Source organism: Paenibacillus konkukensis (genome assembly GCF_023523925.1).
GTDB lineage: Bacteria > Bacillota > Bacilli > Paenibacillales > NBRC-103111 > Paenibacillus_S > Paenibacillus_S doosanensis.
In genome coordinates, this window is record NZ_CP027059.1 from 6,887,643 (window position 1) to 6,945,313 (window position 57,671).

Sequence of the window (57,671 nt, forward strand, 5' to 3'; positions counted from 1 at the left end):
ACGGGCTGGAAGCGCTGCAGCTGCTTGCGGAGCATGAAGTCGATCTGATCATCCTCGACGTGATGATGCCGGAGCTGGACGGGATGGAAGTATGCCGCCGGGTGCGGGAAACGCGGACAATTCCGGTATTGATGCTGAGCGCCAAGGCGGAGGATATGGACAAGGTGCTTGGGCTTATGACCGGCGCCGACGATTATATGGTGAAGCCGTTTAATCCGATGGAGCTGTCCGCAAGGGTGAAGTCGCTGCTGCGCCGCTCGTTTCAATATAACTCGGCCGATACGAAGCCGCAGACGGGAGAGCTGCTGAAGCTGCATTCGCTGGAAATCAACAAGAGCGCCCATACCGTCATGGTTAACCAGCAGCCCGTCAGCTTGACGAACCGCGAGTTCGATATTTTATATTTGCTTGCGAGTCACCCGGGCAGAGTGTTCAGCGCCGAAGATATTTTTCAACTGGTATGGAAGGAGCAGTATTACGCGGTAGGCAACTCGGTGATGGTGCACATATGCAATTTACGGGATAAGCTGGAGCGGGTGCTCGGGTACAAGCTGATTCAAACCGTATGGGGGGTCGGTTACAAAATTGAAGAATAATCCGTATTTTACGATCCGCTGGAAAATTATTCAATTAATATTTTGGAGCGCGTTGTCGTCGGTCGTCACGGTATATGTGATGTATAAATTCGTCGAGCTGCTGCTGCTGTTGTATAAAAATAACCGCTTTATTTACGGAGTCGTGCGGATTTTGTATGACCGGTACGGGATTCAGGAGACGTTGATCACGCTCGGTATCGTTTGTTTTATTTTGTATTTGATTGTGTTCAGTCAAAGAACGGTCGCTTATTTGGCCCGGATCATGAACACGGTTCACCAGATGTCCCATGGCAACTTCGATCTGACGATTCCCGAGAAATCGCGGGGCGAGCTCGGAGAGCTGGCCGAAAGCATCAACCGCATGTCGCGGCAGCTGAAGGTTTCGCTGGCGGAAGAGCGGCTGGCCGTACAGACCAAAAACGAGCTGATTACGAACGTATCCCACGATTTGCGCACGCCGCTGACTTCGGTTATCGGTTATTTGCGGCTCATTGAGGAGGACCGGTACAGAGACGAGGTCGAGCTGCGCTATTACGTCAACATCGCCTACGAAAAATCGCTTCGTTTGGGCCGGATGGTAAGCGACTTGTTCGAGTATACCCGAATGAGTCACGGCGACGGCAATCTGCGTATATCGGAAATCAACCTGGTGGAGCTGCTCGGGCAGCTCAGCGCGGAATTTTCCCTGCAGCTTCATGAGAAACGGATCGAGATCATGCTCCATACGAAGTATGAAACGATGCTCGTGCGCGCCGACGGCGATAAGCTGATGCGCGTGTTCGAGAATTTGATCGCCAATGCGATCAAATACGGCCAGGACGGCAAGCGGATCGACATCGAGCTGCGCAGGGCGCAAGACCGTGCGGTCGTCCGCATCATCAACTACGGTCCTCCGATTCCTGCCGTTGATTTGCCGCATATTTTCGAAAGGTTCTATCGCGTAGAGAAGTCCCGCTCGGATGAGACGGGAGGGACGGGTCTCGGTCTGGCCATAGCCAAAAGCATCGTCGATATGCATAACGGAACGATGGACGTCGCAAGCAGCGAGGAGCGAACCGTGTTCGAGGTGCAGCTGCCTATCCATGCGGCGCGATAGCGGCATAAATTCACATTTCCCGCGCAGAAGCATCCCCTCATCTTTAAGAGGGGGTGCTTTTGCCGTCTTAAGGCGAGTTCCGGCATTAGCGGCGGCGGCCGGATCTGATGCAGCGCGGAACGTCGCTCTTTACTCTCCCTTAATGGCGTCTTAATAGTTCTTAATCTTTGCTTAGCGGCTCCTTAAAAAGAGTGCTTTATACTTATACCGGTACGAATGAAAATGGATGCGGCAAAAAGGAGAGACGACAGATGATCAAAGGGCTCATCGTATTCGGTTTGCTCGTTACGCTGGTAGCGTTGGGCGCGGCGGGAGCCGACCGTACACATATGAAAGCAGCGGTGTTGTCCGCTTTTCATTACGCGCAGGGCTACTGGCGGGAAGTCGCAGGCGCGGGCGACGCGCTGGGCGCAAAGGAGATCCAGGGCGAGGCAGGACTGCTGATGGACGAGAAGACGGGGAAAATACTGTTCGATAAAAATGAAAACCGGCGGCTGTATCCGGCCAGCACGACCAAAATCGTAACGGCGCTTGTGGCGCTGGAAAAAGCGGAGCCTAACGAGAGAGTTACTGTCGGCGACGAGGTCGATCTCCGGACGGCGGATGAAAGCACGGCCGGACTTAAGAAAGGGCAGAAGCTGTCGCTGCGGGATTTACTGTCAGCCATGCTGCTGCCTTCGGGCAATGATGCTGCGCGGACGGTGGCGAGGTACATAGCGAGCAAGGAAACGGGCCGCAGCTTGTCCGCGGAGGAAAGCATCCGTTATTTTGCCTCGCTGATGAACGACAAGGCGGCGCAGCTTGGAGCGGTCTCCTCGCATTTCGTCAACCCTCACGGGCTGCACGATCCCCAGCATTATACGACAGCCCGGGATTTGGCAGTCATCGCCAGAGCCGCTATGGGCGTGCCGGAGTTCCGCAGTATTGTCAGCGAGGCGGAGCATACCGTCTCTTCGTCATCGGCACGGCTCGTCTTGGCCAACCGCAACAAGCTGCTGCAGGCGGGCAGCGATTATTACATGCGGGGAGCGAACGGGATCAAAACCGGATTTACCGACGAAGCCGGCTATTGTTTGGTTGCATCGGCGAGCCGCGGCGGCCGCGAGCTGATCGCCGTCGTGCTGAAATCGACGGAGAGCGACGTATGGCTCGATTCGCAGAAGCTGCTGGAATACGGTTTTGCGGGACTGCCTTCCGGGAAGCGGGCGGCCGCGGCGGCAGGCAGAGGGCCCGAGGCTGTTGAAGCGCCTTCGGACAAGAAGGAGGGGGTTCCGGGATGAGTCGGCAAAGAAGCAAGGAAACGGAATGGGAGCGGCGGGCCCTGATCGTAAAACCGTATGAGCTGCTCTGCTATCGGAGCTGTTATTATTTGCTGCAATGCGAAGCGGAAGCGATGCAGGCGGCGCTCGCTTGCATGGAGCAGGTGATGAGGGATGATGCGTTTTTCCAAAGCGCGGATTTGCACAGACAAACGATTGTGCGAAAAACGGCCATACGCTGTTCTCTGCAGCTTGCGCGTTCCAAGGGAGCTGCGCGCCGGCATAGCCATATAAGCTAAGTTTTCCATGCCGGCAAATGTCCGAAAATGGCAATAATAGCTATGGCGGATGCAAGAAGCCGACCAAAACAAAACCGAGGAGGACGCGCAAATGAGATTTGCCGATAAAGTAGCCGTTGTAACGGGTGGAGCAAGCGGAATCGGGGAAGTGACGGCGAGGTTGTTTGCGGCCGAAGGAGCCAAGACGGTTATCGCCGATTTTTCCGATAGAGGCAAGGAATTGGCGGAGCAGTTCACCGCATCCGGTTATCAGGCGATGTTTGTCAAGACGGATGTTACCCGGGAGGATCAGGTGAAGCGGATGGTCGAGGAGACGGTCCGGGCGTACGGTAAGCTGGACATTTTATTCGCCAACGCAGGAATAGCGAGGGATGCCCCGGCTCATCAGCTTAGTCTGGAAGCGTGGCAAAAAACGATCGACATCAATTTGACGGGAGTGTTTTTATCCGATAAATACGCTATCGAGCAAATGCTGAAGCAGGGCCAAGGCGGCGTCATCGTCAACTGCGGTTCGATCCACAGCCATGCCGGAAAAGCCGGCGTAACCGCCTATTCGTCGGCTAAAGGGGGCGTCAAGCTGCTGACGCAAACTTTGGGTGTCACCTATGCCAAGGAAGGCATCCGCGTCAATGCGATATGCCCCGGGTATATCGATACTCCGCTGATTGCCGGACGCGACGCGGCGATGACCGAGCATTTGGTCGGGCTGCACCCGATGGGGCGGCTGGGTAAGCCGGAGGAGGTCGCCAAGGCCGTATTGTTCCTGGCGAGCGAGGACGCATCCTTCATTACCGGCACGAGCCTGCTGGTGGACGGAGGCTACACGGCGCAATAACGGCTTGGCGGACGCGTAAGCTGACCGGGCTGCAGAGGCATCCTGCGGCCGCGGAAGCTGCCGTCAGGATGGATGAATGGAATAGATGCAAACGTTTTTACCTTTGTGCTGAATGGTTCGTTCGCAGGTCATGCCAAGCTTGCGGGCTACCCGGACTGACCTGAGGTTGTCCGGCTGAATGATGGAGATGAGCCTGCTCTTGTTCAGACGGCGCCAAGCATAATCGCGCCAGCCTTCGGCAGCTTCGTAAGCGTATCCTTGACCCCAGTAGTCCCGGCTGATCCAATAGCCGATTTCCGTTTCTTCGCGGCCTTCCACCAGCTGGGGAACCAGTCCGGCATGCCCGATCAGCGCCCCGTCGCTTCTTCGGACCGCTACCATCAGCCCGAGTCCCTCCGAGGCTTGATACCGCCCGATGAACACTTGCAGCTTCTCCAGCGTTTCCTCCGGAGACCATGGAGTTCCCCTCCCGATATGCCGCATTACTTCGGCATCCGCCGTCATCTGCTGCAAAAAGGCATAGTCCTCCAGCGTATACTTGCGGAACATAAGCCGTGGCGTTGCAATCATCGCTTGCCCACTCCTTCTCGAAAAAATAAAAATCGCTAGCCATCAAAAAGCGGATGCCTGTTGATGGAAGCGATAGGTCCTTTTAGACAAAGAAATTTATTTAGCTGCAGTAAGCTTAACTTGTTGATTATACCAGGTAATGAAATTTCCGACAACGGTATCCAAGAAATTCACTGTCGGTTCGTGAGTCAAATTGCCCTCGGCGTCGATTTTCTCGTGCACCGCGCCCACGTACACTTCATTGCCGGGCAGAAGCGGGGAACCTACGCCGGAAGCGAACAAAATGTCGCGCAGATGGCCTTGGGCCTTGACCGTGCCGAGGACGCCCATCGAAGCGCCGACGATCCAGGACGGCTTGCCGTTCATAACTTTATCTACGCGGGACAGCCAATCGATGGCATTGCCCAATACGCCGGGAATCGTCGCATTGTATTCCGGCACGACCCAGAGGACGGCGTCGGCAGCCTTCACTTTGGCTTTGAATTCCGTGACGACGGCCGGAGGCTCGTTCTCAATGTCCTGATCGTAGAACGGCAATTCGCGGATACTAAGAATTTCAAGCTCAAAGCGGTCCTTATATTTCCGTTGTATGTACTTGGCGAGCTTCAGATTATACGATTCTTTCCGGATGCTTCCGACAATAGCTACAATTTTCATCTTAACTACCTCCGAATTGAAAATTTTAGTGCAAACTCTATTTTTCATTATGGTCCAGTTAACATATTTAGTCAACATAAAAGTTTAAAAAATAGGTAAAGGCCGAGCAAAAAACCTGCCATAAAGGCAGGCGGATTTAACCCCGAAAATCGTTCAGGCGCTCCAAAACTTGCTCGACTTTACGCAGATGCTGCGCCATTCGCTGCTTGGCCGCGGAAGCGTCTCTACTCCGCACCGCCTCGACGATATGCCGATGCTCTTCGGAGAGCCGATCCGTCGCGCTTTGCTCGGCGAACAGCCAGAGCCTGCGGCTTTCTATCATCACGGGCCCCATCGAGGAGAAGAGCGATTCGAGCGCCCCTTGGAGCAGCGGATTGCCCGAGGCGCCGGCGAGCGCTGTATGGAAGCGGATGTCGGCCTGTTCAAGCGCCTCTTCGTCGGCGGTGGAAGCCATCGCCTGCAAAGCGTCGTCCAGCTCGCCGAGCTGCGCTTCCGACCTGCGCGAGGCGGCGAGGCCGGCGCTTTCGGTTTCGAGAATAAAGCGTAATTCGAGCCATGCCTTCAGCTGCCGCACATCGCTGATTTGCGGCGGCTGCCAGAGCGCTTGGGACTCGCTTGTCTGCAGCACGAACGTCCCCCCTCCGTGCCGCATATCGACCCAGCCGTGCGCTTTCAAGGACATTAGCGCTTCGCGGATCGTCGAACGCCCGACGCCGTAAATGACGGCCAGCTTTTCCACGGAAGGAAGCCGGCTGCCGACCGGCCATTCTTCCTGCCTTATTCGTTCCCGAATGGCGTCGGCTACTACTTCATAGGCTTTACGAATCATCATGGCTATGCACATCCTTATATCATTTCCCGGCCGCTTTGCTGGCGGAAGGGCGGTTGTAATTAGACGGAACAATAAAAAAACAAAAACTGCGTTCTGCAGCGGGAGCGGACCCGCGTCCGGGGCGGCGCTTGCGGCTGCGCGGCTAGTGCACAGTGTACTGCACTTGACGGCATGGAAGCAACCCGCGCCCATGCTGCCGGCTGCCAGACTGACGCGGGCACCCTGCTGAACTCGGCAAAGCGCAGCGAACGTTCCCGGGTCGGGGCGGGGGCGTGGCGCCAGTGCTTCAGGCGTATTGGCCGCGGTGGACGTTAAGGCAAAGCATAAGCGCGGCCGGTACTTGTACCGGGATTTTCGGCTACAGGCGGTTTGGGCCGCATGATCCGATTGACACTTGGCAAAAGCTGCTTTTATAATAAAGTCATCAGATGACCTGATTAAAATTATATAAGAATCGGCAAGATTACACAAATGAATGCAGGAGGTATTACCGTGCTGGAGCAATCCGTTCGCGAGCAATTACAAGCTATTGTCGGCCCGAAATGGTTCAAGGATGACTCGGAGTCGCTCGTTTCCTACAGTTATGACGCAACGCCGCTCTACCAGTCCATGCCGGACGGCGTCGTATTTCCCGCTTCTACCGAAGAAGTGTCCGGCTTGATGAAAGTATGCGCCGAGCATAAAATTCCCGTCATCGGACGGGGAGCGGGCAGCAATCTGTGCGGCGGCGTCGTTCCCGTACAGGGAGGCATCGTCATGGTCATGACGAGAATGAACAAGCTGATCGAGATCGATCAGGATAATTTGACCGCCACGTTCCAAACGGGGCTTAACACCAAGCAGTTTCATACGGCCGTCGAGGCGGCCGGATTGTTTTACCCGCCCGATCCGAGCAGTATGATTATATGTACGATGGGCGGCAATATCGCGCTGGGAGCCGGAGGACTGCGGGGACTGAAATACGGGACGACCAAGGACTATGTCATCGGCCTGGAGGCCGTGCTCGCCAACGGCGACATTCTGCGGACCGGCGGCAAGCTCGTCAAGGATGTGGCCGGCTACGATCTGACCCGCCTGCTGGTCGGTTCCGGAGGCACGCTGGCCATTTTGACCGAGGCGACGGTAAAGCTGGTGCCGAAGCCGGGATTTCGCCGGTCGATGGTCGCCATGTACAGCGATCTCGGCTCTGCGGCGCGCTCGGTTTCGCAAATCGTGGCGAACCGGATTACGCCCTGTACGTTGGAGTTTATGGATAAAGCGACGATTCGCGTCGTCGAGGATTTCGCCCGGATCGGCCTGCCTGTCGATGCGGAAGCGATTCTGGCCATCGAGCAGGACGGCGACGAGACGATCGTCGAGCGCGATTTACGGCTGATCGAGGACATTTGCCGCAAGGAAGGGGCCATTCAGGTCAAGGTGGCAGCCACGCCGGAGGAAGGGGCCAAAGTGATGGAGGCGAGGCGCAGCGCGCTGGCGGCGCTTTCGCGGCTTCGCCCGACGACGATTCTTGAAGACGCGACCGTTCCGCGCTCGAAAATCGCCGAGATGGTGCTGGAGGTGCAGCGCATCGCCGCCAAATACGACGTGCAGATCTGCACGTTCGGTCATGCGGGAGACGGCAATCTCCATCCGACGGCGATGACCGACGCCCGCGACGAAGAAGAAATTCACCGCGTGGAAAAGGCGTTCGAAGAGATATTCGAAGCGGCGATCCGCATGGGCGGCACGATTACCGGAGAACACGGCGTCGGGCTCGTCAAAGCGCCTTTCCTGGAATGGAAGGTCGGCGCTTCCGGAATCGATATTATGAAGCGGCTGAAGGATGCGTTCGATCCGGATCATATTTTGAATCCGGGCAAGCTGTTTGCGGAGACGCGCAAACGGATCGTATTTACGGAGCCGCAGAACGAAGGCGAAGGCGACGGCTCCGCAAGCGGACAAACGGCTGCGGGGCAGGATCGACCGGACGGGAGGGAGGCGTAAGATGGCGACGGCATCGAATTTGGGGACGCAAAGCGCTCCGGCTCAGCGCCGTCCGGAGAACAAGCTGGCCGAACGGCTGAAGCTGACGCTGGATACGGATCAGCTGACGAACTGTATGCGCTGCGGCTTTTGCCAGACCGCCTGTCCGACCTTTAACGAAACCGGCCTGGAAGCGGCTTCGCCGAGGGGCCGCATCGCGCTGATGAAGGCGGTGGCGGACGGCTTCATGGAGCCGGACCAAAGATTCAAGGAGCAGATGGATCTGTGCCTCGGCTGCCGTGCCTGCGAACCGGCTTGCCCGTCGGACGTCAAATACGGGCAGCTGATCGAGCAAGCGAGGGAGTCAATCGCTGCCGAGACGGACTATCCGTGGCATGTCAAGGCGATCCGGACGCTGTTTATGGAGCGTCTGTTCCCTCATCACGGCAGGATGCGGGTGCTCGGCGGAATGCTGAAGCTGTATCAGCGCTCGGGGCTGCGGAAGCTGACGCAGGCAAGCGGCGTCATGCGCCTGTTTCCCGAGCATATGCGGCAGATGGAGGCGATTTTGCCGGATGCTTCCGGCGACGGCGTGATCCGCGCCTGGGCCGGGCTCGGCCTCCCGGCCGCCTGGGAATCGGCGCAAGGCGGCGGCCGCCTGCTTGTGATTCCCCCGGCCGGGGACGGCCCGAAGCGCGCCCGCGTCGGCTTGTTCCGCGGGTGCATCATGGATGTGCTGTTCACGTCGACGAACGTGAACACGATCAAGCTGCTCCGCGAGGCCGGCTACGAGGTCGTCGTTCCGACCTCGCAAACCTGCTGCGGAGCGCTGCATGCCCACGCGGGCGAAACGGCGTCGGCGAGCCGTCTCGCCCGCGAGAATATCGACGCCTTCGCCGCAGCCGGCGTCGATTTCGTGGCGAGCAACGCCGGCGGCTGCGGCGCGAGCCTGAAGGAATACGATCATCTGCTGCATGGCGATGATCGGTATGCGGAGCGGGCGGAAGACTTCGCCCGCCGGGTCAAGGACGTCGCGGAGCTGCTCGTCGAGCGGGGAGAACCGCTGCTGCCGCTTCGCCAGCTGCAGCGGGATCAGGCTCAGGTGGTCACGTATCAGGATTCGTGCCACCTTCGCAATGTGATGCGGGTGCAGCAGCAGCCCCGCACCCTGCTGCAATCGATGCCGGGCGTGCAGCTGCGGGAGCTGCACGGGGCGGATCGCTGCTGCGGATCGGCGGGTATTTACAATTTGACGCAGCCGCAAATGTCCGCCGACGTGCTCGATCATAAAATGGAGCATGTGGGCGATACGGAGGCGCAGTATATCGTGACGGCCAATCCGGGCTGCCTGCTGCAGATGAAATGGGGCATCGAGCGCGCAGGGCTCGGCGGCACGATGAAGGCCGTGCATCTGGTCGATTTTATGGCCGAGGCGCTGGAAGAACGGGACGGGCGCTGACTTAAAGGACCTTGCGCCAAAAGGCCGGGATTGACTTCATCTGTGTCCGTTGAAATTGCTGCTCGCTTTTTGTACAGTCACACAGCCCGCAAACGAGGCAGAAGAGAGCTGTCTGCCCCGTAGAGAGGCTGGACGCCGGCCGAGTCGAAGCTTGATGCGGGCGGAATCGTCTTAGAAGCATCAAGTCATCGCCGGGGATGTTCTTTCCTTTTTTCCAAGCTTGCCAGGCCGTTTCTATATCGTTTAGAGGCGGTGCGGGTAAGCTTTTTCGTTCTGCTCCAAATGTCAAGAGCAGTAATGCAAGAATATCATGCTTTATTTCGGAATAACTTTTAGAAATCAAGTAATATTCTGCCTAAATACTGAATGTTTCATGATATTTCGGTGTATAATGGAACTATATGAACCTATTATAGTAATATATATCTATAGCAACATTCCAAGCTGAGGAGGAAAGAAACAATGGATCCAATTTCATCTCTGTCGGAACTGTTGGCGGAGCAGAAAGCATCATCCTACATCGAGATCCCGGGAGCCGTTTCCAGAACGTTCGGACAAACGACCTTGTCCACTACTTTGCCGATGAGCAAGCTGTTTTCGATCTATGAGGTCGACCTTGAGGTGCAGCGCGCCATCGTTCCGCAAAATCTATCCAAGCTGATGGATTACATCATGCTGTATCTCGATCATCAGCAGGGCATTTATTTTCCGGGGATTATTCTGTCTGCCAGAGGAGCGGGAGAATATGACGCCGATCAGCAAGTATACCGTTTGCAAGCGATAGAAAAGCTGTATGTCGTCGACGGGCAGCATCGGCTGGCAGCGTTCCGCCGTATTATGGAAACGCTGCAAAGCAATATGGCCCGTGCCAAAGACCGCCGGGAATACGACCGGATGGAGGAAATTACGGAAAAGCTGAGCAAGCTGTACACCTTCCCGATGTCGACGATGATTTATTTGGACATTAACGCCCGTCAGGAGCGTCAATTGTTCTCCGATATCAACAAGCTCCCGCGTAAAATCGGCGGCAACCTGGCCGTGCTGCGCGAACAGCGGAGATTTTACCATGTGCTGGCGACCCAGCTTGCGGAGCAGGCGCCGGCCATGAGAGCCATTTCCGTCGATATGTTCACCGAACGGGGCAAGGGACCCGAGTTTCTGTTCTCGTACCACCTGCTCGTGGAAATTTTATGCGGCTTGTTCGAGGGCAGGCTGAAGTCGGCCGCCCGCAACAACGGCTACTATTTCGCAGATCAGGATATCGAGGAGCATATGAAGCTTGCTTCCTATTATTTCGATACGATGCTTCGCCATTTGCCTGAGCCGGAGAAAGGCGTTCTTTGCTGGTCGGAGAACTTGCAGATCGCTCTGGCGATGTTCTTCCATGATGAAGCGACGAAGACGGGCAGCTTCAACCGTTACGCATTGGATTATGCGATGAAAATTTTACCGCATATCGATTGGGACGCAATTTATGCAGGCGACGAGAAAGACCGTCTTCCCAGACGCTCGCGTATCATGAAAGCTTACCAATACATTAAGGATTTTTATCAGGAGCACCATCTGTTCTTGATTCGCGATAAGGAGGATGCCGGTTAATGGACGGACTTTGCCTGAATATGACGATTCACCCGTTTTGCGAGAAGTTTGGGCTGGCCACAGTGGCCATCCAAGTGCAGGATTTATTGAATTATACGACGATCGATCCGATGGTGCAGCGGAAGCTGAGCGCCGGACAGCGCCGTAAAATTTCCAATTATTTGCAAGAACGCGAGCTGGACCGCGTCTTTTTCGGACCGGTTACGTTGTCTTTGCGTGAGGTCAGCTCGCTGGCCAAGACGGAGAAAGGTCTGTACCTGCGTCCCGGCTCCAAGCTGAGCATTTTGGATGGGCAGCACCGGATTTTGGCCCTCGGCTATGTGAATGAGCAAATGCTTAAGGAAGTGCGCAGCCATGAGAAGAAGGCGGCCGCACTAAAAATCAAGCAGCGCCGTTCCCCCGATAACGAGGAGCTTAAGCAAGAGCTGGAGCAGATGGAAGGGCTCGTCGAGCAGATCGAGCGCCGCCGTCTGGAACTGGTGGAGAGCGAACTGGCCGTTCAAATTTATATCGGTCTCAGCGAAGAGGAAGAGAAGCAGTTGTTCGGAGACATTAACTCCAAGGTTCAGCTTGTGAGCAAGGAGCTCGGCCATTCATTCGACAGCATCGATCCGCTCAATCTGGTTATTCAGCAGGTCGTTGATCATAACGTATTCCTGAAAGCGGCAGGAGTGGAGAGACGTGCGAACCTGACTTCGTACAACAAAAACTTCACTTCGTTCAGTTGGCTGTATTCGACGGCAACCATGCTGTTTACAGGCAAAATGCAGCCGTCCTACGAAATGGTCCGCAAAATTCGCCAGGACCCGTCGGCTTATATTGAAATTTTGCATCAGTTTTACAGCACGCTGCTGCCGCTGATGCCGGAGCAGCCGGGATTGCCGCAGTACAGCTCGGCAAGCCGCGCGATGCAGGAAAGCATCGCCTTGTACGCGCACAATCATCTGTTCCAAGACGGAAAATATACGAAAAACTGGACTGCGTGTCTCAGCATTTTCGAAGGGTTCGACTGGTCTCATGAAAATGAGCATTTGATCGACCGCTTCGGCATTTTGGATAACGGCAAGCTGAATCTGATTCATGAGAAATCGCTGCGCAAGCACGGCAAGCTGGTCGCTCTGTTCCGCGAGCTTCACGGCGAACCGGTGGAAGACGAAGCTTCTACCGCCTGATCGGCGAATAACAGCTTGGCCGAAAAAGCCCTGTCTGATCTTCTTCCTGCAATTAGGAGGAAGGAATCGGACAGGGCTTTTATGTTTGCCGAAAGCTTAACTACAGGCAAGCCGTTTCCCGGCGATCGCCGGGCGCTCCTTCGGCTGTCGCTTATTTCGCATCGGCCGCACAGCGAAAGCCCATATTGCCCGCCGAGCTGTCCGGCGTGTTGGAGCTGCGTGCGGCGACCCGGTAGCGGTTGCAGTACGATTTATGGCACAGATAGGAACCGCCGCGCATGACGCGCGAAGTGCCGCGATCCGGTCCCTTCGGATCGACCCGGGGGCCTTCGATATGCCAGGTCGGGCTGAACCAGTCCCCGCACCATTCCCATACGTTGCCGGCCACATTGTAGAGGCCGAAGCCGTTAGGCTTGAAGGAGCGGACCGGAGCCGTTCCGGCGTAGCCGTCGCTCATATTGTTTTTGTCCGGGAATTTCCCCTGCCAAATGTTACACAGATGCTCGCCGTCGGGCTTCAGGAGATCGCCCCAAGGATAGCGCTTCTGCACAAGTCCGCCTCTTGCGGCGTACTCCCATTCGGCTTCGGTCAGCAAGCGCTTTCCCGCCCATTTGCAATAAGCGGCGGCGTCGTTCCAGGAAACGTGGATGACCGGATGATCCATGCGGTCTTCGATCGAAGAATCGGGGCCTTCCGGGTGGGCCCAGTCCGAGCCCTCGACGTTCCACCACCACGGCGTGCGCTGTACGACGTGCTTGACTTTGGCGGCCGTCTCTTCCGAGACGAACAGATGGAACACGAAAGACCATCCGAAGCGCTCCGCATCCGTCTTGTAGCCCGTTGCTTGGACGAATCGGGAGAATTCGGCGTTGCTGACCGTACACGGATCGACGTAGAAGGGGGCGACGGTAACGGGGCGCACGGGCCCCTCGCCGTCCTGCGGGAAGCCTTCCCGGTCGTCCGTCCCCATAAGGAATTCTCCTCCGGGCAAGTAGATCATCCCTTCCAGGGGATTAGGGGAAGTCAAGCGGCTGTCTTGCTGGTCGAATCGTTTCAAGCTGTCCGCAGATATGCTTTGCGGAGCGGCTTGCGCTTCGCTTCGGCTGGTGGAGCAGCAGGATGGCTTCGTCTGTTCGTTCATAGCGAGTTCCTCCTAGGCTAAGTAATGTTTGCGGTTTCACAGTCATGCGATTTCCGGCGAAGCGCATCCGGCCGCCGGCTTGTGCGAACCGCCGGATGTGCTCATAGTTCCGTCAATTGATTGATCATCATAATGGCCGCCCCGGTAACCAGCGCCTCTTCCCCCAGATGTCCCTGGCTGAATACTACTTGATACGCTGGATAGTAGTACGTGTTGCGAATGGCCACGCGAGTCGCTATCTGGAAAAAGCTGGGATCGCTGCTGATCAAGGAGCCGCCGAGTATGACTTTCTCAGGATGCAAAATATTCAGCAGATTGGACAAGCCGATGCCGAAGTAAGTCGCCGCTTGGGAAAAAATTTCCACGGTTAGCGGGTCATGCTCCTTTAACCCTTGCAGCAGATGAGTGTAGTTGATTTTCTCCGGATCGGCTTCCTTATAGCGAAGAGAGCTTTCTCTACCTTGCTTCAACCGCGATTGAGCCTGCTGCTCCAGCGCATGGATGGAGGCGTATGTCTGCAGGCTGCCGAAGTTGCCGTGATTGCCGATCCGCGGCCCGTCGGTTTGAATGATCATCTGGCCTATCGAGCCCTCCATATCGACGGCGCCGTAAACGACTTTGCCGCCGGCCATCATAGAGGAGCGGATTCCTACGCCGAGATGCACATAGAGCAAATGACGGTAATCCCGGTTGCGATCCGACCAGGATTCGCCGATGATAGCCGTGTTGGCTCCGTTGTCGAGCAGCACCGGGATGCGCAGCCTCTCCTGCATGTAGCGCGCCACCTCTACATGACGCCAGCCTGCCGCCGGAAAGTAGAGCGGCTCCAGAATGATTCCCGTCGTACGGTCCAAAGGCCCGACGGCGCCGATGCCCATGCCGAGCACCGCGTCCGCTGCGATCTGATGCTTGTGCAGCATCCGTTCGGCCGCATCGGCGATGTCGCGGAGCAAACGGTCCGGAGTCATGCGCTCGTCCATCAACCAGCTTTCGGCATCCAGCTTGTTCATATGCAGATCGCAAAGAATCAGCTTCGAGCTCATGCGTGAAATATCCAGCCCGAACACATAGGCTGCGGTCGGGTTCGTTTGATACAGAATCGGACGGCGGCCTCCGGTGGATTCCCCGAAGCCGGCTTCCACAAGCCAGCCCTGATGGGTCAGCTCCTCCAAAGTGCGGGTCAGCGTGCTGCCGGTCATTTGGCTTTGTTCCAGCAGCTCGATTTTGGACACGGTGCCTTGACGACGCACAAGCTCGTAAATTTCCTTATGCTTGCGGCTGCCGATTTTCTCTTGAATAGGTAGCAAGCTCATTCTTAACCTCCGGGAGAACAACCTTTAGGAACCATACCTTCTATAAAGTTAGATTATACACCAGTCTTTAGCGCATCACCATAGCCGCTTGATCGCCCCAATCAGAAAAATGACGATGAATTCCCGTCCCGCGGATTGTGACATCCTTAGAAAGTTTGGTAAGATAGTAGCAATGCGGTTCAAGTGGCGCCTTCGGGCACAGCGACCGTCGCTGCAAGGATGGGAAGGAGATTGAAGAATACTATGTCGGATTGGTATCGAAAAAGTTTTGGAGACGACTATTTGTTAGTATACAAACACCGCGATGTGGAAGGAGCTTACCAAGAGGTCAAGAAGATGATCGAATGGCTGCAGCTTCCTCAAGGTGCCAAGGTGCTCGATTTATGCTGCGGTATGGGCAGACATTCGATGGCTTTGAACGACTTCGGGTATTCCGTTACCGGCATCGATTTGTCGGACGTGCTTTTGGCTGAAGCGGACCGGCTCAATGAGCGCCGTCAGGTCCGCTTTTTGCAAGGGGATATGAGAGAAGTGCCGCTGCAGGAGTCTTTCGACGCGGTCGTCAATTTGTTCACTTCGTTCGGTTACTTCGAGCAAGACGAGGAAAACGAACGGGTGCTGGGGGAAATCGCCCGTCTGCTTGCCCCGTCCGGCCAGTTCATCGTCGATTTTATGAATCCGGATTATGTAAAACGGCATCTGGTTCCGTTCTCATCCCGCCAAGAAGGCTTTTGTACGATTGAGGAAACCCGCCGCATCGAGGACGGCTTCGTCCGCAAGACGATCGTCGTGAGCGAACAGGGCTCTCCCGAGAGAACTTATCTGGAGCAGGTCAAGCTGTACGGACTGGAGCCGTTCCTGGCGATGCTGGATCGTGCGGGACTGGAAGTATCCGACGTATACGGGGATTACAACGCTTCCCCCTATGATCGCGAAACTTCCCAGAGAATGATATTCGTCGGGCGCAGGAAAGGGTAGGTCGGCAAGGCATGAACTTATATACGCTGCATAAGGACACGTTTATTCAAGTCAAGGTCCCGCTGCCGTTTCCGCTGCGCTGGGTCAACGCTTATTTGATCCGCGGTAAGGACGGCTATACGCTGATCGACCCGGGCTTACATACGGAGGCCGCCGAAGAGATGTGGGAGGCGGTGATGAAGGAGCTGGGCTTCGGTTTCGCGGATATCGAGCAGCTTGTGCTGACTCACCACCACCCGGATCATTACGGCTTGGCCGGGTGGTTCCAGGAGCGCTCCGGCGCTCCGGTTCGCCTCTCGGCAGTCGGCTGCGGACAGGTGAAGAGGCTCTGGGGAGAAGCGCAGCCGATGACGGACGAACTGCTGCGGCTGTTCGCGGCGCATGGCTTGCCTGACGAGCTGGCGGAACCGATGCGGGCGCATATGGATGATTTCGTCTCTATGGTTTCTCCTCAGCCCGCTTTGTCGCTCATTACTCCCGGAGAGCCGATCCGGCTCGGGGACGACGAATACGAAACGATTCATACGCCGGGCCATGCGGCGGGGCATCTGTGCTTTTACCGCAGGCAAAGCGGCGACATGATCTGCGGAGATCACGTCATTCCGCGTATTTCTCCTAATGTGAGCTATTTGCCGGGCGGTATCGACGAGAATCCGCTGCAGAGCTTTCTGCAAAGTCTTGAGGTGATCGGACAATACGACGTGACGACGGCTTATCCGGGGCATCGCGATCCGTTCCAGACGTTCGGGCAGCGGACGCGGGAGCTTCTGGAGCATCATGATGCCCGGCTGGAACAGATGCGAAGCCTGCTGGAGCAGGGAGCCATGACGGCGTATGAAGTGTGCCGGGCAACCTTCGGCGACCGTTTGACGCTGCATCAGCTGCGGTTTGCCTTATCCGAGACACTGGCGCATCTCATTTATTTGCGCGACGCGCAGCGGGTGGAGCAGCTGGAGCGCGGCGCGACGGACATTTTTCAAACGATATGAACGACGGATGGCACATCCGCGGCTTTCTAACAGAGAGCTGCGGATGTTTTTTTGTTGTTTAGGAAATGATGCGCAGCCATATCCTGTGGACATCCGGGGGTTTCCCCGAAAGTAAAGTCTACCCATAGAACGATCCCAGAGGAAGGGTTAGACGCCGATCCAGCTTAGGCTGGATGCGGACGCAATAAGCTTCAGAGCATCACGTCACTTTTAGGGGATTTGTTCCTATGCGCTAGCCGTCTCCATGGCTTAGGGATGCGTTCGCGCGATAGACCGAGCCGGTCCTATAGGGGGGCTAACTTCGCATGGGGGGATGTTTGCTTCCCGGGCATAATGGGAATAATTACTGTAACGCGGGTGAATGACAGACAGCATGAAGCGTGAGGGGGGAGCCCGTTTGTCCATCTTGAAATGGTTCAAGCGCAAGAAGGAAGCCAAGCCTTTGGTTACAATCTCCGATCGGATTACGGAGACTCATCAGCATGAGAAAATTAACGGCAGTTTGAACGATGCGCTTGACTTTATCATCGGCATATTAGGAGAGAATGACGATTTTGTCATTCGCCGTTTCCGCGTCTTCGGGCATTACGAAGCGGTGATGTTCTACTTCTCCAATATGATCGATCAGGGCTTGGTGAACACCGATATATTGAAGCCGCTCATGTACTTGCCCGCTCATTTGGAGAATAAGCCCATTGCGCCCGGCAGGCTCACGGACGTGCTGCTGAACGAAACGTTATATCACAGCGAAGGCAAGCTGGAGAACAAGCTCATCAAATTGGTCGAAGCGATTTTATGCGGGCAAACCGTTGTTGTCGTGGAGGGACTGGATGAGGCTTTTTTAATTGGCACGCGCAACATCGATAAGCGTTCGATCGACCAGCCCGCTACCGAGATGGTCATCCGCGGCTCGCGCGAAGGGTTCATCGAGCTGCTCGGAACGAATATCGCCCTGCTTCGCTACCGGCTGCAGACGCCGGATTTACGCTTGCATACGATGGAAATCGGCCGAAGAACGCAGTCCAAGGTCGCGATTTGCTTCATGGAAGGAATTACAAATCGAGAGCTGGTGGACGAAGTGAAGAACCGGCTGTCCAAGATCGATATCGACGCCGTGCTGGATTCGGGATACTTGGAGCAGTACATCGAGGACAATCATCTGTCGCCGTTTCCGCAAGTGCAGTATACGGAAAGGCCGGATAAAGTCGCCGCCAACCTGCTGGAAGGGAGGGTAGCGATTCTTGTCGACGGTTCGCCGATGGCTTTGGTCGTACCGACGGTGTTCAGCCAGTTTTATCAGACGGTAGAGGATTATAACGAACGGTATTTGATGATGAGCTCGATTCGTCTGGCGCGGCTGGTCGCTCTGATTTTTTCCTTGATTTTTCCTTCCTTGTACGTCGCTATCATTTCGTTCAATCCGGAGCTGATTCCTACGGAGTTCGCGGTGGCGGTGGCCGGAGGCCGGGCCGGCGTGCCGTTTCCTGCGATCATCGAGGTGCTGATCATCGAGATTTCGATGGAAGTGCTGCGGGAAGCGACGATCCGCCTGCCGCAGCAGGTCGGCGGCGCGCTGTCCATTGTCGGCGTCCTCGTCGTCGGGCAAGCGGCGGTAGCGGCGGGTTTCGCCAGCCCGATTACGATCGTCATCATTGCATTGACGACGATCGGCTCCTTTGCAACGCCGGCTTATAACGCTGCGCTGGCTTTGCGGCTGCTCAGGTTTCCGCTTATTTTCCTGGGCGGCATCTTCGGCCTGTACGGTATTATGATCGGGCTGATCCTTATCGCGAATCATCTCCTTTCATTAAAGTCGTTCGGCATTCCTTATCTGAGTCCGCTGGTTCCGGGCAGTCTTCAAGGGATGAAGGATTTGTTGATCCGCGGTCCGCTGTGGTGGTTTAAGAAGAGGCCGACATTTTTGCAAACGATCGACAAGAGGAGAATCGACCCCGATGTAATGGATGATATTATGAACAGCTCCCATAATGTGCTGGACCCGAACAATACGAGCAGCAAAGACGGAGGAAAGGGCGGCCGATAATGAAATATTTTCGTCAGATCACCACGTTCCAGGCAACGACCGTTCTTGTCAGTACGATCATTGGGGTCGGCATTCTACCGCTCCCGTTGTTTGCCGTCAGGGAAGCCGATTCCGCCGCTCCGCTAGTTACATTGGTTGCCTCGCTGCTGGCCTTCCTCGGACTGTGTTTGATTACGCTGCTTGGCATGCGTTTCCCGGACAAGTCCATCATTTTATACAGCGAGGAGATTATCGGCAAATGGCCGGCCGCGATCGGCAGCGTTTGCATTATCTTCTTTTTCGCCATATTGACTTCGCTCGCCGCGCGCGAGTTCGGGGAAGTGGTTATCACGTCCGTACTGAAGCGGACGCCGCTGGAAGTGACGGTGGTGGTCATGCTGCTGCTGTCCGCCATTTCGACGCGACACGATATGCGCACCTTCGCCTATATCCATAATTTTTATTTTCCTATCCTGTTGATTCCGGCGTTGCTTATCGTCGCGTTGTCGCTGAAAAATGCCGATTTGATCAATCTGCTGCCCGTATGGCAGAGTCCGTCCGTTCCGATGCTGACCAGCGTCTTTACCGTAGCGGCCTTATTCCAGAGCTCCTTCATCATGACCATCGTCATTCCGGCGATGCGCGAGCCGAAGATGGCGATGAAAGCCAGCGTCTGGGCGATGATTATATCGGGGGGCTGTATATCACGATTGTGACCGCTACGATCGGGGTATTCGGAGCGGAAGAGACGAAGCTGCTCTTGTGGCCGACGTTGGAGCTGGCGAAGACGACGTCGCTGCCGGCCAACATTCTTGAACGGCTGGATGCGGCTTTCCTCGCGGTATGGGTGACCGCGGTATTTACAACGCTGATTTCCAGCTATTATTTAACGATCCGTGCGATGAGCAATTTGCTTCGATTGCGCGATCACAAGCTGTTTTCGTATTCGCTGCTGCCGTTCGTTTTCATCATGGCGATGCTGCCGGAAAGCATACTGCAAATGTACGAAATCATTCAGTATGTAAGCCGTATCGGACTCTTCATTACGATCGCATATCCCGGAACGCTGCTGATCATCGCTGTCATCCGCAAGAAAAGAGGGGATCGGGGTGGAGAAACGCCAATGGACGAACATCGTTAAGCTGACGGCGGCCGTGCTGCTCACCTTCCCGCTGCTTACCGGGTGCTGGGACCGTTTGGAGATTGAAGACCGCGCCATGGTGCTCGGCATTTCGGTGGATTCGGCCGATATCAAAGACGCGAATACGGAGGATCAAATATCGCATCTGCGCGGCAAATTCCCGGCGCCCAACAAAAACATGATCCGCGTCGCCGTTCAAATCGCCCTGCCCGGCAAAATTCCGCTCGGTCCCGGCGAGTCCGGGGCAGTCGGGAAAGGGGCGGAGGAAACGGTGTGGGTGATCAGCGTGGTTGGCCATACGATTGACGATGCCATTATGAACTTGCAGCAGCAAATTTCGTCGAGGCTGTTTTTCGGGCACTTGCGGATTATTGTCGTCTCCGAGAAGGTGGCCAAGCTGGGGCTGCAAAATTTGAACGATTATTTCCGCCGCAACCCGGAAGTGCGCAGAACCGCCTGGATGGCCGTCAGCAAAGGCGACGCCGAACCGATGATGAGAGCGGCTCCGAAGCTGGAGCGCGTGCCGACACTGTATTTGCTCTCCACCCTGGACGAAGCGGTCAAGCAGGGGAAGTTTCCGAACGATTTTCTGGGTATTTTCTGGAGCAACAGCTCCAAAAAGGGGCAGGAGGCGTTTCTCCCCTATATCGAGTTGACGGGCTCGCAAAGCGTGGAGCTGAAAGGCATGGCCTATTTCAAGAACGACAAGATGCTCGACAAATCGGAGCCTTTTGAAATCGCAGCTTATATGGGCATTAAAGGGCTTAATCCGGCAGGCTACCGGGCCTTCATCAATCTGGACAGCGATCCGGCCAAGACGGTCACGATCTTTGCGACTCACCGCCAATCCAAAATCGACGTTAAGATCCGGAACGGACGTCCTTTTTTCTCCATCAGCGTCTATACGGAAACGAATCTGGAGGAGAAGCTCAGCGAGAGTCTGGCTGCCAACAACTCCGAGCTGCTGCAGAGAATTGAAGAGGAGAATAAAAAATCGCTTATCAAAGCGTATCAAGGTCTGATCAAAAAAACGCAAAACAAAGGCTCGGATATTTTCGGATTCGGAGAATACGTAAGAGCCAAGGAGCCGGTATTCTGGAACCGGGAGATTCAAACCAAGGAGAAGTGGCAGCAGATGTACCCGGAGGTTCAAATGGAAATCAAAGTATATTCGAAAGTCCGGCGCGTAGGAATGAAGGCCAGATAAAGGCGGCGGGGGAGCCAATCCCGATGCTTGTCCGCCGGATCTGCCCGAAGGGGATGGTAATGTGATCGGAGCCTATTCCAGTTATATGATTTATTCGGTGCCGCTGCTGCTGTTAACGGGTGCTTATGTCCTGTTCATGGACGTGAAAGGCTATGAAATGGCGTCATTGGCCAAAGAAGCGAGGGCGGCCCGCTGGGTCGGCTGGATCAACTTGGCGATGGGCGCAGCGATATTCATCGCTCGTTGGGCGCTGCAAAAGTGGGGGTGGTAATGCAGGGAAACTGCAGGCTATGCGGCGCACGCGGGAAACGAAAAAAAGGATGTACCGCTCAGGCTTCAACATCAGCGGCCTGGGGGGCGCATCCTTTTTTTCTAAAAGTGCTGAACATCAAGCGGCTACTGCTGCTGCTCGGCTTCCTTCTCCGCTTGCTTGCGGTGCGCTATGCGGCTGCTCGCCGCCGCGGCGATCGCGCCGACGATGTCGTCGAGAAACGTATGCTTATGAGGTCCGTTTTTATCGTTCAGCATCTTGAGGATGCCGGGCTTGAGCTTGTCGATATAACCGAAATTCGTGAAGCCTATGCTTCCGTACACATTGACGATAGATAAAGCCAGTACCTCGTCGCAGCCGTACAGGCCTTCGTCGTTTTCCAGCATTTCCTGAAGCGGCGGAAGCAGCTTGCCTTCTTCGGCCAGCATGTCAAGCTGGATGCCGGTCAATATGGCGTTCTGCACCTCGCGCTTCTCGACGACCCGGCAGACGCTTTCCATGCATTGCTCCATCGTCAGGCAGGAGAAGTAATCCTTCTGCAAAAAGTAGGTCAGTTCAGCTATGTCCTCCAGGCGAACCCCTCTTTGGGTTAGCCACGTTTTGGCTGCTTCGGCGACTTTACCGGAATCGAGATTATAAGGCATGATGGATAACCCTCCTTTTAAATTTCGTTTCTGCTAGAGCTGAAAATAGTTTTTACCGTACCGCGAGGCCTGATACATGCCCCGGCTTGCGAGACGGGAGCGGCAGCCTTCCCGGTGTCCGTTCGCGCCGCTTGCGCAGCGGCTCAGCCCCCGTGCGGCCAATAATTAAATTATGGCTGCCCAGTATTATTTTAACACAAAGCCGGCGCTGAATTCACCGTAAAGGAAGAAGGACAAATTGTTGTCATAAAACTTGTCTCCCTCTCGTATAGTTGGAGTAAAGAGACAGGACAAACAACCCTTATTCTCAAGGAGGAATCATCCATGAAACAGTACAGATGGACACGGTGGGCGGCTGTAACGGGGATTGTCGTACTGCTGACCTCAGGTTGCTCGGCGCTTGGAACGAAGGAAAAATCGCAGTCGATCGATCCTCCGCCGACCGGAGCCGATGCCGGCGCCGATACGGCCAAGGCTGTGATGGCGCCGGCTATCCAAAATCCTGCGCCGGTTACCGTGTATGCCAGGGACACTAACGGGCTTGTAGCCCCCGTTTCGCTCAATGTGGAAAAGTCGGTTGAAGTAGCGAAAAAGGCGCTGGAGGCGATGGTTGAGGACGGGCCGTCCGCAAGCCAGCTGCCGGCCGGATTTACCGCGCTGCTCCCCAAAGGGACGACAGTGAAAGGTATTAATGTCGTCAAGGATCAGCAGATGGCCATCGTCGATTTTTCCAAGGAATTTACCGATTACAATTTGCAGGATGAACGTAAGATATTGGAGGCCGTCACATGGACTTTAACCGGCTTCTCCGCTATAGACAAGGTGCAGATTCGCGTGGAAGGCAAAGATTTGAAGGAGATGCCGGTAGGCGGAACGCCGCTGGATGAGCCGCTGTCCAGAGCTATGGGCATTAATCTGGAGAAGCCGGAGGGAGTGGACTACGGGCAATCGACGCCGGTGACGCTCTACTTCCTAGGGCAAAACCAGGACAACTACAAATACTATGTCCCGGTCACCCGTTTGGTGAAGCGTACGGATAACGTCGCCCAGGCCGTTGTGGAGCAGCTAATCGCAGGTCCGGACGAGAAAAAGGGGCTTTCGGCGGTGATGACGCCGGGAGCGGAGCTGAAACAGGTCAATATGGCGGGCGACGTCATTACGGTAGATTTCTCCGACAAGGTGCTGGGACCGGACAAAAAAGCGCCGGCCGACGCTTTGAAAGCGGTGGTGCTATCGCTCACGGAAAATGAAGGGGCTCAGACCAAGGTCCAAATCACGGTCAACGGCGATGCCAAAGTAAGCGCAAGCGACGATCAAAGCTACACCAAGCCGGTCAGCCGTCCGACGACGATCAACCCGCAAAAAATGTAATGGTAACGCAGAAGGGAGCCGGCCGGCTCCCTCTTCTTTTTCCCGCGGCGCAAAGGGAAAGGACGGCCTATTGGAACTCGCCCAATCACTCTGGTACAATGGTTAGGGTCAGATACATATAAGTTAAACCCGATAGGCGGGATTCGGCCGAAATGGACTCGTCCGTGACAAGCATGAAGGAGGCAATGAACCAAATGATGAGAAATGACGGCAGACAAACGGGCCAAACCCGTTCGGTTACCATTACGCCCCATTATAATAAGCATGCCGAAGGGTCGGTATTGATCGAAGTGGGAGAAACCAAGGTCATTTGCACGGCAACCGTCGAAGAAAGAGTACCTCCTTTTATGAAAGGCCAGGGAAAAGGCTGGGTGACGGCGGAATACTCGATGCTGCCGCGAGCGACCCAGGTGCGCAATCAGCGCGAAGCGGCCAAGGGCAAGCTTGGAGGACGGACGATGGAAATTCAGCGTCTGATCGGCAGGGCGCTCCGCTCCGTAGTGAATCTGGAGGCGCTGGGAGAGCGTTCGATCACGCTGGATTGCGACGTTATTCAGGCCGACGGGGGAACGCGCACGACTTCGATTACCGGGGCTTTCGTCGCCATGGCATTCGCCATTGACAAGATTGTCAAGGATCGGAATTTGTCCAAATATCCGATCACCGATTTTCTCGGTTCGGTCAGCGTAGGCGTCGTAAACGGCCAGGCATGTCTCGACTTGAACTATGAGGAGGACTCCAAAGCCAAGGTGGATATGAACGTCGTCATGACCGGGCTGGGCAAATTCGTCGAAGTGCAGGGCACCGGCGAGGACTCCCCGTTCTCGCGCAGTGAGCTCGACGAGCTTCTGGCGCTTGCCGAGACGGGCATTCAGTCTATGATCGCCGTGCAGACCGAGGCGCTGGGATCTGACATTGCCGAACGGATCAGGAGAGCCGCGCATGCTGAATCTAGGGTCTGAGGTCGTCGTGGCTACCCGCAACGCGGGAAAGGTCAAGGAGCTGGAGCCGCTGTTCCGGCAGCGGGGCATCGCTGTGAAAAGCCTGCTGGATTATGAAGAAATTCCCGAGATTATCGAGGACGGAGACAGCTTCGCGGCCAATGCGCTGATCAAAGCGCGCGCCGTTGCGCTGCGGCTTAAGGTGCCGGCGATCGCCGACGATTCCGGCCTGTGCGTCGACAGGCTGGGCGGCGAGCCGGGCGTATACTCGGCGCGCTATGCGGGAGAGCCCGCGAATGACGAGGCGAACAACCGGAAGCTGCTGGAGCGGCTATCCGAGCTGCCGGCATACGAGTCCGGCGGCCAAGGCGGAGGACCGCGCGTCTTGAGCCCGGCGCGCTTCGTATCGGCCATCGTTCTCGTCGATGCCGAAGGGCGCGTCGTCAGCGCCGTAGAGGGCAGCTGCGAGGGGCAAATTATCGCCGAACCCCGCGGAGACGGCGGCTTCGGATACGATCCGCTCTTCTTCGTTCCGGGTTTGGGGAAGACGACGGCCGAGCTGTCCGTAGAGCAGAAAAACGAGATTAGCCACCGCGGCCAAGCGATCCGCGCTCTGTGGAGCGATCTTGAGCGGATGGGCGCGGCGCGGCAGACAGCGGAATGATCGGGCGGAGAAGAACCGCCTTCTGTATACGCAAATAAGGATTGGTCCGAACGGGCAGGTATGATCTGCCGTCCGTCCAATCCTTATTTGACGCGCTGCGGACCGCTCTTACCGAACCGACACTTTATAATGGCGCAGCCAAGTGTCGACTTGAATGAGGTAGGCGAACATTTGCGGTCCGGTCATCAGCTGGCCGAACCAGGGCAGGTTAAACTGCGCGGCGTCCCCTTCGGCCAAGGTGCGAATTTTGGCCGCGTCGATGAACTGCAGGAGCGGGGACGAGGAATCGTCCAAAATTTCAAGCACCCATTTTTTCACCGCGGCCAGGTAATTCGGGTTATGCGTTTTCGGGTACGGGCTTTTTTTACGGGTCAGCACGTCTTCCGGCAGCACGCCGCGCAGCGCTCTGCGGAGAATGCCCTTCTCCCTGTCGCCCGACGTTTTGATTTCCCATGGAATGTTCCACACATATTCTACCAGACGATGATCGCAGAACGGAACGCGAACCTCCAGCCCCACCGCCATGCTCATCCGATCCTTGCGGTCGAGCAGCGTCGGCATGAAGCGGGTGATGTTCAGATAGGACATTTCGCGCATCCGGTTTTGCTGCTGGTCTTCTCCCGCCAGCCGGGGCACTTCAGATAACGCTTGGCGGTATCGTTCCTGTACGTACTGCTCCGGCTTCACCCATTGGACAAAATCCGGAGACAGCAGATTCACCCGGTCTTTCAAAGCCAGGGACCAGGGGAAGGTTCCGGCGTTCAGCGCCTCGTCGCGGTGAAACCACGGATAGCCTCCGAAAATTTCATCGGCCGCTTCTCCCGAGACCGCGACCGTCGCATCCTTCTTGATTTCGCGGCAAAATAAATACAAGGAGCCGTCGACATCGGCCATGCCGGGGAGGTCGCGGGCGTATACGGCGGTCTTCAGCGCTTCGACGAGCTCGGGGGTGTCGAATTCGATGAAATGATGCTGGCTGCCCAGAAACTCGGTCATTCGTTTGATCCATGGCGCATCGGAATTCGGCTGGAACGCATTGGCCTTGAAATGCTTATCGTTATCGACATAATCGATGGAATAAGTGTGAATTGTGCCCGCACCGGTTTCCTTATAATAGTTGGCGGCGAAGGCCGTCAGCGCGCTGGAGTCGAGCCCGCCAGACAATAAAGTGCAGATGGGAACGTCCGAAGCCAGCTGGCGGATGACGGTATCCTTGAGCAGCTCTTGTATGCGCTCGGCGGTCGCCTCCACATCGTCCTCATGGGGCTTGCTTTCGAGCTTCCAGTACGCGCGGATTTGCATTCCGCTGCGGTCGACCGTCATGCAATGGCCGGGCTTCAGCTCGGACATGTCCCGGTAGACGCCGTGCCCGGGCGTGCGTGCCGGTCCGACGGCGAATATTTCAGCCAGCCCGTCGCCGCTGATTTGCGCCGGAAAGTCGGGATGGGCAAGAATCGCCTTCGGCTCGGACCCAAACAGCAGACGCCCGTTCGAATAAGAATAGAAGAAGGGCTTTACTCCCAGCCGGTCGCGCACGAGAAATAGCGTCTGTTCGAGCGAGTCCCATACGGCAAACGCGAAAATGCCGTTCAGCTTGTCGACGCAGGCGCGCCCCCATTCGATAAACGAGACGAGCAGCACCTCCGTGTCGCATGTCGTCCGGAAGGCGTGGCCCCGCAGCTCCAGCTCTTTTTTGAGCTCAGGAGCGTTGTACAGCTCGCCGTTATAGACGATGGTGAAGGTGTTTTCGCCGACTTTACGGATCATCGGCTGCGCCCCGTTCTCGGGGTCCATGACGCTCAGCCGCCTGTGGCCGAGCGCGCAATGCTGAGTGATCCAAGTGCCCGAGGCGTCCGGACCCCGGTCCGTCAGCTTATCTGTCATGCATCCCAGGACGGACGGATACTGGGTTAAGTCTTTTTGCCAATCAATCCACCCCGTTATTCCGCACATGGCCTTCATTCCTCTCTCGATAGTTTGTTTCTGAAGCAGGGACAAGCGTGTCGACATTTGGTAGGATGATGTTAAAGGCTATGCTTTGTCTCGGGAGAAAATGTCTGTCCATGCCTGTAGGAAAAGATAGACAAAAATCGAAATACCGTTTACACTATGCGTTAGCGGTCCAATACAAGTCCGCGTAAGGATGAATAGAACAAGAGCGATTGTCCCACTCTAACCATATGGCGGTTGGGAAGGGAAGAAGAGGTTCACAAGCGACGCTTCTGTTTATCTTCTTGGCCAATATGGCCGATGCGGTGCTAACGGATATCGGGCTAAGAACGATTTATCGCAATGTTGCCGGAAAGCTGCAAAGCCGACCGAACCGATCAAGAAGAAGAGGTGGTCATACGTTATGAAGAAAACCAAACTATCCAAGCCACAAACCCAATACAAAGAGGCCAAAGAGCACTTTGAGAAAGTGAACGAGGCTTTTCAAAATAAGCTGGCAACCGTTCAACTGCTTGGCGTTGTGAATCAAGAGAAGCTGGAAGAGCTGATCGAGCAGACGGGATTGCATACCGCTCTAAACGAGCTTGGCGCCGCCGAGAAAGTGCTGCTTGAATGGTCGCATCAAGAGATTCAAAACGAAAAGGATTACTTGCAGAACAAGGACGCGGTAGACCGCATGTATGCTTTCATCGATCAAGATCCTAACATTAAAGCCAAGCTGATCCAGGCGGCGATGAAGATTTACTAGGGCGCGGCTTTGCTCCTGCATTAGCGGAAGGAAATCTCCTTTCGCTTGTTTTTTTGTTGACAGCCGGAAGGCTTCATTCGCCGGTTTTGATTTATTGGCATGAATGGGGTAAACTGACTTTCATGAGAAAAACGTCTGCCGAGCAATGATGGGAGCAGGCGAAGGCGATGAATTCGAGCCCGAGGTTTTTGCCCGGAAGTCAGTTAGGTGGTGCGCTTTTGACCGATAAATTAAGTGATAACGTCATATTATTCCCAAAGACCGTTGAGTTTTACCAGTTTGAATTGACGCGGATGCTGGAGACGGAACGATACGGGGAAGCGATCCAGCTGCTCCGTTTTTTGCTTGCCTGTCAAAGCCGCGAGGAGCGCGTCCGGGAAGAATGGCAAGCACTGCTGCAGTGGCTGCAGACAATGTTTCCAGACTCCGCGCTGCCTGCGGAAGCAGGAGAGGACGAGCCCGAGCTGACCGAGGCCGATTTGTTCCGCGAGCGTATGGCCGAGAGGGAACGCGAGGACAGCGGCTATGCGCTCCGGCTGCTGGAGCGGCTGACGAGCGCCGATTCGGTGGACAATCAGCTGCTGGCGCTGGATCAGCTTGCATACCTGGAGCATCCCGACATTAACGGCAGGCTCAGCCGTTGGCTCTCTTCGGAAGAGCTGCATCCGCTGATTCAATACAAAACGCTGCAGACCCTCAAGCTCAGAGGGATGACGGGCACGGTCCGCTTTGCGAAAAATGGCGAAATCGTGCTTGCGGATGTCGAAGAGACGCCGGCAGATTTCGATCAGTTTCCGTCGCATATTAACGAAATCAGGGATCGTATTCAGGAAATGAGCCATACCAATCATCCGGCGCTCGCTTATTTTGCGCAGGAGACGTGGAATGAGTTTCTCGCCTATGTGTACGGTACGGCGCAGTACCGGCAGCTGCTGAGAATGGAGCGGGACAGTGTGGACGCCTGGGCCGCAGCGCTGCATCTGGTGCTGCTGGAGCGGCTGTTCGACAGCGGCGACAAGGATGAAATATTTGAGCTGTATGGCGTAACGAACGATCTCGTGTTTCAATGGGAGCAGGCCTATCGCGTCATGCAGCAGTTTGCGGCGGCCGTATTTTCCGGCAAATTGGCGGATTGAATTATTTTCGGCGAACCGAAACTTGAAATGCGGAGGGTATATGTTATAATAGAATGGTTATATTGACGATCGGGGACAAGCATTCGGGCCTTCATTCGTCAGAACGTGAAAATTGCGATGGATAATTTTTGGAGGGGAAAGCATAAAATGAAAGCAAGCTGGGAAAAAATAGAGAAGAACGTAGGAGTTCTTGACGTTGAAGTGGAAGCGGAACAGGTGGCCGCCGCACTGGACAAAGCATTCAAAAAAGTTGTCAGCAAAGTAAATGTTCCGGGCTTCCGCAAAGGGAAAGTTCCTCGTCCTATCTTTGAAGCTAAATTTGGCGTTGAAAGCCTGTATCAAGAAGCTCTTGATATCGTTGTGCCTGAAGCTTACATTGAAGCGGTAACAGAAACCGGCATTACTCCTGTCGATCGTCCTGAAGTGGACGTTGAGCAATTCGGCAAAGGCCAAACGTTGAAATTCAAAGCGAAAGTCATCGTAAAGCCTGAAGTCGAGCTTGGCGAATACAAAGGCATCGAGCTGGAAGCGCAAAGCGCTGAAGTAACTCCGGAGGAAGTAAACGAAGAACTGGAAAGACTGCAAAAACGTCATGCCGAGCTGGTGCCGGTTGAAGAAGGCGCAGCGCAAGACGGCGACGTCGTTTCCATCGATTTCGAAGGATCCGTCGACGGAGTTCCTTTCGAAGGCGGCAAAGCCGAAAAGTATTCCCTTGAGCTTGGCTCCGGCAGCTTCATCCCCGGTTTCGAGGAGCAAGTGGTTGGCGTAAATATCGGAGAGGACAAAGACGTTACCGTTACTTTCCCTGAAAACTACCACTCCGAAGAACTGAAAGGCAAAGAAGCCGTTTTCAAAATTCATTTGCACGAAATCAAACGCAAAAACTTGCCTGCGCTGGACGACGAGTTTGCTAAAGACGTGAGCGAATTCGAAACGCTGGAAGAATACAAGCAAGATTTGGAAAGCAAATTGAAAGAGCGCAAGGAAAGCGAAATTCAACGCAAAAAAGAAGCGGAAGTTGTCGAAAAAGTAGCGGCCGCGGCAAAAGTTGAAATTCCTCCTGTCATGATCGAGAACGAAACGGAGCAAATGGTGAAGGAATTTGAAAACCGTTTGCGCACTCAAGGTATGAACCTTGAATTGTACTTCCAGTTCACAGGCCAAAGCCAAGACACGCTGAAAGAGCAAATGCAAGGTGACGCCGAGAAGCGCGTCCTGAACAATCTTGTGCTTGAAGCTGTTGCTAAAGCCGAGAACATCGAAGCCTCCGAAGAGGAAGTTAACGCCGAACTGGAAAATATGGCGAAAATGTACCAACGCTCTGCGGAAGAACTCCGCGCGATTTTGGCGGCTAACGGCAGTCTGGCCGATCTGAGCCATGATCTTGTAGTGAAGAAAACGGTGGATTTCTTGCTGGCTAACAGCAAATAAGCGATTCCCGTACCTCATAAGTAGTAAAGGCACGTGTCCCTATGCGTGCCTTTCTCTATAGGCGCCGGTTGCTCCGCAGCCGTGCAGGCTTTTAAAGTTCGGCTTGATCTAGCGTCCAGCTGTAGTTGGACACGCTTTGCGTCGGCGATAGACAGCAAACGCCAAGCGTCCGGATCCGACCCTGCCGTTTAAGGCTGAGGGAAGTGAAGGCGGATCGCAAGCCGGCAGCGGGCTGCTTCAAACTACATATCGCAAGGCCGAAAATACATAGAGGTTTTCTTTACCATCATGCGTATGACGCATGAAGGACGCTGCTTTCCGGCGCCCAAGGCGCTCGCTTCCCCAATGGCTTGAGCGGGCAGGCGGGGGGAATTAGCGAAATGCTTTTAAACGTGTTACAATGTATTTTGCAAGTCACTTTGGAGCAAAGGGGTTGGAACAATGGGTCTGATACCTATGGTTGTTGAGCAAGAAGGACGCGGGGAGCGCTCGTACGACATTTATTCCCGCCTATTGAAGGACCGCATTATCTTTATCGGCAGTGCCATTGACGATGATGTTGCCAACCTCGTCATTGCGCAGCTGCTGTTCTTGTCCGCGCAGGATTCCGAGAAAGATATTTCTCTATACATCAACTCTCCGGGCGGTTCGGTGACCGCTGGAATGGGGATATACGATACGATGCAGTTCATTAAGCCCGACGTTTCCACCATTTGCGTCGGAATGGCGGCAAGCATGGGTTCCTTGCTGCTCACTGCGGGCGCAAAAGGCAAACGCTTTGCCCTTCCGAACAGCGAAGTGATGATCCATCAGCCTTTGGGCGGCGTGAGAGGCCAGGCTTCCGACATTAAGATTCATGCGGATTGGATTATTAAAACCAAGCAAAAGCTGAATCAAATTTATGTGGAACGCACCGGACAACCGCTGGAGAAAATCGAGCGGGATACGGACCGCGACAATTTCATGAGCGCTGAAGAAGCCAAGGAATACGGGCTTATCGATGCGGTTATCACTCGTAACGAATTGAATGGATAAGGAGTGATCCCATGTTTAAATTTAACGATGAAAAAGGACAGCTGAAGTGCTCGTTCTGCGGCAAATCCCAAGAGCAGGTTCGCAAGCTGGTTGCAGGACCTGGCGTCTATATATGCGACGAATGTATCGAACTCTGTACCGAAATCGTTGAGGAAGAATTGGGGCATGAAGAGGAGCTCGACCTCAAGGATGTTCCGAAGCCGAAGGAAATCCGCGCTATATTGGACCAATACGTAATCGGTCAAGACCAAGCGAAAAAATCGCTGTCCGTCGCCGTTTACAACCATTATAAGCGGATCAATTCGCAGCAAAGCAAGCTAGAAGAAGTGGAGCTGCAAAAATCGAATATCGTGCTGCTCGGGCCTACGGGCAGCGGTAAAACGCTGCTTGCGCAAACGCTCGCCAAAATCCTCAACGTGCCTTTCGCTATTGCCGACGCTACTTCTTTGACGGAAGCCGGCTATGTGGGCGAAGACGTAGAGAACATTTTGCTGAAGCTTATTCAGGCCGCCGATTACGATGTGGAGAAAGCCGAGCGCGGCATCATTTATATCGACGAGATCGATAAAGTAGCGCGCAAATCCGAGAATCCGTCCATTACCCGCGACGTATCCGGGGAAGGCGTACAGCAAGCGTTGCTGAAGATTTTGGAAGGTACGGTCGCTTCCGTTCCTCCGCAAGGAGGACGCAAGCATCCGCATCAAGAATTTATCCAGATCGACACAACCAACATTCTGTTTATTTGCGGCGGAGCCTTTGACGGTCTGGAGCAAATCATTAAGCGCAGAATAGGTAAAAAGGTGATCGGTTTCGGTACGGACGGACATAAGGCCGACTTGAAGCCGGGAGAATATTTGTCGATGGTATTGCCTGAGGACTTGCTTAAATTCGGTCTGATTCCCGAGTTCGTAGGCCGCTTGCCGGTTATTTCGACCCTGGAGCCGCTGGATGAGGCCGCTTTGGTTCGCATTTTGACCGAGCCGAAAAACGCCCTTGTCAAGCAATATCAAAAAATGCTTGAGATGGATAACGTAAACCTTGAGTTCAACGCGGAAGCGCTCGAAGAAATCGCGCGCGAAGCGATCAAGCGCAATACCGGTGCCCGCGGCTTAAGAGCGATCATCGAGAGCGTTATGCTGGATGTCATGTACGAGGCTCCTTCGCGGACAGAAAACTCTACTTGCGTCGTGACCAAAGATGTCATTCAAGCGAAGATCGCGCCGGAAATTACGGCCAGCGGCGACAACGCCGTGAAGAAAAAAGAAGAGAGCGCTTAAGAGCCGGCCGCGATTCTGATTGCGATCAGATTGCCGGAGACTTGAGGCTTTCGATTTAGTCATTCATTAACCACTACGTTCCTCCAATCCGTGACGAAGCCTGGGCAGGCGGCGTTTCGGAGCGGAGGATGTTTGGTATCATGGGAGAGATCGCTACATGTTTCACAGAACGGAAACCGTCCCCGTTAAAGTGGGGGACCTGACGATCGGCGGAAGCAACGAAGTCATTATGCAAAGCATGTGTACGACCAAGACCGCCGACGTAAAAGCGACCGTTGCCGAAATCCACCGTCTTGAAGAAGCCGGCTGCCAGTTGGTCCGTGTGACCGTCAACAATAAGGAAGCCGCCGAAGCTATTAAAGATATCAAGAAACAAATCAAAATTCCTCTTGTTGCCGATATTCACTTTGACTACCGTCTGGCGCTGATGGCCATCGAGAACGGAATCGATAAGGTGCGTATTAATCCCGGCAATATCGGGCGCCGCGAGAAGGTAGAAGCGGTAGTGAAGGCATGCAAAGAGCGCGGGATTCCGATTCGCATTGGGGTTAATGCCGGTTCGCTGGAAAACCATCTGTTGGAGAAGTACGGTTATCCGACTCCCGAAGCGATGGTGGAGAGCGCCCTGTATCATATCAATATTTTGGAAGAGCTTGATTTCCGCGATATTATCGTTTCGCTGAAGGCATCCGACGTGCCGATGGCGATCGCTGCATACACGAAAGCGGCCGAAGCGTTTCGTTATCCGCTTCATCTTGGCATTACCGAAGCCGGAACGTTGTTTTCCGGAACGGTCAAAAGTTCGGCGGGAATCGGGGCGCTGCTTAGCATGGGCCTTGGTTCGACGCTGCGTATTTCGCTCAGCGCCGATCCGGTAGAAGAAATCAAAGTGGCTCGCGAGCTGCTGAAAACGTTCGGATTGATCACGAATGCCGCTACGTTGGTTTCTTGCCCGACTTGCGGCCGTCTCGACATCGATTTGTTCTCCATCGCCAACGAGGTAGAGGAATACATTTCCAAAATCAAAGTGCCTATTAAAGTGTCGGTGCTCGGCTGCGCCGTTAACGGACCGGGCGAAGCAAGGGAAGCCGATATCGGCATTGCCGGAGCCCGTGGCGAAGGACTGCTGTTCCGTTATGGAGAAATGATCCGTAAAGTTCCTGAAGCCAATCTGCTGGCGGAGCTGAAGCGCGAGATCGATACGATCGTCGAGCATTATGAAAGAACCGGGGAAATTCCGGGCAGAAAGCATCATACGGCGCAAAACGCTTAAACATAGCAATGTTAAAAAAGCAATGCTTCCATTTCAGGAGGCGTTGCTTTTTTGTTGTTTAGGAAATGATGCGCGGCAAGGCAATATCCTGTGGATATCCGGGGGGCTCCCCCGAAAGGAAAGTCTACCCATAGAACGATCCAGGTGGAATGATTAGACGCCGATCCAGCTTAGGCTGGATGCGGACGGAATAAGCTTCTGAGCATCACGTCACTTTTAGGGGATTTGTTCTCCCCGGATTTCAACCGATCGGTGGTTGGAGGGATTCGTTTTTGCATTTCGTTTTTCCAAATGATGCATAAGTTTACCGCAGCTTACAAATAACAAGGGGAGCATGTAGTTGTAGTTGTCGTACGTAGGAAAAAGCTTCATTAATACTCAGGAGGAAACGAAAACATGAATGCAACTGTGAAGTGGATTGTTATGTATTTTATGGCGATTTGTTTGCTGCTTGGACCGAACGGGGCGATCCGAGCGGAAGGTGAGCCGGCTGAAGGGTCTCCCCCGGCGGCAGTCCAGAAAAAAATTGCCGTCGTCATTGACGATATGGGCAACGACATGGCGGGCACGAAGGAAATGATGGAGCTGCCGATTCCTTTTACAGTGGCGGTGATGCCGTTTCTGCCGACGACCAAGCGGGATGCGGAGTGGGCGCATCAGCTGGGGCATGACGTGCTGCTCCATATGCCGATGGAGCCGGTAAAGGGGAAGAAGAGTTGGCTTGGTCCTGGGGCAATTACAACGGATTTGTCCGACGACGAGATTCGGCGAAGAATGCTGGCGGCGATTGAGGAAGTCCCTTTTGCCGTTGGAATCAACAATCATATGGGCTCCAAAGTGACCGCCGATCCGCGGGTCATGCGTATTGTATTGGAAGTGTGCAAAGAGAAGCATCTGTTTTATTTGGACAGCAAGACCACTTCCAAAAGCGTCGTTCAGCAGACCGCCAAAGAAGTGGGCGTGAGGACATTGGAAAATAATATTTTTATGGACGATGTATACACGCGCGACCATATTGCGAAGCAAGCTTTGAAAGTGCAAAAATATGTGGACGGCCACGATACCACTGTCGTTATCGGCCATGTCGGCCCTCCCGGCAAGTACACCGCGTCCGTTCTTAAAGAGTCCGTTCCTTCGCTGCAGCAAAGAGCCCAATTTGTGAAAGTATCTCAGCTGGTCCAATAGGACCGGCTGTTTGTGCAATGAAAGAGCGGCACGGCAGGGATTCTCGGGCCGACTGCCGCTTCTATACAATGCGCCAAGGATGCTTAGTGCTCCGCAGGATGCTCCAGAAACTGAATGACGCCTGCGGCAATGGATTCAGCCAATTTCCGCTGTTTTTTCGGCTGGGTCATCTGCGTCCGGTCCCGATCATTGGAGATAAAGCCCATTTCCACAATGACGGCGGGCACTTGCACATGTTTGAGCAAATAAAAGGTTTTTCCGTACACCATCTCTTCGTTCGTACCATACAGCTGATTCAGCGAAGACTGGAGGCAATGGGCTAACCGTTTGCTTTCATCCGACTTTTGATGGAGGACGATGGGGCCCGTTTTGCTGCTTCGCGCGGCCCAGTTGACATGCAGGCTAATGACGGCGCGCGGGTGAATTTCGTTGGCAAGATGGCTGCGCTGAGCCAAATCTTTGAGATGTCGGGAACGGGAGCGAAACCAGCGGTTTTCGCCGCTCAGAGCGTAATCGTCCACCCGGTTGACCAGAACGTTATAGCCTTTTTTACGAAGAGCCTGATACGTCAGTTTGGCCATTTGCAGATTGATGTCCTTTTCGAGCAATTCCCCGTAAGTCGTGCCGCTGTCCACCCCTCCATGACCCACGTCGATCAATACGTCGACATCCGTTACGATCGGATTTTCGCTGACGGGAGACGGATTCGGATTGGCTTCAAGCGTCTGGGGCGGTATAAATAACATGGCGGAAAACAAGCAAACTCCGATGAAAAGACGCCGCATAGGTTCCCACTCCTTAATAACGATAAAAAGATCTAAAACACATCTTCATTATCTTTCTCAAGCGAGCCCATCTCATACTACCCAGAAAACTTTCTCAAGTGCGGATTAACCCGCCCTTAACAGGGGAATACTACCAAGTATGCGAAACATCTGCTCGTGTCAAGCGAAACCATTTCTTCGCAAGCGCCGGCGTTAACATAAACCGACAACGTATGAAGAATTTTTTGCCGGTTAAAAAACGATTAGGAGGGGTACCTAATGAATATCAGTGTTATTTTGATGATTATCCAACTGTTTTTTGCCGTAGTTATCGGTATGTACTTTTGGAACTTGCTGCGCAATCAGCAATCGAACCGCAGCGCTGTAGATAAAGAATCCAAGAAAGAGCTGGAGAAGCTGAGGAAGCTGCGCTCCATTTCTTTAAATAAACCGCTTGCCGAGAAAACGAGACCGTCCACGATGGGCGATATCGTCGGGCAAAAGGAAGGTTTGCGCGCGCTGAAGGCGGCGCTGTGCGGAGCCAATCCGCAGCATGTAATCGTCTACGGCCCTCCGGGCGTCGGCAAAACCGCCGCGGCTCGCGTCGTGCTGGAAGAAGCAAAGAAAAACGCCGATTCGCCGTTTCGCCAGGACGCCAAGTTTACCGAGGTGGACGCCACGACGGCGCGCTTCGATGAACGAGGAATCGCCGACCCTCTGATCGGCTCGGTGCACGATCCGATCTATCAAGGGGCTGGCGCAATGGGTGTGGCGGGCATTCCGCAGCCGAAGGCCGGAGCGGTAACGAAGGCTCACGGCGGGATTCTGTTTATTGACGAAATCGGCGAATTACATCCGCATCAAATGAATAAATTATTAAAGGTGCTTGAGGACCGCAAAGTGTTTTTGGAGAGCGCATATTACAATTCCGAGGATATGAACATTCCAGGATATATTCATGATATTTTCCAGCATGGCCTGCCTGCCGATTTCCGTCTGGTAGGGGCGACGACGCGCAGTCCGCATGAGCTGCCGCCGGCGATCCGCTCGCGCTGTATGGAAATTTATTTCCGCCCGCTGCTCCCGGATGAAATCGGCCAAATCGCCGATAACGCATTGAAGAAAATCGGCTTTCCGGATAATGCGGCGGCGATCGACGTAGTGAAAAGACATGCGACCAACGGACGGGAAGCGGTCAATATCGTGCAATTGGCCACCGGAATGGCGCTTACGGACGGGCGAAAGGAAATTTCGGTGTCCGACGTCGAATGGGTCGTCAACAGCTCGCAAATTCCTCCGAGACCGGAACGCAAAATCGGCTTGAAGCCGGAGATCGGGTTTGTGAACGGACTTGCCGTCTACGGACCGAATCTGGGCACGCTGCTGGAGATCGAAGTTACCGCGATCCCCGTCGTCCAGCCGGGAACGGGCCATTTCACGATCACCGGGGTCGTCGACGAGGAAGAGATGGGAGGCGGCGCCCGGACGATTCGCCGCAAGAGCATGGCGCGCGGTTCGGTCGAAAATGTATTCACCGTTCTGCGCAGACTGGGGATCAATCCTTATAATTACGATTTGCACATTAACTTTCCGGGCGGTACGCCGATTGACGGACCTTCGGCTGGAGTTTCGATGGCGACGGCAATCGCTTCGGCCATTAAGCAAATTCCAGTCGATAACCATATCGCCATGACGGGGGAAGTCGGCATTCACGGCAAAGTGAAGCCGGTCGGCGGCGTTGTCGCCAAGGTGGAGGCCGCGTTCCAGGCGGGAGCGACCAAGGTGATCATACCGAAGGAAAACTGGCAGGAAATTTTCGCCGGGCTAAACGGACTCGAAGTGATCCCGGTGGAATCGGTAGAAGAGGTGCTGCATCATGCGCTCGGGATCGAGCTGTCCGTACAGGCCGAGAATCCGGGAATGCAGCAGGATTTGCTGGCGCCCCCTTCTGTAACGGTATTGCATGCCGATGGGCTGGAGTGACATACTATCCTTCAGCTCTTCTTTTTTTGCGGTGCGATAAAAGTTGACATGCCGATTGGTGTTTTCATATCAATTTTGCTAAAATGTTAACTACAGCAATGGGTAATGCTGGCTAAGCAAGAATCGCTATGACGAGCTGTGCTTGCGAAAGTCAACTTTGCTGAAGCAAAGTTCTTTAGGAGGTGCTCCAGGATGGGACCGAACAAATCGAAGGTGCGGCGTTTGCCCTTGCTTCCTTTGCGCGGCTTGCTCGTATATCCGAGCATGGTGCTGCATTTGGACGTCGGCAGAGAAAAGTCAGTCAGAGCACTGGAAAAGTCGATGGTGGACGACAGCATGATACTTCTTTGCTCGCAATCGGAAGTCAACATTGAAGAACCTACCACGGAAGATATATATCGCATCGGAACGATTGCTAAAGTAAGGCAAATGTTGAAGCTTCCCAACGGAACGATAAGAGTGCTTGTCGAGGGGGTCGTACGGGCGGAAATTAACGAATTTCTGGCCAACGAAGAGTATTACGAGGTTCAGGTGAAGGAGCTTCCCGAGCAGGAAAACTCCGACCCGGAGATCGATGCGCTTATGCGCACCGTACTGAGCCAGTTCGAGCATTATATCAATCTGTCTAAAAAAGTAACGCCGGAGACGCTGGCCGCCGTGTCCGACATCGATGAGCCGGGGCGGCTGGCCGACGTGATTTGCAGTCATTTATCCTTAAAGATTAAAGACAAACAGGAAATTCTTGAGACGATTGACGTGAAGGACCGGCTGGAGAAGCTGCTCAGCATTTTGAATAACGAGCGCGAAGTGCTGGAGCTGGAGCGCAAGATTAGCCAGCGCGTCAAGAAGCAAATGGAGAAGACCCAGAAGGAATACTATCTTCGCGAGCAGATGAAGGCGATCCAGAAGGAGCTGGGCGATAAGGAAGGCCGCGCCGGCGAAGTCGAGGAGCTGCGGGCGCAGCTGGCGGAGACCGAAGTGCCGGAGAAGGTGAAGGAGAAGATCGAGAAGGAGATCGACCGCCTGGAGAAAATGCCGGCGACCTCCGCCGAAGGCGGCGTCATCCGCAACTACATCGATTGGCTGCTCGGCTTGCCGTGGTCTACCTTTACGGAGGATGACCTCGACATTAACCGCGCCGAAGAAATATTGAACGAGGATCATTACGGTCTCGAAAAGCCGAAAGAGCGCGTGCTCGAATATTTGGCGGTGCAGCAGCTGGTCAAGAAGATGAAGGGGCCGATTCTTTGCCTTGTAGGGCCTCCGGGGGTCGGCAAAACCTCGATCGCCCGTTCGATCGCCCGCTCTCTGAAGCGGGAATTCATCCGCATCTCGCTCGGCGGCGTGCGCGACGAGGCGGAAATACGCGGCCATCGGCGCACGTATGTCGGGGCAATGCCCGGCAGGATTATTCAAGGGATGAAAAACGCCGGTTCATCGAATCCGGTATTCCTGCTCGACGAGATCGATAAAATGGCGATGGACTTCCGCGGCGACCCTGCCTCGGCGCTGCTCGAAGTGCTCGATCCCGAGCAAAACAGCACGTTCAGCGATCACTATATCGAGGTTCCGTTCGATCTGTCGAACGTCATGTTCGTGACGACGGCGAATGTGGTGCACAATATTCCGCGACCGCTGCTGGACCGGATGGAAGTGCTGTATATTCCGGGCTACACCGAGATCGAGAAGCTGCATATCGGACGCAATTATTTGCTGCCGAAGCAGCAAAAGGATCACGGCTTGCAGGAGGATCAGCTCGTAATTGAGGATCAGGCGCTGATGCGCATTATCCGCGAGTATACGAGGGAAGCGGGAGTACGGAATCTGGAGCAGCAAATATCCGCAGTGTGCCGGAAAGCGGCCAAACAGGTCGTTTCCGGGGAAAGCAATACCGTTCATGTCGACTTTGATAGTATCAAGGAGTTCCTCGGGCCACCGAAATTCCGCTTCGGCGTCGCCGAGGAGTTCGATCAGATCGGCGCGGTGACCGGCCTTGCGTGGACCGAGGTCGGCGGCGATACGCTGGTCATCGAAGTAACCGTCATGCCGGGAGGCGGCAAGCTGACGCTTACGGGCAAGCTGGGCGACGTGATGAAGGAATCCGCGCAGGCTGCATTCAGCTATACGCGCTCGCGAGTCGAGCAGCTGCAAATAGCTCCAGATTTTCATGAAAAGGTGGATATTCATATCCACATTCCGGAAGGCGCAATTCCGAAGGACGGACCTTCTGCGGGTATTACGATGGCAACGGCGCTGATCTCCGCGCTGACGAACATTCCGGTATCCCGCGAGGTAGCGATGACGGGGGAGATTACGCTGCGCGGCCGCGTGCTGCCGATCGGCGGACTCAAGGAGAAGAGCCTTGCCGCACATCGCGCAGGCATTCGCAAAGTGATTATTCCTAAGGACAATGAGAAAGATATTGACGAAATCCCCGAAAGCGTACGCCGCGAGCTCACCTTTATTCCGGTGTCTCACATGGACGAAGTGCTTGAGCATGCGTTGGTCAAACCCGTCGGGGTATAAATAGGAGGCTGCGGCCTCTATAGTTAAGGAAGAGTGACAGCGATTATGAAGGTCAATCAAGCTGAATTTATTATCAGCGCGGTTGGTCCGAGTCAGTATCCTCCAGACGCCTTGCCGGAGATTGCTCTGGCAGGGCGTTCGAATGTGGGGAAGTCTTCACTGATCAATCGGATGATCCAGCGCAAAAACTTGGCGAGGACAAGCTCCAAGCCCGGTAAAACCCAGCAGTTGAATTATTATAAAATTAATCAGGACTTATTTTTCGTCGATTTGCCGGGTTACGGCTATGCACAAGTATCCAAGTCCAAACGGGAGATTTGGGGCAAATTTATCGAGGAGTATTTGCTGCATAGAGAATATCTGAAGCTCGTGCTGCTTGTTATCGATCTGCGCCATCCTCCGTCCAAGGACGACCAGGCGATGTTCGCTTGGCTGAAGCATAACGGCGTGCCGTTTTGCGTCGTGACGACCAAGGCTGATAAAATTTCCAAAGGACAATGGCAGAAGCATGTGAAGATCGTTAAGGAAACGCTGCAAATGGAGAAGAGCGACAGGCTCGTGCTGTTTTCCTCCGAGCTTGGAGTCGGCAAGGACGATTTGTGGCAGCTGATCGAGCAGCAGATCGGCTGGGGAGCCGATCAGACGGCGGAGGAGCCGGCCGCAGAGGGAGAGGCGTTTGCCGGTACAATAGAGCCGGCTGAAAAATCCGAGGAAGGTTGATCGTGATCGGCAATGTCCCCGGCGCCTTAAATTCGGACTGCAAGCGGGTAATATAGTATGTCATAAGAACCTGACGGTGAATGCTCCGTCAGGTTTTTGCCGTCGGCTCGCCGGCAAGGGAAATGTATAAACTGCCAAGGGAAACAGAGGGATTTATATGAAAAAGTGGAATCGTTCCGGTCAGAAAGCAGTTTTTTCTGAATTTTAACGAAATTAGCTGGATTGGCGGCAGGAATATTAAATATTTATGTAGTATAATGTATATAGAACAAGAGAATATTGATTGGCTTTATGTTTCGAAAACAAAGAATCGAGGGATTTTTATGGCAAAGAGGTTAGCGACCCAATACGTCAAAACCTGCCTACAGTTAACGGAAGCCGAGATGGCCATGTTTATTCAGCTGTTTGTCGATCATCAAGCCTCCTTACAGGTCAAAGTGCTTGAAAACGGGAATCAGGAGCTGGTACTGCTCGATAACGAATCGGGGAAAGAAATCGTCCTGCCGTTCGAACGCGAAATGAACACGTATGTTTGCCGCGGTACCTGCAGTATTACGGACAAGAATCTGGTTAATACCATGAGAAAAGCCGTTTCCACGTTCAAAGGAAGCGCAACCGTTCATCGCATTTACGAAACGTATACGATGATTTACGAGTATGAGCACGGCTCCGTCGTCAAAATTGTAGAACGCAAAGGTCAGTCGGACCGAGTGATTTACGAATACAAGGACACGGCCGGCATGCTTGAGCGCCTGTTCCGCAAGGATGGAGTGGAACAAGAAATTCAATCTATTAAAATTCAGATCAATCAAATGCTCGATTTGAGAAACGACATGGGGGACCCTGCCGTACGCGAACAAATCGACGATCGTTTATACCAGTTGACGCATCGATTGTTCGTACTTGAAGCGTAATTATATAAGATTCTGACTTTCCCGGGCCATTTCCGGGAAAGTTTTTTTGTTTTTCGCGCCAAAACGGTGCTTTTTCCGTACACCTGAGACGAGTCTATGACATATCTTAGTCAATGTGCGAGTCGGAGCAAAGAAAATAGGCAAATGGCAAAAAAAAGTATTGCTTTTCTGCCGAATAGATGTTATTTTTATTTTCGTTGAAAACAAAATAGGAACCAGGATTCACTCAGGACATTGAATGTTGCGAGAGATTATTCCCTCGAGAAGTGAATGACGTAGGTCCTAGCGGATGAAATTTTCAAACATTTTATTCCTAGGAAGGGGGACCGAAAAGTGGAATATTCTACTTTCGGAAGACACGTTGCTGTTGATACTTGGGGAGTCGATTTTGATCTTCTCAACAATGCAGAATGGTTACAAGCGCAAATGGTGGAAGCTGCAGAGGCATGCGGAGCGACAGTGATGTCGGTACAATCCAAACAGTTTGAACCACAAGGTGCCACGGTGCTAGTATTATTGTCGGAAAGTCATCTCTCCATTCATACGTATCCTGAGAAAGGTTTTGCCGCATTGGATTGCTATACATGTGGCGAAACGGTAGATCCCGCGCTCGCTATTGATTACATGGTTTCCGTGCTAAAACCGGAGACGATCCATGCCAAGAAATTGGTTCGTGGTATGGGTGAACTGCAAGTTGAAACGCCGGATATCCAGCAGGTTTCATTGACAAAATAATAAACTCGCTATGAGAAAAGATAACCGCGGAGTAATCCGTGGTTATTTGTTTTAAGATCCCCCCATACAATGAACAAGTAAAGCTTGTATGTCAGCCGACGGGGGGATTACATATGAGATGGAAACGGAAGCTTACATTATATTTGATCGTCGCTGTGCTTATTGTGTGGCCGCTCTATCAAATCACGGCAATGATAGGGAGCCGCTCCGAGAAGCAGGATGCGGGCAAGCTGCTGTATCAGGTCTCGCTGTTCCAGATGGAACTGCTCAGCAGTTATTTGCACGACATAGAGAAGGTGCAGGATACGGAGGGGCTGAGTCCGCTCAGACAGGCGATTTATACCGCCGATTTCACCCACCAGCATCTGGTGCTCGCCTTCGGCGAATCGGAGCTGAGCCCGCTTGGCGGACTGTCTCAGCTTATGCAATATGTGATCCGTTTGCAAATCGGCGGACAGAGGCCGCTGAAGGCCGATGAAGCGCAGACGCTGACGGATGCCCGCAAGCTGTTCGATGATCTGTACGACGCTTACGGTAAGCTGCTGTCATCCCGCGACGAGATCGTCTCCTCGCAAAACCAAAGGCTGCAAAAAGACGACAAAGCGATCGTCGAGCTGCTGCGCAAAAAGCTGCTGCAATAATCCGCTGCCACTTTTGGCAAATGTCCGTATAAAGCCGCGAGAAAAAGCAGAAAATAAGGGAAATAGTGTCGGTTTGCGCAGGGCCGCTTTCACATATTATACAAAAAATTTGTCGGAGCCATCGGCAATATATGCTATAATGGTTTCTAGATTACGAAGAGGAAGGCAGGTGGACACCCATGCATATCGTTGTGGCGGGCTTGAATTATCGTACGGCGCCGGTTTCGATCCGCGAAAAATTTACTTTTGCCGACGGAGATCTTGAAGTGGCGCTGAGCGAGCTCAAAGAGACGAAAAGCATCATGGAATGTGTCATAGTGGGCACCTGTAACCGTACGGAGTTATATGTGGTTGTCGATCGGGAACATTTGTGCGGCCATTACCTGCGCGGATTTATCGAGAAATGGTTCGGCGTACCGCGCGAGGAATTCAATAAGCACTTGTACATTTACGAGAATGAAAAAGCGATCGAGCATTTATTCCGGGTTACCAGCGGTCTGGATTCGATGGTTATCGGGGAAACGCAAATTTTAGGCCAAATCCGCGACGCCTTTTTGCTGGCGCAGCAGTGCAAGACGACGGGCATTCTGTTTAACACGCTGTTCAAGCAGTCGGTTACGCTCGCCAAGCGCGCGCATACGGAGACCGGGATCGGAGAAAACCCCGTCTCCGTCAGCTACGCGGCGGTCGAGCTGGGCAAACGGATCTTCGGCAGCTACGATCACAAGAAGGTGATGATCATCGGGGCCGGGAAGATGAGCGAGCTGACGGTCAAACATTTGTACGCCAACGGCGCGGATAAGGTCATCGTCGTCAACCGTACCTTGAGCCGAGCGCAGGAGCTGGCAGGCAAGTTTGAAGGAGTGGCGGGCTCCATGGACAAGCTGCTCGTTTATTTGGAAGAAGTCGATATCGTCATCAGCTCTACCGGCTCTGCGGATATCGTGCTGACCAAAGAGCAGGTAGCGGCCGTACTGCAAAAGCGGCGTTCGCGCCCGCTGTTTATGATCGACATCGCCGTTCCGCGCGATCTGGATTCGGCCATCGGCGAGCTGCCGAACGTATTTTTGTATGACATCGACAATTTGCAGTCGATCGTTAACAATCATCTGCAGGAACGCCGCAAGGCCGCGCTGGTGATCGAGGACATGATTGTGGACGAAATGGCCGCATTCGACCAATGGACGCGCACGCTGGGTGTAAGACCGCTCATTCAGGCGCTGCAGACGAAGGCGAGCTCGATTCATGAGGAGACGATGGACAGCCTCCTGAAGAAGCTGCCGGATTTGGACGAGCGGGAGCTGAAGGTCATTCGCAAGCTGACGAAAAGCATCGTCAATCAAATGCTGCGCGATCCTGTCAACCGGATTAAAGAAATGGCTGCCGAACGCCATGGGGACGAAGCGCTGGAGTATTTCACCAAAATATTCGCGCTGGAAGAGCAATTGGCAGAGCAGGAGCGTACCGAGCAGGCCGCCCGCCAGCAGGAGCTGAGCGAAACGCACGAGCGTTGGAAGGATGAGCTGTTAACGAAGGTTTCCATGAAGCCTGCCGATGCCTTGGCCAAAACGTAGTTGGGAGAGGTGCCATGGTCACGAAAAGCTGGTTGTACGATGCCACAATATATATATACGCCCTGAGCCTGCTGTTTTACTTCTCGGACTTTGTCGGTCCGAACCGAAGCGCAAAACGGATGGGGACAGGGTTGCTTTCTTTTGTTTGGATTCTGCAAACGGTCTATCTAGTCGTTAACCTAGTGTGGCATGACCGTTCGACCGCATTTTCCATGTTTGAAACGCTGTTTATGCTATCCTGGCTTTTAGTGACGGTCTCGCTCGTAGTGAACCGTTTTTTTCGTATCGAGCTGTTTGTTTTTATCGTCAATGTCATCGGCTTTACCGTGCTGGCGTTGAATTTTTTCAGCAATCCGAAGGTATCGCCGACGCTCGCTTCCTGGAACATTAACGATGAGGTGCTGTTCATCCATATCAGCTTCTCGCTTGCCAGTTACGTCGCTTTCGTCGTAGCGGCCGTGTTTTCGGGCATGTATTTGTTTCTGCACCGCCAGCTCAAAGAAAAGAAATGGACCAAGCTGATGCAGCGGCTGCCGAGTCTGGACAAGACGGACTACTATTCCTTCGTATCGGTAGTGATCGGAACGCCGCTTCTGCTGTTCGGCATGTCGCTAGGCGTCGTCTGGATTTCACTGCAGCATGATTTGACGCTGTTCTTCGACCCGAAGGTGATTAACTCATGGTTTGTTCTGCTTGCTTATATTTTTTATTTATTTCAACGGCTGCTGCTCAAGACACCGGGGTATAAGCTGGCGCTGTGGAATTTGGCCGCCTTCTTTATTATGGCGCTCAATTTTGTCTTTGCGAATTTTTACTCTTCATTCCATCAATGGTCGTAATGTAAGGCCTCTGGCAAGAAGCAAAGCGCGAAGGACGGGGGAAGCCGGTGTCCGGGAAAGAACCGAACTATTATCCTTTAATGATCAATATAGCGGACAAGCCTTGCGTCATCGTAGGCGGTGGTGCGGTAGCGGAGCGCAAAGCGCAGGCGCTGCTGGAAGCTGGGGCCGCGGTGACGGTCGTAAGTCCCGAGGCGACGAGCCGCCTCAGGCAATGGCAGCAAGAAGGGAAGCTCCGGCTCATAGCGGAGCCTTACCGGCCGTTAATGTCGTGTATTCGGAGCGCTTATCTTATATTTGCCGCTACCGACCGGCCGGATGTCAATAAGGCGGTACGTTTGGAAGCGGAGCAGCAGGGCAAGCTGGTTAATGTAGCCGACGACGCCGTACGGAGCGGGTTCATCGTCCCCGCGACGGTGCGCCGCGGCAAGCTGCTGATTGCCGTGTCGACCGCCGGAGCCAGCCCGGCCGTCGCCAAGAAGGTGAAGCGGGAGCTGGAGCAGGCATTCGGCGAGGAATACGAGCAGTATCTGGATCTGCTGCAGGAGCTGCGCGTCTTGATTCAATCGGTCGTGCCGGATACGCAGCGCCGCCAAGAGCTGTTCAAGCGAATGCTGGAATGGGAACTGCTGTCCTGGATTCGTTCGGGACGATTCGACGAAAGGGCTAAGGCGGAGCTGCTGGAGAGGATCGGTCTGGAACCGACTGCACAAGGCATGGATGCCATAGGGCGCACGATTCGGGAGTACATAGAATAATTTCAAAGTTGAGGAGCTGACCGCATGCGAAAAATCGTCGTAGGTACAAGGCAGAGCGCATTAGCGCTGACGCAAACGGGGCAGGTTGTGGAACAGCTGCGCGAGCTGTGCCAAAAGCTAGGCATCGAGTGCGAATTTGAGCTGAAAAAAATCGTCACCAAAGGAGACCGGATTCTTGACGTCACCTTATCCAAAGTCGGCGGAAAAGGGCTGTTCGTCAAAGAAATCGAGCAGGCGCTGTTCGACGGCGAGATCGATATGGCCGTGCACAGCATGAAGGATATGCCGGCCGAGCTGCCGGAAGGACTGGTCGTCGGCGCCGTACCGCACCGCGAGGACCCGCGGGACTGCTTGATTACGAGCGGCGGGGTGACGCTGGATGAGCTCCCGCAAGGAGCGAAGGTAGGCACCAGCAGCCTGCGCCGCTCGTGCCAGCTGCAAAATTACCGCGCGGATCTTCAGATCGAGTCGATCCGCGGCAATATCGATTCGAGATTGAAGAAGCTCGAATCCGAAGGCTTCGATGCGATTTTGCTCGCGGCCGCCGGCTTGCACCGGACCGGCTGGCAGGACCGCATCAGCGAGTACTTGCCGACCGAGCTTAGCTTGCCCGCTGTCGGGCAAGGAGCGCTGTGCGTCGAATGCCGCGGCAACGACGAGTTCGTGCTTGAGCTTTTGAAGCACTTCAACCACGAGCCGACGGCGCTGGCCGTAGCGGCGGAACGGAGCTTCCTCGGCAGGCTGAACGGCGGCTGTCAAGTGCCGATCGGCGCTTACGCCAGCCTCGGCGACGAAGGCGGCAATCCGGTCATTACGCTGACCGGGATGGTGGGCTCGCCGGACGGCAAGCAAATGCTTAAGGAAACAATGACCGGCACGGACCCGGATAAGCTGGGAAGCCAACTGGCGGATACGCTGATCCGTCAAGGCGCTGTTGACATATTGGCCATGGTGAGGGGTTGAGCAGAGGTGAGTAAAGGCGTCGTCTATCTCGTAGGAGCAGGTCCCGGTGATCCGAAGCTCATTACGCTGCGCGGGCTGGAGGCGATTCAGCGGGCCGACGTCGTCGTATACGACCGTCTGGCCAGTCCTAGGCTGCTGAAGCATATGAAGCCGGGCGCAGAGAAAATCTTTGTCGGCAAGCTGCCGGACAAGCATATGATGAAGCAAGGCGAAATCAATCAGCTGCTTGTCGATCTGGCGCTTCAGGGCAAAGTAGTCACCCGTCTGAAGGGCGGCGATCCGAGCGTATTCGGCCGCGTGGGCGAAGAAGCGGAACTGCTTGCGGATAACGGCATCGGCTTCGAAATTGTGCCGGGCATCACCTCGGCGATCGCCGTTCCCGCCTATGCGGGAATTCCGGTTACGCATCGCGACTTTACTTCTTCATTCTCTATCGTTACGGGGCATGAATACCCGAACAAAACTTACAGCAGCGTCAACTGGGACAATCTGGCCCAGGCGTCGGGAACGCTGATTTTTCTTATGGGCGTGGCCAATTTGGAGTTTATTTGCAGCCAGCTGATCCGCGGAGGCAAGTCCGCCGCCACTCCGGTAGCGTTAATCCGCTGGGGAACCTGGATGGAGCAGGCGACGCTGACGGGAACGTTGACGGATATCGTGGACAAGGTGCGCGCGGCCAATTTTCAATCGCCGGCCGTCATCATTGTCGGCGAAGTGGTCAAGCTTCGCGAGAAGCTCGCCTGGTTCGAGAAGAAGCCGCTGTTCGGCCGGCGCATTCTGGTCACTCGCGCGCGCAGCCAAGCGAGCGAGCTCGTTCAGCAAATCGAGGAGCTGGGCGGCGAAGCGGTGGAGTTCCCGGTCATTCGCACCCAGCCCCCTTCCAGCGAGGAAGCGAGAGCTGCGCTGGATGCGGCGCTGGAGCGCTTGCCGGAGTTCGAATGGGTGCTATTTACCAGCGTCAACGGCGTCGATTATTTCTTCGAACGGCTGCAGCAGAAGCGGATCGATATCCGCATGCTGTATCAAGCCCGGATCGCCGCCGTCGGCCCGAAGACAGCCGAAGCGCTGGAACGCAGAGGCTTGTTGGTCGATCTGCTGCCTGCGAAGTTTCAGGGCGACGTGCTGCTGGAATCGATCGAACAAGAGCTGAGGCCGGGGCAGCGCGTCCTGCTTCCTACCGCAGACATCGCCAAAGCGTATATTCCCGAGCGGCTGAAGCAGCTCGGAATGGACGTGACCGAAGTCGACGTCTACGAAACGGTGCTGGATACGGGCGGAGGGGCCGAGGTGATCGATCTGCTTCAGCAGAAGGCGCTTCATATTATAACGTTTACGAGCTCTTCGACCGTGACGAATTTGCTGCTGGCGCTGCGCGAGCTGGGGGCGGAGCAGCCGCTTGAGCTGCTGCAGTCATGCCGGATCGCCTGTATCGGCCCGATGACGGCGCAGACGGCGCGGGAAGCCGGTCTTACCGTCGATTACGTGGCGGAGGAAGCTACCGTAGCTTCTCTCGTGCAGAGTTTGTATGCGTAAAGAATAGTAATGACAAGTCTGGTATATTGCATTCATAGTTACTAACAAGAAGATGAGGAGGAATCTGCTATGAGTTATCCTATCGTTCGCAACCGGAGGCTGCGCAGCTCTCAAGCTTTGCGCAATCTGGTGAGAGAGAGCAGCATTTCGGTTCATGATCTGATCTATCCTATTTTTGTAACGCACGGCTCCGGGTTGAAAGAAGAAATATCCTCAATGCCGGGAGTGTATCATCTATCGCTCGATTTGCTGCAAGAAGAACTTAAAGAAGTAACTGGCCTCGGCATTCAAGCGATCATGCTTTTCGGCGTGCCGGAGCATAAAGACGCTCACGGTACTTCGGCTCATGACCATAACGGAATCGTCCAGCTAGCGACTCGCAAGATCAAGGAGCTGTACCCGGAGCTGCTGGTCATCGCCGACACTTGCTTGTGCCAATTTACCGATCATGGCCATTGCGGCGTCGTTCATGTGAATGAGAAGACGCAGCGCGCCGAAATTTTGAACGATCCTTCGCTTGAACTGCTGGTCAAAACGGCCGTGTCCCAAGCAGAAGCCGGAGCCGACATCATCGCTCCGTCGAATATGATGGACGGCTTCGTCTATGCGATCCGCCAAGGCTTGGACGAAGCGGGCTACGATCAAACTCCGATTATGTCGTATTCGGTCAAATATGCATCCGCTTATTACGGTCCGTTCCGCGAAGCGGCGCATTCCGCTCCGAAGTTCGGCGACCGCAAAACGTATCAAATGGACCCGGCCAATGTGCGCGAAGCGCTTCGCGAGGCGGAGTCCGATGTCGTGGAAGGCGCCGATTTCCTGATGGTGAAGCCGGCTATGGCTTATATGGACGTCATTCGTTTGCTGCGCGATCAATTCGATCTGCCGCTCGTCGCTTATAATGTCAGCGGCGAATATTCGCTCATCAAAGCCGCGGCACTTCAGGGTTGGGTGGACGAGAAGTCGATCGTCATGGAAACGATGCTTGGCTTCAAACGCGCCGGAGCGGATCTGATCATTACGTACTTTGCCAAAGATATCGCCAAATGGCTTCGCGAAGGAAGCCTCTGATAAGGCAGCACGACCAGGAGAAGAGTTTTTTAGCCGGCACGTTCGGTTAAAAAACTCTTTTCGCTTTTCCTCCAGGCTGGTCGCGTCTGCCAGTCGGCGCTGCCCAACCGCGGGTAATCGGGGAGCGGTCAATGAATACTTTTCCTATGAGAAAATCGGTTTTTAACGGCGCGGCGGGTGCGTCCTTGTCATACTTTTGTCGGAATCTATAGGGGGCAATCAGTTGTTAGAGCCTGCCAAATAGGGCATAATGAGTAGTAGGTCTTAGGAGTAAACGGAAATGGGGTAAACCAATGAGTTATAACGACACTTTTATTAGAGCGTGCAAAAAACAAGAGGTAGATACTCTCCCTGTATGGTATATGAGACAGGCGGGAAGATACGACCCGGAATACCGCAAGATTAAGGAGAAATACAGCTTGCTGGAAATATGCAAGCAGCCGGAGCTGGCTGCCGAAGTGACGATGATGCCGGTGAAGAAGCTGGGGGTTGACGCGGCTATTTTGTATTCGGATATTATGAATCCGGTTGCTTCAATCGGCATTGATTTCGACATCGTGAAGGACGTTGGCCCGGTGATTCATAACCCGGTTCGGACGGCGGCCGACGTGGCTAAGCTTCGTCCGATTCAAGTGGAGCAGGATTTATCCCACATTATAAAAACGATCGAGATTTTGGTAGCTGAGCTTCAGGTTCCGTTGATTACGTTTGCCGGGGCTCCTTTCACCGTAGCAAGCTATTTGATCGAGGGCAAGCCGTCGAAAAACTACATCCGCACGAAAGAGCTTATGTACGGCGAGCCTGCGGTATGGTTTCAGCTGATGGATAAGCTGGGCGATATGGTTATCGCTTATTTGAAAGCGCAGTTTGCCGCCGGAGCGAAAGCCGTGCAGTTGTTCGACAGCTGGATCGGAGCTTTGTCGCCGAGAGATTTCGAGAAATACGTGCTGCCGACGATCGAACGGATCTTTGCGGAGCTGAGCGACCAGGAGCAGCCGAAAATTTATTTCCCGGGCGTCAGTTCAGGGGAGCTGCTGCCGCTATTGCATAACGTCAAAGCCGACGTCATCGGGCTGGATTGGCGCGTATCGATAGCCGAAGGACGGAGAAGAGTCGGCTCGGCCTTTGCGGTGCAGGGGAATTTGGACCCTTATGTGCTGACGGCGCCGATGGAGGTTATTCAGGAGCAGGCCAAAGCCATTATCGATCAAGGCATTCAGCAGCCGGGCTATGTGTTCAACCTGGGACACGGATTGTTCCCGGAAGCATCGCTCGACAAGCTGCGGGAGCTGACGGACTACGTTCATACTTATTCCAAGCAAGCGATTGCCCAATTGAAACAAGGAAGTGGTGTTTAAAATGTCCAAACAACGTATCGGCGTCCTGGTGATGTCTTACGGAACACCGGAAAGCCTGGACCAGGTTGAAGCTTACTACACCCATATTCGCCGCGGAAATCCGCCGAGCCCGGAGCAGCTGAAGGAATTGACCGATCGTTACGAAGCGATTGTAGGCGGCTTTTTCCCGCTTCGCGAAAATACGAACAAACAAGTGAAAGCATTGGAAGAGCGGCTCAACGCCGATCATCCGCAAGTGGAATTCGTCTGTTATCAAGGGCTTAAGCATGCCGCGCCGTTCATTGAGGACGGGGTGGAGCAGATGGCGAAAGACGGTATTCGGCAGGCGGTCGGCATCGTGCTGGCGCCGCATTATTCGGTCATGAGCGTGGGCGGCTACATTAAGCGAGCGCAGGAGAAGGCGGAGGAGCTCGGTCTTTCCATGCAGTTCGTCAAAAGCTATCATCTGCATCCGAAATTGATCGAAGCGCTGTCGAACCGCGTGACGGAAACGCTGCAGCGGTTCGAAGATACGCCCAAAGCGGACATTCGCGTTATCTTCACGGCGCACAGCCTGCCGGAAAAAATTGTTGAAATGCGCGATCCGTATCCGGAGCAGCTGCTTGCAACGTCCAAAGCGGTTGCCGAACAGACCGGCGTCGACAACTGGCAGTTCGGATGGCAGAGCGCGGGCCGAACGGCATCGCCGTGGCTGGGACCGGATATTCTGGATGTGCTGCATACGATAAAGAACGAGGAGCAGGTTCAGAACGTTCTTGTTTGTCCGGTCGGTTTCGTCTCCGATCACCTGGAAGTGCTGTACGATCTCGATATCGAGGCGCAGCAGACGGCCAAGGAGCTCGGAATCCATCTGGAGCGCACCCCGTCTCTGAACACCGATCCGCTTTATATGGAGACGCTCAGCGACGTCATCTATCAGTTATGCGAAGGCAAGTAACGCACTCAAGACGATCAAGGCCCGCTTACATAGCGGGCCTGCGCCTTGCGGCTCGCAGCTCGGATTGGCAGCTGCGGTGCCAATTCGACGTTTGACGCCGGAGCGATTACTCCCTTAGCTGACCGAGATCGAGGCGCATCTCCTGGCCGTTGAGGCTGAGCAGCCGTTTATCTTGAAGATCCCGTATCACTTGCATCAATATCGGCTTTTGTACTCCCGCCATTTGCGAGACTTCATCGTAATTGAGCGTCATTTTGATAGTTATGGAGTTGCCGGTGCGGGTTCCGTTTTTGTTAGCCAGCGTAACGAGGCTTTTGATGACGCGGGTTCTGGCATCGAGAAACGTGCGATCCTGCACATGCTGGTTCGTATCGCGAAGGCGGCTGCACATCTCTTGCATAATGCCGAGGGAAATGCCAAAATGGGTCTTCATCAATCCGATGAAGCTTGGAGCCGTAATGGAGATCAGCACGCTTTCTTCGAGCGTCTGTGCGGAGGCGGAGCGGGGCTTGCCGTCGATCAGGGAGAGCTCGCCGAAGCTGTCTCCGGCTTTCATCAGCGACAAGATCATTTCTTCTCCGGAACTTGTTGCGGTATAAATTTTAATGGAACCGCTGGACAAAATGTAGAAAATGGAGCCGGGCTCCTTTTCATTAAACAGCACTGTGCCGGGTTTAAACGTTTTCTTGGTGCAAATGGTCGAGATAGCTTCCAGTTGTTGATGGTTCAGCTTCGAAAAAAGCGGCACTTTATTTAAAAGTTCGATCATGATTTCGCCTCGCTTATTTATGGGGAACAAGTCCGCAGCTTTCGGATAATTATATCTCGGCCAATCGGGCTTGACAAGTCATTTTCATGTGAAGGAAGGGGTAGCAAAATGAGCTTGCGTAAACGTGTGGATGAGCGCTCGGCCAAAGCTTTTGCCGAAGCGAAGGAGGTCATTCCGGGAGGTGTCAACAGCCCGGTGCGCGCTTTTAAATCGGTAGGATTGACGCCCCTCTTCATGGAGCGGGGAGCGGGCTCCCGGGTCTACGATATCGACGGTAACGAGTTTATCGATTATATCGGTTCGTGGGGACCGCTTATTGTAGGACACTCCCACCCGGAAGTGGTGGAAGCGATCAAACGGACGGCCGAGAAGGGCTCCAGCTACGGGGCTCCGACCGAATTGGAAACGGAGATGGCCAAGCTTGTCATTGAACGGATTCCTTCGATCGAAATGGTGCGGATGGTCAACTCCGGCACGGAAGCGACCATGAGCGCGCTGCGGCTCGCCAGAGGCTATACGCAGCGGTCGAAAATCGTTAAGTTCGAAGGCTGTTATCATGGACATGCCGATTCGCTGCTGATTAAGGCCGGCTCCGGCGTGGCTACGCTCGGCTTGCCGGACAGCCCCGGCGTGCCCGAAAGCGTGGCAGTGAATACGATCACCGTTCCGTATAACGACCTGGAGTCGCTGCGGCTGGCATTTGAAAAGTTCGGCGAAGAGATCGCCGCCGTCATCGTCGAGCCGATCGGAGGCAATATGGGCGTCGTTCCGCCGCTGCCCGGCTTCTTGCAAGGGCTTCGCGATATAACGAGCCGCTATGGCAGCCTGCTCATTTTCGACGAGGTGATGACGGGATTCCGCGTCGGCCTGCACAGCGCTCAAGGCTTGTACGGCATTGATCCGGATCTGACCTGTCTTGGGAAGATCATCGGCGGCGGTTTACCGGTAGGCGCGTACGGCGGCAAACGGCATATCATGGAGCATATCGCGCCCAGCGGCCCGATCTATCAAGCAGGCACGCTGTCCGGAAATCCGCTTGCGATGGCGGCGGGATATACGACGCTTCGTTTGCTGGGTGAGCCGGGGGTTTACGAGGAATTGGAGCGAAAGGCGGCGCGACTGGAAGAAGGCTTCCTCGGCAACGCCCGGGAAATCGGCATTGCCAGCACGATCAATCGGGTAGGCTCGATGATTTGCCCGTTCTTCACGGAGCGGCAGGTCATTAACTACGAAACGGCCAAAACCTCCGATCTGGACAAGTTCAACCGCTATTTCGCGGCTTTGCTTGACCGAGGAATAAGCATCGCTCCGTCGCAATTCGAAGGCATGTTCGTGTCGACGGCTCATACGGATGAAGATATTGAAACGACGATTGCGGCGCACTATGAAGCGCTCAAGAGTCTGTAGAACGTAAGAAGAGGCCTCTTCCGTCTAGGAAGGGCCTCTTTTTTGTTGTTTAGAAAATGATGCGCAGCAATATCCTGTAGATAACCGGGGGCTCCCCCGAAAGTAATGTCTACCCATAGAACGATCCTAGCTGAATGGTTAGACGCCGATCCAGCTTAGGCTGGATGCGGACGGAATAAGCTTCAGTGCATCACGTCACTTTTGGGGGATTTGTTCCTTCTTGTTCTCAGCCGGTCGCCTTATTCGGTCTTGCCTCCCGGGGACGGGCTAGGGTTCGGCGTTGCGGTTGCGGACGATGAATTGACCGTTGAACCGCTTGTCGCGCCTGAGCCGCCGGCAGCACCGGATTTGGAGCCCGATGTTCCGCCGTTTGCTCCCGTGCTATCATTGTTTTTCGGCTCCTGCTCCGTACTCTTGCCTCCAGCCGGAGTCGGTGAAGGAGAAGGCGTAGCAGCAGGAGTAGGAGTACCGGTCGGCTGCGGGGTAGAACCGTCCGCGCCGTTATTGCCGCCAGCACCGGCAGAGCCGCCGTTCTGCGTCTTGCCGTTGTCGCTATCCTTCGGATTGGCGCCTGTACCCGAGTTAGAACCGGTTCCGTTCTGGTTCTGGCCCGCTCCGGTTTCCGTCTTCGGCGGGACCGTTTCCTTGCTTCCGTTTGCAGCATTCGTATCCTTTGAACCATTCGTGTCTTTCGAACTATTCGTGTCTTTCGAACTATTCGTGTCTTTGGCGCCGTCGGCAGTATCTTTCGCCCCGGCGTCTTTCGTGCCGTTATCTTTGGCGTCGGCATCCGTTCCAGGCTTCGTGCCTTTATTATCGGTTGCCGTCCCCGCCTTGCCTGCTCCATTACCGGTTTCCCGATTGGCATCCGTCGTCTTGGATTTATCCGTGTCCGTCTTGCCCGGCGATGGCGTTGGCGATGAAGACGGTGTCGGCGAAGGTGTTGGAGTAGGTGTCGGATTATTTTTTTGCTTGGCTTTCAGCTCCGCCTGTTCTTTCAAGTAATCCGGATGATCGTAAGAGCCGCCCGGATCGATCTTGTCGAGACCGTCCCAGACTCGATTGGCGACGACGTTCTCGGGATGATCGTACACCAGGAACGCCGATGGCAGCCGCCGTTCGCCGTACCGGCTTGAAGGGCTTGTAACCAGCTCGCCGTTGACGACCAGCTCGGATGAAGCTCCGCCGTCAAGAAAGCCGGCATTGATGACGTCGTCCTCCATGAACAAATCCTGGACCTCCTTCAAGGTCGCGCCGACGCTTTGCGCTTGGCGGCCGTCGATGACGATGAAGATGACGGTACCGTCCGCTTTTTGCCCGACGGCCGTCCGCGGAGCGCGGCTGTTGTCGACAATCGGCAGCGGCTTGCCGTTGGCGATGACGCGCGGATAGAAGGACGCCGCTTCCGATATGCCCATGTCGCGCAGCTCGAACATATCGTATTTGCCTATGACGAGAGTTCCGTCCTTGGTAAAGCCGACGATATGCTGCGGAACGCTGCCGTCCTGGTCGGTATAAATGATATCGCCGCCGGAGATGATAGCTCCGATCGCCGCAAAGCCGTTGCCGAGCCCTTCCGGGTCGTTGAAGCCGCCGGCGTTCACTCCGGCCACGGCTCCGGTTCGTTTCACCATCGAGGTGATTTTCTCGCCTTCGCCGGACTTCGCAGGCGTCATCAGGCGAATCGATTTGGGATCGTACACATACATCCGTTTTCCTTTCCAGAACTTGCCGGAAATATCTTCGACTTTAATCAGCTCGTCGATTGAACGGATGCGCTGTTGCGTCGTTTTGATCAAGCCGGGAAGCTGCTTTTCCTTGGCATTATCTTCGACGTTGTTGATCATTTCCTGAATCAGCGCGTCCCGCTTCTCCGTGCCGACAAACAGCCACGCCCAGTCGCGGTGCTGGGTAATAATGACCGTACGGGCCATCCAAATACGCATGTCCGTGCCCGGACCGGTCCAAAACATAAAGCTTGAAGTAAGAAACGTAAGTACGGCAATCAGCATCAACGATTTTTTTATCCAGCTCCAATCGCGAAGCTGCTGTCTTCCAGACTCAAGCCATTGTTGGGCAGTGCTCACTTTGTCCACTCCTGTTTAAAATATAAACATAATCATTGGTTTTTAACTCTATTATTCTATCATATTCCGATAGGCTTGAATAGCGGAAGGAAAGCCGTGCCGGTTGGGAAAAAGGCTTTGAGGGGAAGCGCGCAATTTGCTACAATAGGGCGAGCTGTCCGTCGTTATTCCGGCAGGATTGTTTCTCGCGGAAGACGGGGGATGCCGCCGGCGTAATGAAAAACTGTTCACAAGGGAGCTTGACAGATGATATTTCCATGGCAACGAAAAGGAGAATGGCTGGAGCTGAGGCTTCCGCAAGTTCCGGAGTCGGAATACGAGCTGAAGCGCTATTTGCCGATGTCCGATAAATTTCTCGGCAATTTAATCAGAAGCGGCGGCGTGTCCGTTAAAGGAACCAGAGCGCGCCTCAGATTGTTTCCCGACGAATCGCTTGAGCTTATGCCGGTTTGGGTTCCGATAGAAGTGCTGTACGAGGACGATTTTTTGCTGGTTGTCCATAAGCCTGCCGGAATGAAGGTGCACGGGGACGGGGGCGCGTCCAAAGAACGGGAAGAGACGACCTTGGCGGATGCCGTCGCAAGTCACTATGCATCGACCGGACAGCCGTGCAAGGTTCGGCATATTCATCGCTTGGACGAGGATACGACCGGGCCGGTGCTGTATGCCAAGACGGAGTGGTCTCAGCTGGCGCTGGACGAGGCGATGCGGGAGAAGCGTATTGAACGGCGGTACGCCGCCATCGTTCAAGGACGATGGAAGGAGCGGCGAGGCGTCGTCGACGCGCCGATCGGCAGAGACAGGCATCATGCCGGGCGAAGGCGGGTATCCGCTACGGGAGAGCGGGCGGTGACCCATTACGAAGTAGCCGAGCAGTGGCGCCGCGGGGCGCTTGTCCGCCTGAGGCTGGAAACGGGACGCACCCATCAAATCCGGGTTCACCTGAGCCATCTGGGTCATCCGATCTGGGGAGACGCGCTGTACGGCGGGCCCGAAGAATTCATCGGCAGACAGGCGCTGCACGGGGAAACGCTGCTG

50 protein-coding genes and 1 pseudogene (2 of these 51 cut by a window edge) are annotated in these 57,671 nt (G+C 54.5%); 41 read left to right on the forward strand and 10 right to left on the reverse strand.

The features are described from left to right. From SK3146_RS29890 to SK3146_RS29910, 5 genes are all read left to right on the forward strand, one after another. Positions 1-596 carry the 3' portion of a response regulator transcription factor gene (locus SK3146_RS29890; protein WP_249862202.1) on the forward strand. It extends 100 nt beyond the left edge of the window, so the window shows 596 of its 696 coding nt (coding positions 101-696); its start codon lies off the left edge, out of view; the stop codon is at positions 594-596. Further along, positions 586-1,692 (forward strand): sensor histidine kinase, encoded by a 1,107-nt coding sequence (locus SK3146_RS29895; protein ID WP_249862203.1) that lies wholly within the window; start codon positions 586-588, stop codon positions 1,690-1,692. Before SK3146_RS29890 ends, SK3146_RS29895 begins: the two co-directional genes overlap by 11 nt. 251 nt (positions 1,693-1,943) lie before the next feature. Continuing rightward, positions 1,944-2,972, forward strand: coding sequence for a D-alanyl-D-alanine carboxypeptidase family protein (locus tag SK3146_RS29900; protein ID WP_249862204.1), 1,029 nt, complete (start codon positions 1,944-1,946; stop codon positions 2,970-2,972). Further along, a complete protein-coding gene (locus tag SK3146_RS29905) occupies positions 2,969-3,250 on the forward strand; it encodes a hypothetical protein (protein WP_249862205.1) in 282 nt (93 codons plus the stop codon). The genes SK3146_RS29900 and SK3146_RS29905 overlap by 4 nt, the downstream gene beginning before the upstream one ends. A 91-nt stretch (positions 3,251-3,341) precedes the next feature. Further along, complete coding sequence (locus SK3146_RS29910) at positions 3,342-4,085, forward strand: SDR family NAD(P)-dependent oxidoreductase (protein WP_249862206.1); 744 nt, start codon at positions 3,342-3,344, stop codon at positions 4,083-4,085. Between the two features lie 63 nt (positions 4,086-4,148). Here the strand turns inward: SK3146_RS29910 and SK3146_RS29915 are convergent, their stop codons facing one another. The 3 genes from SK3146_RS29915 to SK3146_RS29925 form a co-directional block, all read right to left on the reverse strand. After that, positions 4,149-4,655, reverse strand: a complete 507-nt coding sequence (locus tag SK3146_RS29915; protein WP_249862207.1) for a GNAT family N-acetyltransferase — start codon at positions 4,653-4,655, stop codon at positions 4,149-4,151. Between the two features lie 96 nt (positions 4,656-4,751). Next, positions 4,752-5,312: an NADPH-dependent FMN reductase gene (locus SK3146_RS29920; RefSeq protein WP_249862208.1), complete on the reverse strand. Its 561-nt coding sequence runs from the start codon at positions 5,310-5,312 to the stop codon at positions 4,752-4,754. Between the two features lie 136 nt (positions 5,313-5,448). Then, positions 5,449-6,144 carry a FadR/GntR family transcriptional regulator gene (locus SK3146_RS29925; RefSeq protein ID WP_249862209.1) on the reverse strand — a complete coding sequence of 232 codons (696 nt, stop codon included), beginning with the start codon at positions 6,142-6,144 and terminating at the stop codon, positions 5,449-5,451. Between the two features lie 492 nt (positions 6,145-6,636). Here SK3146_RS29925 and SK3146_RS29930 point away from each other — a divergent pair, with 492 nt between their 5' ends. The 4 genes from SK3146_RS29930 to SK3146_RS29945 all read left to right on the forward strand — a co-directional run bounded on the left by SK3146_RS29930 (position 6,637) and on the right by SK3146_RS29945 (position 12,336). Beyond that, positions 6,637-8,127 (forward strand): FAD-linked oxidase C-terminal domain-containing protein, encoded by a 1,491-nt coding sequence (locus SK3146_RS29930; protein WP_249862210.1) that lies wholly within the window; start codon positions 6,637-6,639, stop codon positions 8,125-8,127. Between the two features lie 115 nt (positions 8,128-8,242). Continuing rightward, positions 8,243-9,565 carry a (Fe-S)-binding protein gene (locus SK3146_RS29935; protein WP_249866485.1) on the forward strand — a complete coding sequence of 441 codons (1,323 nt, stop codon included), beginning with the start codon at positions 8,243-8,245 and terminating at the stop codon, positions 9,563-9,565. 462 nt (positions 9,566-10,027) lie between these two features. Next, positions 10,028-11,164 (forward strand): DGQHR domain-containing protein, encoded by a 1,137-nt coding sequence (locus SK3146_RS29940; RefSeq protein ID WP_249862211.1) that lies wholly within the window; start codon positions 10,028-10,030, stop codon positions 11,162-11,164. Further along, a complete protein-coding gene (locus SK3146_RS29945; RefSeq protein WP_249862212.1) occupies positions 11,164-12,336 on the forward strand; it encodes a DNA sulfur modification protein DndB in 1,173 nt (390 codons plus the stop codon). The genes SK3146_RS29940 and SK3146_RS29945 overlap by 1 nt, the downstream gene beginning before the upstream one ends. Before the next feature lie 151 nt (positions 12,337-12,487). Here SK3146_RS29945 and SK3146_RS29950 read toward each other — a convergent pair whose 3' ends face one another. Further along, a complete protein-coding gene (locus SK3146_RS29950) occupies positions 12,488-13,477 on the reverse strand; it encodes a formylglycine-generating enzyme family protein (RefSeq protein ID WP_249862213.1) in 990 nt (329 codons plus the stop codon). A gap of 101 nt (positions 13,478-13,578) precedes the next feature. After that, on the reverse strand, positions 13,579-14,790 hold the full coding sequence (locus SK3146_RS29955; protein ID WP_249862214.1) for an ROK family transcriptional regulator: 1,212 nt from the start codon (positions 14,788-14,790) through the stop codon (positions 13,579-13,581). Between the two features lie 243 nt (positions 14,791-15,033). Here SK3146_RS29955 and SK3146_RS29960 point away from each other — a divergent pair, with 243 nt between their 5' ends. The 6 genes and pseudogenes from SK3146_RS29960 (at position 15,034) to SK3146_RS29985 (ending at position 21,399) form a co-directional block, all read left to right on the forward strand. After that, positions 15,034-15,768 carry a class I SAM-dependent methyltransferase gene (locus SK3146_RS29960; protein WP_249866486.1) on the forward strand — a complete coding sequence of 245 codons (735 nt, stop codon included), beginning with the start codon at positions 15,034-15,036 and terminating at the stop codon, positions 15,766-15,768. 11 nt (positions 15,769-15,779) lie between these two features. Beyond that, on the forward strand, positions 15,780-16,757 hold the full coding sequence (locus tag SK3146_RS29965; RefSeq protein ID WP_249862215.1) for an MBL fold metallo-hydrolase: 978 nt from the start codon (positions 15,780-15,782) through the stop codon (positions 16,755-16,757). 397 nt (positions 16,758-17,154) lie between these two features. After that, positions 17,155-18,801: a spore germination protein gene (locus SK3146_RS29970; RefSeq protein ID WP_249862216.1), complete on the forward strand. Its 1,647-nt coding sequence runs from the start codon at positions 17,155-17,157 to the stop codon at positions 18,799-18,801. Further along, positions 18,801-19,921: pseudogene (locus SK3146_RS29975) on the forward strand (GerAB/ArcD/ProY family transporter). The gene SK3146_RS29970 and the pseudogene SK3146_RS29975 overlap by 1 nt, the downstream one beginning before the upstream one ends. Continuing rightward, a complete protein-coding gene (locus SK3146_RS29980; RefSeq protein WP_249862217.1) occupies positions 19,890-21,128 on the forward strand; it encodes a Ger(x)C family spore germination protein in 1,239 nt (412 codons plus the stop codon). Before SK3146_RS29975 ends, SK3146_RS29980 begins: the two are co-directional and overlap by 32 nt. An 85-nt stretch (positions 21,129-21,213) precedes the next feature. After that, a complete protein-coding gene (locus SK3146_RS29985) occupies positions 21,214-21,399 on the forward strand; it encodes a CLC_0170 family protein (protein ID WP_249862218.1) in 186 nt (61 codons plus the stop codon). A gap of 125 nt (positions 21,400-21,524) precedes the next feature. On the opposite strand, the gene SK3146_RS29990 is transcribed toward SK3146_RS29985, so the two are convergent. After that, positions 21,525-22,043, reverse strand: a complete 519-nt coding sequence (locus SK3146_RS29990) for a phosphatidylglycerophosphatase A family protein (protein ID WP_249862219.1) — start codon at positions 22,041-22,043, stop codon at positions 21,525-21,527. Positions 22,044-22,367: 324 nt separating this feature from the next. Here SK3146_RS29990 and SK3146_RS29995 point away from each other — a divergent pair, with 324 nt between their 5' ends. The 3 genes from SK3146_RS29995 (at position 22,368) to SK3146_RS30005 (ending at position 25,019) form a co-directional block, all read left to right on the forward strand. Continuing rightward, entirely contained in the window at positions 22,368-23,414 is a 1,047-nt protein-coding gene (locus SK3146_RS29995; protein WP_249862220.1) for a GerMN domain-containing protein, read from the forward strand. Between the two features lie 197 nt (positions 23,415-23,611). Next, complete coding sequence (rph, locus tag SK3146_RS30000) at positions 23,612-24,376, forward strand: ribonuclease PH (RefSeq protein ID WP_249866487.1); 765 nt, start codon at positions 23,612-23,614, stop codon at positions 24,374-24,376. After that, positions 24,357-25,019 carry an XTP/dITP diphosphatase gene (locus tag SK3146_RS30005; RefSeq protein ID WP_249862221.1) on the forward strand — a complete coding sequence of 221 codons (663 nt, stop codon included), beginning with the start codon at positions 24,357-24,359 and terminating at the stop codon, positions 25,017-25,019. The genes rph and SK3146_RS30005 overlap by 20 nt, the downstream gene beginning before the upstream one ends. Positions 25,020-25,127: 108 nt before the next feature. Here SK3146_RS30005 and asnB read toward each other — a convergent pair whose 3' ends face one another. Then, positions 25,128-26,972 (reverse strand): asparagine synthase (glutamine-hydrolyzing), encoded by a 1,845-nt coding sequence (gene asnB / locus SK3146_RS30010; RefSeq protein WP_249862222.1) that lies wholly within the window; start codon positions 26,970-26,972, stop codon positions 25,128-25,130. Positions 26,973-27,372: 400 nt separating this feature from the next. On the opposite strand from asnB, the gene SK3146_RS30015 reads away from it, so the two are divergent. The 7 genes from SK3146_RS30015 (at position 27,373) to SK3146_RS30045 (ending at position 35,054) form a co-directional block, all read left to right on the forward strand. Further along, on the forward strand, positions 27,373-27,717 hold the full coding sequence (locus SK3146_RS30015; RefSeq protein WP_249862223.1) for a hypothetical protein: 345 nt from the start codon (positions 27,373-27,375) through the stop codon (positions 27,715-27,717). 218 nt (positions 27,718-27,935) lie between these two features. After that, positions 27,936-28,853 carry a hypothetical protein gene (locus SK3146_RS30020; protein WP_249862224.1) on the forward strand — a complete coding sequence of 306 codons (918 nt, stop codon included), beginning with the start codon at positions 27,936-27,938 and terminating at the stop codon, positions 28,851-28,853. Between the two features lie 147 nt (positions 28,854-29,000). Further along, a complete protein-coding gene (tig, locus tag SK3146_RS30025; protein ID WP_249866488.1) occupies positions 29,001-30,284 on the forward strand; it encodes a trigger factor in 1,284 nt (427 codons plus the stop codon). 441 nt (positions 30,285-30,725) lie between these two features. Further along, positions 30,726-31,319, forward strand: a complete 594-nt coding sequence (clpP, locus tag SK3146_RS30030; RefSeq protein WP_239627635.1) for an ATP-dependent Clp endopeptidase proteolytic subunit ClpP — start codon at positions 30,726-30,728, stop codon at positions 31,317-31,319. An 11-nt stretch (positions 31,320-31,330) separates the two neighbouring features. Further along, positions 31,331-32,596: an ATP-dependent protease ATP-binding subunit ClpX gene (gene clpX / locus SK3146_RS30035; protein ID WP_249862225.1), complete on the forward strand. Its 1,266-nt coding sequence runs from the start codon at positions 31,331-31,333 to the stop codon at positions 32,594-32,596. Positions 32,597-32,753: 157 nt separating this feature from the next. Next, complete coding sequence (ispG, locus tag SK3146_RS30040; protein WP_249862226.1) at positions 32,754-33,869, forward strand: flavodoxin-dependent (E)-4-hydroxy-3-methylbut-2-enyl-diphosphate synthase; 1,116 nt, start codon at positions 32,754-32,756, stop codon at positions 33,867-33,869. A gap of 396 nt (positions 33,870-34,265) precedes the next feature. After that, positions 34,266-35,054 carry a divergent polysaccharide deacetylase family protein gene (locus SK3146_RS30045; protein WP_249862227.1) on the forward strand — a complete coding sequence of 263 codons (789 nt, stop codon included), beginning with the start codon at positions 34,266-34,268 and terminating at the stop codon, positions 35,052-35,054. A gap of 83 nt (positions 35,055-35,137) precedes the next feature. Here the strand turns inward: SK3146_RS30045 and SK3146_RS30050 are convergent, their stop codons facing one another. After that, positions 35,138-35,800: an N-acetylmuramoyl-L-alanine amidase family protein gene (locus tag SK3146_RS30050; protein ID WP_249862228.1), complete on the reverse strand. Its 663-nt coding sequence runs from the start codon at positions 35,798-35,800 to the stop codon at positions 35,138-35,140. Between the two features lie 297 nt (positions 35,801-36,097). Between SK3146_RS30050 and lonB the strand changes: the two genes are divergently transcribed. From lonB to hemH, 14 genes are all read left to right on the forward strand, one after another. Further along, the gene (lonB, locus tag SK3146_RS30055; RefSeq protein ID WP_249862229.1) at positions 36,098-37,801 is read left to right on the forward strand and encodes an ATP-dependent protease LonB; all 1,704 of its coding nucleotides are present in this window, start codon (positions 36,098-36,100) and stop codon (positions 37,799-37,801) included. A gap of 192 nt (positions 37,802-37,993) precedes the next feature. Beyond that, positions 37,994-40,327 carry an endopeptidase La gene (gene lon, locus SK3146_RS30060; protein WP_249862230.1) on the forward strand — a complete coding sequence of 778 codons (2,334 nt, stop codon included), beginning with the start codon at positions 37,994-37,996 and terminating at the stop codon, positions 40,325-40,327. A gap of 45 nt (positions 40,328-40,372) precedes the next feature. Then, positions 40,373-41,047 carry a ribosome biogenesis GTP-binding protein YihA/YsxC gene (gene yihA / locus SK3146_RS30065; protein ID WP_249862231.1) on the forward strand — a complete coding sequence of 225 codons (675 nt, stop codon included), beginning with the start codon at positions 40,373-40,375 and terminating at the stop codon, positions 41,045-41,047. Between the two features lie 323 nt (positions 41,048-41,370). After that, on the forward strand, positions 41,371-41,961 hold the full coding sequence (locus SK3146_RS30070) for a non-ribosomal peptide synthetase module (RefSeq protein ID WP_249862232.1): 591 nt from the start codon (positions 41,371-41,373) through the stop codon (positions 41,959-41,961). Positions 41,962-42,294: 333 nt separating this feature from the next. After that, on the forward strand, positions 42,295-42,696 hold the full coding sequence (gene speD / locus SK3146_RS30075; RefSeq protein ID WP_249862233.1) for an adenosylmethionine decarboxylase: 402 nt from the start codon (positions 42,295-42,297) through the stop codon (positions 42,694-42,696). A 113-nt stretch (positions 42,697-42,809) separates the two neighbouring features. After that, complete coding sequence (locus tag SK3146_RS30080) at positions 42,810-43,337, forward strand: S-adenosylmethionine decarboxylase (RefSeq protein ID WP_249862234.1); 528 nt, start codon at positions 42,810-42,812, stop codon at positions 43,335-43,337. 179 nt (positions 43,338-43,516) lie between these two features. Next, positions 43,517-44,911 carry a glutamyl-tRNA reductase gene (hemA, locus tag SK3146_RS30085; protein WP_249862235.1) on the forward strand — a complete coding sequence of 465 codons (1,395 nt, stop codon included), beginning with the start codon at positions 43,517-43,519 and terminating at the stop codon, positions 44,909-44,911. Between the two features lie 14 nt (positions 44,912-44,925). Beyond that, positions 44,926-45,750, forward strand: coding sequence for a cytochrome C assembly family protein (locus SK3146_RS30090; protein ID WP_249862236.1), 825 nt, complete (start codon positions 44,926-44,928; stop codon positions 45,748-45,750). A gap of 80 nt (positions 45,751-45,830) precedes the next feature. After that, complete coding sequence (locus SK3146_RS30095; RefSeq protein WP_249862237.1) at positions 45,831-46,508, forward strand: precorrin-2 dehydrogenase/sirohydrochlorin ferrochelatase family protein; 678 nt, start codon at positions 45,831-45,833, stop codon at positions 46,506-46,508. Positions 46,509-46,532: 24 nt separating this feature from the next. Continuing rightward, entirely contained in the window at positions 46,533-47,471 is a 939-nt protein-coding gene (gene hemC / locus SK3146_RS30100; RefSeq protein ID WP_249862238.1) for a hydroxymethylbilane synthase, read from the forward strand. Between the two features lie 6 nt (positions 47,472-47,477). Next, the gene (gene cobA / locus SK3146_RS30105; RefSeq protein ID WP_249862239.1) at positions 47,478-49,004 is read left to right on the forward strand and encodes a uroporphyrinogen-III C-methyltransferase; all 1,527 of its coding nucleotides are present in this window, start codon (positions 47,478-47,480) and stop codon (positions 49,002-49,004) included. A 69-nt stretch (positions 49,005-49,073) separates the two neighbouring features. Continuing rightward, positions 49,074-50,075, forward strand: coding sequence for a porphobilinogen synthase (gene hemB, locus SK3146_RS30110; RefSeq protein WP_249862240.1), 1,002 nt, complete (start codon positions 49,074-49,076; stop codon positions 50,073-50,075). 293 nt (positions 50,076-50,368) lie between these two features. Continuing rightward, the gene (gene hemE, locus SK3146_RS30115; RefSeq protein WP_249862241.1) at positions 50,369-51,433 is read left to right on the forward strand and encodes a uroporphyrinogen decarboxylase; all 1,065 of its coding nucleotides are present in this window, start codon (positions 50,369-50,371) and stop codon (positions 51,431-51,433) included. Between the two features lies 1 nt (position 51,434). Then, positions 51,435-52,370: a ferrochelatase gene (hemH, locus tag SK3146_RS30120; RefSeq protein ID WP_249862242.1), complete on the forward strand. Its 936-nt coding sequence runs from the start codon at positions 51,435-51,437 to the stop codon at positions 52,368-52,370. A gap of 106 nt (positions 52,371-52,476) precedes the next feature. Here hemH and SK3146_RS30125 read toward each other — a convergent pair whose 3' ends face one another. Beyond that, a complete protein-coding gene (locus SK3146_RS30125; protein WP_249862243.1) occupies positions 52,477-53,139 on the reverse strand; it encodes a Crp/Fnr family transcriptional regulator in 663 nt (220 codons plus the stop codon). A 108-nt stretch (positions 53,140-53,247) separates the two neighbouring features. Here SK3146_RS30125 and hemL point away from each other — a divergent pair, with 108 nt between their 5' ends. Further along, positions 53,248-54,546, forward strand: a complete 1,299-nt coding sequence (hemL, locus tag SK3146_RS30130; RefSeq protein ID WP_249862244.1) for a glutamate-1-semialdehyde 2,1-aminomutase — start codon at positions 53,248-53,250, stop codon at positions 54,544-54,546. Positions 54,547-54,785: 239 nt separating this feature from the next. Here the strand turns inward: hemL and SK3146_RS30135 are convergent, their stop codons facing one another. Further along, positions 54,786-56,633 (reverse strand): phosphodiester glycosidase family protein, encoded by a 1,848-nt coding sequence (locus SK3146_RS30135; protein WP_249862245.1) that lies wholly within the window; start codon positions 56,631-56,633, stop codon positions 54,786-54,788. A gap of 246 nt (positions 56,634-56,879) precedes the next feature. Between SK3146_RS30135 and SK3146_RS30140 the strand changes: the two genes are divergently transcribed. Beyond that, positions 56,880-57,671, forward strand: the 5' portion of a protein-coding gene (locus SK3146_RS30140; RefSeq protein ID WP_249862246.1) for an RluA family pseudouridine synthase. 93 nt of this gene lie beyond the right edge of the window; the window shows 792 of its 885 coding nt (coding positions 1-792); the start codon lies at positions 56,880-56,882; its stop codon lies off the right edge, out of view.

What these genes read in the sequence shown, in the direction of transcription:
- SK3146_RS29900 (WP_249862204.1), top strand. Translation starts at nt 1,944, where the DNA reads ATGATCAAAGGGCTCATCGTATTCGGTTTGCTCGTTACGCTGGTAGCG.
- SK3146_RS29905 (WP_249862205.1), top strand. Translation starts at nt 2,969, where the DNA reads ATGAGTCGGCAAAGAAGCAAGGAAACGGAATGGGAGCGGCGGGCCCTG.
- SK3146_RS29910 (WP_249862206.1), top strand. Translation starts at nt 3,342, where the DNA reads ATGAGATTTGCCGATAAAGTAGCCGTTGTAACGGGTGGAGCAAGCGGA.
- SK3146_RS29915 (WP_249862207.1), bottom strand. Translation starts at nt 4,655, where the DNA reads ATGATTGCAACGCCACGGCTTATGTTCCGCAAGTATACGCTGGAGGAC.
- SK3146_RS29920 (WP_249862208.1), bottom strand. Translation starts at nt 5,312, where the DNA reads ATGAAAATTGTAGCTATTGTCGGAAGCATCCGGAAAGAATCGTATAAT.
- SK3146_RS29925 (WP_249862209.1), bottom strand. Translation starts at nt 6,144, where the DNA reads ATGATGATTCGTAAAGCCTATGAAGTAGTAGCCGACGCCATTCGGGAA.
- SK3146_RS29935 (WP_249866485.1), top strand. Translation starts at nt 8,243, where the DNA reads ATGCGCTGCGGCTTTTGCCAGACCGCCTGTCCGACCTTTAACGAAACC.
- SK3146_RS29940 (WP_249862211.1), top strand. Translation starts at nt 10,028, where the DNA reads ATGGATCCAATTTCATCTCTGTCGGAACTGTTGGCGGAGCAGAAAGCA.
- SK3146_RS29945 (WP_249862212.1), top strand. Translation starts at nt 11,164, where the DNA reads ATGGACGGACTTTGCCTGAATATGACGATTCACCCGTTTTGCGAGAAG.
- SK3146_RS29950 (WP_249862213.1), bottom strand. Translation starts at nt 13,477, where the DNA reads ATGAACGAACAGACGAAGCCATCCTGCTGCTCCACCAGCCGAAGCGAA.
- SK3146_RS29955 (WP_249862214.1), bottom strand. Translation starts at nt 14,790, where the DNA reads ATGAGCTTGCTACCTATTCAAGAGAAAATCGGCAGCCGCAAGCATAAG.
- SK3146_RS29960 (WP_249866486.1), top strand. Translation starts at nt 15,034, where the DNA reads ATGTCGGATTGGTATCGAAAAAGTTTTGGAGACGACTATTTGTTAGTA.
- SK3146_RS29965 (WP_249862215.1), top strand. Translation starts at nt 15,780, where the DNA reads ATGAACTTATATACGCTGCATAAGGACACGTTTATTCAAGTCAAGGTC.
- SK3146_RS29985 (WP_249862218.1), top strand. Translation starts at nt 21,214, where the DNA reads ATGATTTATTCGGTGCCGCTGCTGCTGTTAACGGGTGCTTATGTCCTG.
- SK3146_RS29990 (WP_249862219.1), bottom strand. Translation starts at nt 22,043, where the DNA reads ATGCCTTATAATCTCGATTCCGGTAAAGTCGCCGAAGCAGCCAAAACG.
- SK3146_RS29995 (WP_249862220.1), top strand. Translation starts at nt 22,368, where the DNA reads ATGAAACAGTACAGATGGACACGGTGGGCGGCTGTAACGGGGATTGTC.
- rph (WP_249866487.1), top strand. Translation starts at nt 23,612, where the DNA reads ATGAGAAATGACGGCAGACAAACGGGCCAAACCCGTTCGGTTACCATT.
- SK3146_RS30005 (WP_249862221.1), top strand. Translation starts at nt 24,357, where the DNA reads ATGCTGAATCTAGGGTCTGAGGTCGTCGTGGCTACCCGCAACGCGGGA.
- asnB (WP_249862222.1), bottom strand. Translation starts at nt 26,972, where the DNA reads ATGTGCGGAATAACGGGGTGGATTGATTGGCAAAAAGACTTAACCCAG.
- SK3146_RS30015 (WP_249862223.1), top strand. Translation starts at nt 27,373, where the DNA reads ATGAAGAAAACCAAACTATCCAAGCCACAAACCCAATACAAAGAGGCC.
- tig (WP_249866488.1), top strand. Translation starts at nt 29,001, where the DNA reads ATGAAAGCAAGCTGGGAAAAAATAGAGAAGAACGTAGGAGTTCTTGAC.
- clpP (WP_239627635.1), top strand. Translation starts at nt 30,726, where the DNA reads ATGGGTCTGATACCTATGGTTGTTGAGCAAGAAGGACGCGGGGAGCGC.
- clpX (WP_249862225.1), top strand. Translation starts at nt 31,331, where the DNA reads ATGTTTAAATTTAACGATGAAAAAGGACAGCTGAAGTGCTCGTTCTGC.
- ispG (WP_249862226.1), top strand. Translation starts at nt 32,754, where the DNA reads ATGTTTCACAGAACGGAAACCGTCCCCGTTAAAGTGGGGGACCTGACG.
- SK3146_RS30045 (WP_249862227.1), top strand. Translation starts at nt 34,266, where the DNA reads ATGAATGCAACTGTGAAGTGGATTGTTATGTATTTTATGGCGATTTGT.
- SK3146_RS30050 (WP_249862228.1), bottom strand. Translation starts at nt 35,800, where the DNA reads ATGTTATTTATACCGCCCCAGACGCTTGAAGCCAATCCGAATCCGTCT.
- lonB (WP_249862229.1), top strand. Translation starts at nt 36,098, where the DNA reads ATGAATATCAGTGTTATTTTGATGATTATCCAACTGTTTTTTGCCGTA.
- lon (WP_249862230.1), top strand. Translation starts at nt 37,994, where the DNA reads ATGGGACCGAACAAATCGAAGGTGCGGCGTTTGCCCTTGCTTCCTTTG.
- yihA (WP_249862231.1), top strand. Translation starts at nt 40,373, where the DNA reads ATGAAGGTCAATCAAGCTGAATTTATTATCAGCGCGGTTGGTCCGAGT.
- SK3146_RS30070 (WP_249862232.1), top strand. Translation starts at nt 41,371, where the DNA reads ATGGCAAAGAGGTTAGCGACCCAATACGTCAAAACCTGCCTACAGTTA.
- SK3146_RS30080 (WP_249862234.1), top strand. Translation starts at nt 42,810, where the DNA reads ATGAGATGGAAACGGAAGCTTACATTATATTTGATCGTCGCTGTGCTT.
- hemA (WP_249862235.1), top strand. Translation starts at nt 43,517, where the DNA reads ATGCATATCGTTGTGGCGGGCTTGAATTATCGTACGGCGCCGGTTTCG.
- SK3146_RS30090 (WP_249862236.1), top strand. Translation starts at nt 44,926, where the DNA reads ATGGTCACGAAAAGCTGGTTGTACGATGCCACAATATATATATACGCC.
- SK3146_RS30095 (WP_249862237.1), top strand. Translation starts at nt 45,831, where the DNA reads ATGATCAATATAGCGGACAAGCCTTGCGTCATCGTAGGCGGTGGTGCG.
- hemC (WP_249862238.1), top strand. Translation starts at nt 46,533, where the DNA reads ATGCGAAAAATCGTCGTAGGTACAAGGCAGAGCGCATTAGCGCTGACG.
- hemB (WP_249862240.1), top strand. Translation starts at nt 49,074, where the DNA reads ATGAGTTATCCTATCGTTCGCAACCGGAGGCTGCGCAGCTCTCAAGCT.
- hemE (WP_249862241.1), top strand. Translation starts at nt 50,369, where the DNA reads ATGAGTTATAACGACACTTTTATTAGAGCGTGCAAAAAACAAGAGGTA.
- hemH (WP_249862242.1), top strand. Translation starts at nt 51,435, where the DNA reads ATGTCCAAACAACGTATCGGCGTCCTGGTGATGTCTTACGGAACACCG.
- SK3146_RS30125 (WP_249862243.1), bottom strand. Translation starts at nt 53,139, where the DNA reads ATGATCGAACTTTTAAATAAAGTGCCGCTTTTTTCGAAGCTGAACCAT.
- hemL (WP_249862244.1), top strand. Translation starts at nt 53,248, where the DNA reads ATGAGCTTGCGTAAACGTGTGGATGAGCGCTCGGCCAAAGCTTTTGCC.